Genomic DNA, 57,671 nt, shown 5'->3' on the forward strand with positions numbered 1-57,671 from the left:
GCACTACCAAGAAGCTGTCGTTCTGCTGACAGACTATTATGCCTTTCATACCTCTATCTTAGAAGCGACCGAGTATGTTGAAGCAAAGCGAGATGATTTCATTGACCGTTCAACAATGATACTCATGCCGAGAGAACTGACAATGAAATTAGTCGAATTATACATTGATGGAGAGCAATACACAAAGGCGTGGAGCCTTATTGAAGAATATGAACAAGAACAACTTCAATTAGAAGAAGACGAAGAGTGGAAAGTGATACAAGATGGAGAGTTACTTGAATGGAAGGTTGAATTATTAATCAACGAACAGAAAGTAGAAGATGCGATTTCACGTATAGAGGATTGGCAAAAGCGAGTACAAAGTCCAGAAGATGGAGGCTCTTATGACATCGAAGAAAGACTTGCAAGTATGTTGGAACAACTAAAAAAGATAGATGGTACCTTTTCTTATGGAACAGTTAGTGGGGTTGTCGAAACTGAAAATGGCGAGCCGATTGTAGGAGCGGCAGTATATTTGCGAACAGAACAGCAGAGTAGTCACTCTATTCATCCAGAATCTGAGAAGTATCGTGCTATAACTGATCACAATGGCTTCTATCAATTTGATCATGTTGTACCAGATGCCTATCAACTAGGTATAGGTCTTCGTTTTGAGCAGATTGATGGGTATTCTTGGCCTGTTGATATCGATGAACGAATCCAGGTATCGAGTGGCGAAGAGGTTGAATATGATGTGACGCTCGTCCAACTATTAGAAGTGAATCAACCGGTTAATGATCATGTGTTTACCGAAGATGAAATGGAGTTTTCGTGGGAAGAGGATCGAGCTGCTGCAAGCTATCAGTTAGCGCTAACCACCTATTTTGATGGGGGTTCCTTCACTCAAATTGTGAAGGAAGGAATCGAACAGCCAGAAGTAAGAATTTCCATCGAAGACCTTTACCACATGCCATTTTATGTCTCATTTGCTGACCCGAAAGAGAGGTATGCCTCAACGCTTCATCCGGAACAGCAGTTGTCTTATGCCCATTCTGAGGGTCAATTTTCTTGGTATGTGATCTCAGTAGATGAAGAGGGGAAAGAATTACGGAGAAGTACGGGATACCGGTTGAATGAAGAACTCGCTCAAGATATTCCTTTTTTCCAAATGAAGCAAAGAACGCTCACACCCGCTGACCAATTGCTTCTTCGCAAGAAAGTAGATCAAGCTTTGTCTTCTTATCAGCGTGACATTGAGCAACGAGAAGGGATTGAACAAGAACATGCGCTCATTATGGCAACGAAACTACTCGAACATAAGAAAGAAATAGAAGGTGATGATAATGGAGAGATTCGCCGAGTGATGAAGGGATATGTCGAGCAATTATATGAGTTAACAGGTAGAGAGGAATATGAGGTTGTATTAAACGAAAATGAATAAGAAACAGAGTAGAAGAAGATGTCGAACGCAGCACTTCTTCTTTTTTTATGGAGGTAATTATTTGATATAGACTGACTTTCATTGAATTATGAGAGGAATCATCGCTATAATAATAGAATGATATTAAAGGCATGATTTTGTGCCATGAGGGGTTGTACGGATGAAGACTGTAGAAGAGGCGATTGATTGGATTCATAGCCTATTACCATTTGGAATAAAGCCTGGTTTAAAGCGGATGGAGTGGATGTTAGAGCGACTTGATCATCCGGAAAAGAAGCTTTCAATGATCCATATAGGCGGAACAAACGGAAAAGGTTCAACGGTAAGCTACTTACGCCATATGCTTGAGGCGAACGGCTATGATGTTGGGACCTTCACTTCACCATACATTGAATGTTTTGAAGAAAGAGTATCACTTAACGGGGAGCCTATTTCAAGTGAAGATCTTGTAGATTGTGCAAATAAGGTGAAACCTCTTGTTGATGAATTAGCAAAATCGGACCTTGGGTCACCGACTGAATTTGAAGTCATCACGACGATTGGCTTCTTATACTTTGCTACGATGACAAAGCCTGACTTCGTAATAGTTGAAGTAGGTCTTGGAGGTAGATTGGATTCAACCAATGTCATTGATCCGATACTCTCGATCATTACGTCTATCGGTCGAGATCATATGCATATTTTAGGGGAGTCTCTTGAAGAAATTGCCTTTGAAAAAGCTGGTATTATCAAAAACGGAACACCTGTGATCTCAGGAGTATCTCAAGCAGAGGCACAGAGTGTGATAAAAGACAAAGCAGATCATTGCAAGGCTCAATTTAAGCAACGTGGAGTTGATTTTGAGCAAACGTTGCTCACTCGTAATGAAACAAGTCAACTTTTTACGTTCCAATCAATTGAAGAAACGTTTGAGACTTGTACGATTCATATGGCTGGAGATCACCAACGGGAAAATGCATCGCTTGCTATTGCCGCTATGAGTACGTTAAAACAACTGGGGCATGTGAAATATACAGAGGAAGCATGCTTAGTGGGATTACAAAAAACGAGTTGGGCAGGGCGATTTGAAATCGTGCAAAAGGACCCAACTATTATTTTGGATGGAGCCCATAATGAAGAGGGAATGAGTGCACTTGCTGCCACGCTAGGTGCGCATTATCCTGACAAACGCTATCGAATCATAATGGCAGCTACAAAAGAAAAAGAGATGCAAAAGCTTCTTCACCCATTTTTACAACTTAACGCAATATTTACATTTACAACGTTTGATTTCTTTCGAGCTGCATCTGAGGTCGACCTATTCAACCAAGCTGAAGTACAAGAGAAGGTAGCCGTTTCAGACTGGAGAAAAGCAGTCTTAGATGCTCAGTTGAATCACACTACAGATGACATTATTGTTGTTTCTGGTTCTCTTTACTTTGTTTCAGAAGTGAGAAAATGGTTGAGATCAACGATTAAAGTATGAGGTTAGTCAGTAAGGATAGGAAGTGGGGGTGAAGGTGTGAAGAACGGTACTGAACGTATTCTTTGGTTTAGTTGGGTTGTTGTACTAATGATGTTAATTGCTTTATTAATCACAAGATCCAATAGCTACGAGTTTATCCTAGTGGACCTGTTCGCCTTTGCCGCCCTCACGACCTTAACTGCTGTCATGCCAATTAAATATAGAACCCATATGATTACGGTCTTTCAATGGGTAACGCTTGTTATTTTCTTGAAATTCGGATTAGTACTTGAATTACTGGTGACGCAGTTTGTGCTTTTTGGAGCATTGTATGCAACAGGTTTGAATAAAACCAACTTCTATCGAATACCATTAAATTCGCTTATTTTTTTATTGACCTCACTACTCGCTGCATGTGTTTTTTTTCTGTTTGGTGGCCAAACGAATCAACCGACTACATTAGCAACCTATAATGATTTTGCAGCACTTATTGCGTATGTGCTTACTTTCTTAGTTGCAAACCATTTCCTCATTTATCTTGTAAGACGATATTTATTTGCGCTAAAACGACAACAATTTTTTAAAGGGGTATTAATCGAATTAGCGACTGCAGCGCTTTTCTTTCCTTTAACCATTATTTTAATCATTTCATATGAACAAATGGGCATTAATGCGATCGGCTTTGCAGGATTAACCTTTATTGGAATTACGATTGTGCTACAACTTTATAATCAAAGTACGATTACGAATCACTTACTTAAAGAAGTGACGAAGTTTGGTTATGAATTAAATGCTTGCTTGACCCGTGAAGAATTATTTGAGCAATTGTCACTTAAGCTGAATGCATTTTTCAATTGGAATCAACTTCTTCTATATGAGGTGAATAATGAAAAAGTAGCTCTTTTGTATGCAGAGGATCAAAAAGGAGCAACTGTTCACCTTCAATTACGAAACGGAGAATCTTATAGTCGATACGCGCTAGAATCGAACTCTTTAATGGTAGCTGGAGCACGTAAGGAATGGGGCAAGCTTGGTAAGGAATTACCGCAAAACTTAGAGTCGATTATTGCCATTCCATTGAGACGAAAGCAAGAAATAGTCGGTCTTTTAACGATTACATCGTTAAAGCAAAGATCCTTTCGTGGTAATCAAATCATGATATTAGAAATTATGGCTAATATGCTTTCAATTGCACTTACCAATGTGAAAAGCTTCGAGAAAACAAAGCAACAAAGTGAACACTGTCCCTTAACAAACCTGTTCAACTTTAGGTATTTTGAGGAGCGATTAAAAGCGACTATTAATCAAGAAAAAGAACAACCAGTCTCACTCATTTTACTAGACCTCGATCACTTCAAGAAAGTTAATGATACATATGGTCATCAAAGTGGCAATGATGTCTTGTGTGGAGTAGCAGATCGGCTCAAACGACTTACGCCGATTGATGGGGTAGTAGCCAGATATGGGGGAGAAGAGTTTGTCATTCTCTTACCGAATACGACTGAAGAAGAGGCGACTTTTGTGGCGAGAGATATTTGGGATGAGCTCCGAACACATCCATTTGTGATTCAAGATGACCTCACTGATGCAAGAGAAATCGAGATCATTGTTACTGCTAGTATTGGGGTAGCGACTTCTAGTATAAATGAAGAGAACAATATGGATGATGCAGTAACGCTCATTCGCAAAGCTGACCGTGCGATGTATAACGGAGCGAAGCAGCAGGGTCGTGATAAAGTTGCATCATTTAACGAGATGAAAAAGATTCCCCACTTCTAAACATAAGAGGTGGATTTTTTTTTTTAGAAAAATATTGAGCGTGCGACATTTTGTGATCATTTTTCTATTTTTTGATATTTCTCTTGCTAGGTTGTAGTTGTTGCCATATCATCTACAGTAAGGAGATTGGGTGACCATCATCATAGTATGATAGTCAGCTAATACAAGAAGAAAAGATGATTGGTCTAGTAAGTATGTCTGATGTTTACTAGATTAGAAGGAGACTTAGAAACAACATGTATCCTCTATTAATGTTGGCGATCGGGACAGTTCTTTTAGTCGTGTTGTTGCGAAAGGTTCCCCTCCAAATCCCATTAAAACAACGCATGCAAGCCGTTTGTATTTCTAGTTTGCTTGTACTTTTAACTTTGTTATTATCCATTCTTTATACGTGGCAAATCGCTACACTTGCTTTCTGTGGTCTCTTTTTACTATTTGTTGTCGTATTTAGTAAGCAATTTGAGTATGAAGGACCAGTGGAGGACTCAGAGAATCATGAGCAACAGTACGAGGTAGCCCCACTTGCTGCAACTACCGCAGATGAATCTAGTATAGAAGACCAACCTTTAAGTGACGAATTATCAGTAGAGGCATTAAAGGTTGAGGAGCAGATTGCTGAAATGATAGAAGAAAATGCTTTTAAATCGGACCTTAGTCAGATAAAAGAACATGAAGAAATTGCTGAGGTTGAAAAGGGTGAGGAAGCCCTCCAACCTGACAATGAAGAAGAGCTGCTTGATTATTTTCAAAGCCGTCCCAAACAAATGTTAGGTGAAGAAATAGAAGAGAGTTCAGAGAGATCAGGAGTTAGTCGATTAAGATTGGAGATAGAAGAAGATGACGATGAGGTCAATGAAGATCTTCCTGTACGTATTCCTCCCAAAGTCGATTGGATGGAAGAAGACAAAGGCACAGAGGACCAACAAAGTGGCAAGGTCCATATACGTGAGGAGCAGTTCGAAGCTCCTCGTGCTAGTGAAGACGTTGAAGATGTTGCCGCAGTTAGGAAACGCTTATTTGAAGAATTAGAAATTGATGATAAAAAGGACTGACGGATGTTGATGCAGCAACCATTAATGCGTTCATTTCTGCTTTTGTTTGGATGCTCAGCTTTTTTATTTAGTATCACTTTAGGAGGAATGGCAGCCCTAGGGGGATTAGGAGGGAAAAGTGGTGCATATGAAACAGGTACAGAAATTGCTGGTGTATCGGTCGCCGGCATGAATGAAGCTGAAGCTAGAATAGAACTTGAAGAGGCGATCCGAACCTGGCATGAACAAGCAAGTCTTTCTCTTCATTTATTTGAAGAAACAGCCACCCTTCCTAGTAATGTAATTCAGTTTGAGATTGATCAAGCCCTACAAGAAGCGTCGAGTTCTCGCAATGTTGAGCTAGGTGCGACTGTAAACGAGCAACGTCTGCGTGATGCGGTTCACTCGTTGGCTCGCTATCAAGTTGCAGAATGGGTTGATTATGCGCTTTTTGCAGAGGACCTAACAAGCAAAGTGAACACTCTTTCGTCAAAGCGTCTATTAATCGATGTTAGTGAACAATTTCTACCGGCATATCAGCTTGAGGAGATATCGGTATCCTCTGTTGAACTAGGTCCGGTATCCTCAATGTATTTGCCACAATGGGCTGAAGCATTGGACGGATATCAGGTAGAAGCGAGGTCATTATTTTCATTACAAGATGCACTTCGAGAAAATAGGCAACCACTCTTGGATAGCAACGGACTTGATGGACTCGCAACTGGATTATTTCAGTTATTTGGGCAAACGAATATTCAAGTTATTGAGCGTCATATTGGTTTAACATTACCAGCTTATACGACGGCAGGTTATGCAGCGAGTGTTTCTCCTAGCTCAATGGATTTTAAAGCATATAATCCGAATCACTATACATATGAGCTCTCAGCTAGCTATAGTGGGGATCGCTTAGTATTAGCATTAATTGGGAAGCCGTTTATTCATGAGTATCAATTAACTGTAGAAAAAATAGAAGAGATTCATCCACGTACGATTGTTCATTTCTCACCAACTCGTCGAATAGGAGATAAGCAAGTAATGATTGAGGGAGAAATGGGCTACTCAGCTCATGTCTACCATATTGAACGATCGCTTGATGGAGAGGTCATCGTCAAGAAAAACATTGGAATTGATTACTACCCACCTCAGCACAAGATTGAAGAGTGGAGTTTACAAGAGCAACCAGCTACGGAGGAAGAGCAGAACCCTGTTGGTGGATATGATCCTATATTTGAACCAACAGACCCTAACCAACCAGTAGTGCCACCATGGTCTTATCCACAAGTCCCACCAGGAACAAATCCAGGAGCTCCGGGGGCAGCACCAGGGACCCTACCAAGTCCATCGCCAGGTGCAACCCCGGGTATAGATCCATCAACTGGAGGAGAGTATCCTACTTATCCGTACGACCGAAGCAATTCAACAGGTGGTCAAGGGGGAACGATCGGTAACGGATCTCAAGATGGGGTAGGTGGCATCCCCGGACAAACTTGGGAACCGAATCCATCTCTAGATGATTATAACGAAACAATTGAACCACCTGTTAAAGGAGAGGAGTAGAGGTGAAGCGTTATGGCGAGAGCACGTAAGCGTATAGGGGATTTATTGTTAGATGCTGGATTCTTAACAGAAGAGCAGTTAGAAACCGCTTTAGCGACCAAAAAAGAAGGGCAAAAGCTTGGCGATGCCTTGCTTGAGTGGAATTATATATCAGAGTCACAGTTAATCGAAGCGCTTGAGGTACAATTAGGGATCAAACAAATAAGCCTTTATCGATACCCAATTGATACGTCTTTAATGAAAATGGTTCCTAAAGAATTTGCTCTCCGTAATGAAGTGATTCCATTGAAAAAAGAGGGAAACCTCCTTTATGTAGCGATGGCTGATCCGATGGACTATTTTGCTATTGATGATTTGCGGATGTCAACAGGCTTTCAAATTGAGGCAGCCATTGCAACAAGAGATGAGATTCATCAAGCGATCGAGCGACATTATCAGCTTGATGATGCTTTTTTACAATCGCAACTCGATGACAAGGAACTTGAAGCGTTAGCGAATGCTAACCCAGCTGATGGAAATGAAGAAGATGCTCCGGTCATTAAATTGGTGAATCAAATCCTCCAAGCTGGACTTGTACAAAAAGCAAGTGATATACACATTGATCCGATGGAAAAGAAAATCATTATCAGATACCGTGTGGATGGCGTGTTAAAGACAGAACGAGTGTATCCTAGGCGAATTCAAAATTCACTTGTTGCTAGATTGAAGATTATGGCGAATTTAAATATTACAGAGACTCGTTTGCCACAAGATGGTCGCATTAAAACATCAATCCAAATGACCCCAATCGACTTACGGATCTCAACGCTTCCCACTATGTACGGTGAAAAAGTGGTGATTCGTATTCTAGATTTAGGGAGTACTTTAAACAAGCTATCACAGCTAGGGTTTAATAAAATTAATCATCAGCGTTTTCTAAAAATGATCGAACAACCATCTGGACTCATTTTAATTACAGGCCCCACTGGTTCGGGTAAATCTTCTACTCTATATGCTGCTTTAAATCATGTCCATACCGAGCAGGTGAACATTATAACGATTGAAGACCCTGTGGAATACCAAATCGAAGGGATTAATCAAGTTCAAGTGAATGCGCAAGTAGGACTGACATTTGCAGCTGGTTTACGCTCGGTACTAAGGCAAGATCCAAACATTGTTATGGTTGGGGAAATAAGAGATACCGAGACAGCTGAAATTGCCATCCGCGCATCGCTTACAGGACATCTCGTTTTAAGTACGTTACATACAAACAGCGCGATCGCAACGATTCCTCGATTGATTGATATGGGGATTGAGCCTTATCTTGTCGTTTCGTCCTTGTCAGGTGTAGTGGCACAACGTCTTGTCCGGAAAATATGTAAAGACTGTGCGATCTGGCATGAGCCGACGGAGATGGAGAGGAATTTATTTGAGAAACGTGGCATCAAGCCATCAAACGTTTGCCGAGGTAGTGGATGCCCAACTTGTAATGCAACTGGATATAAAGGTCGCTTGGCTATTCAAGAAGTGCTCGTTGTCACCGATGATATTCGCCAAATGATGATGAATAATAAATCAATGAGTGCCATTCGCCACTTTGCGATGCAACAAGGGATGATCTTTTTAGTAGATGACGGGTTATTGAAAGTGAAGCAAGGATTGACCACAGTGGAAGAAGTTTTACGTGTGGCGATGGATGAGTAGTGGAGGGGTAGCATGAAAGAGAGATTAGAGGCCTTACTAGTTGAAGCATTTGAACTCGGTGCATCAGATATCCACTTGACGGTGGGGGTTCCTCCTATTCTACGTATTAATGGAGAATTGAGGCACCACGGAGAAGAGATGTTAAAGCCAGTCGATACTGAAACGATGGCAAGAGCGGTTTTATCAGATGACCTTTGGAAGGTTTTTCAAAAAAGAGGTGAATTGGATTTCTCTCATGGCATCCCACGGGTGTCGCGCTTTCGTATCAATGCATACTTTCAACGCTCCTGTGTCTGTCTCGCCATTCGAGTCGTCCCAACGAAAATTCCGACGTTAGATGAGTTGATTATGCCGAGTGTTTTAAAAGAAATTGCCCAAAAACCTCAAGGGTTAGTGCTTGTTACTGGACCTACGGGAAGCGGGAAATCAACGACACTTGCCGCGATGATTAATGAAATTAATGAACAAACAAATAAGCATATTATTACGCTTGAAGACCCAATTGAGTATTTACATAAGCATAAACGCTCAATTATTAATCAACGAGAAGTCGGCTTTGACACACAAAACTTTGCGAATGGTTTACGAGGCTGCTTAAGACAAGATCCAGATATTATTTTAGTAGGGGAAATGAGAGATTTGGAAACGATCTCGATTGCGATTACGGCTGCTGAAACAGGCCATCTGGTACTTGGAACACTCCATACGACTGATGCACCAGCAACGATTGATCGTGTCATTGATGTGTTTCCTCCTGAACAACAGCCACAAGTACGGATTCAACTTGCTTCAGTATTAGGTGCGGTTGTTTCCCAACGTTTGTTTAAAACAGCTGATGGAAAGGGAAGACGAGCGGCTACCGAAATCCTTGTTAATAATTCAGCTGTGAAAAACTTGATCCGAAATGAAAAGATCCATCAAATTCCAAGTGTCATGCAAACGAGTCGCTCAAGTGGGATGCATACGCTTGAAATGTCGATTAAAGAGCTAATTGAAACAGGAGTTGTCGCGTATGAAAGTGTAAGTGCGTATTTGAATGAGAGTGGGATCTAAATGGCTATTTATAGATACACTGGACGTGACCGAAAAGGACAAGTGAAAAATGGCAAGGTCAAAGCGCCTTCCGAAAAACAAGCACGTCTGTTGCTTCGTGAAGACGGGATTGTGGTTCGCTCACTTGGAGAATCGACTAGTCTTCTTGATCGGGACATATTACTAGGTGGAAAAGGAGTACGTTCGCAAGACTTTGTGATTTATTTGAGACAATTCGCGACCTTATTGAAAGCGGGAATCTCCGTCGTCGATGCAACCGTCATTTTACGGGATCAGACAACGAGTAAAAAGCTAAAGTCTGCTTTATTTGAAGTAGAAGAAGAACTACGAGCAGGGAACCCATTTTCTTTTGCTGCTGAAAACCAAAAAAAAGTGTTCCCACCCCTTTTCGTCAATATGGCAAAAGCAGGAGAGCTTGGCGGGAATCTTGATGACATTCTAGAAAGGCTCGCAAGCTATTATGAGAAGCAGCATAAAACAAAGCAAAAAGTGATGTCAGCCATGTCATATCCACTCGTTGTTGGCTTTGTGGCCATCATCATCGTCATTTTCTTACTATCTTATGTGGTGCCGACATTTGCAGATATGTTTACTAGCTTTGATTCGGAGTTGCCTCTGATTACATTATTCGTCTTACAAGCGGGGGAGTTCTTTAGTCGAATATGGTGGATGCTTCCGTTCGTCGTTATCCTGTTTAGCGTCTTTCTACGAATGGTAAATGAACGAGCAGAGTTGCGTTACTATCGAGATCTCTTTATTTTACGAGTGCCGATTTTCGGGAAGCTCTTGCAAAAAGCTGCCCTAGCTAGAATGACGCGGACGTTAAGTTCTTTATTCGCTAGTTCTGTTCCGGTCTTGCAAGCCGTCTCGATTGTCGAACGTATTGTAGGAAATGAAGTGATTGCACGCGTCATTAAAGAGTCACGAAATTCCCTTGAACGGGGTGAATCAATTGCCGCACCGATGCATAAGCATTGGGTATTCCCTCCTTTAGTGACACAAATGATTGCCGTCGGGGAAAAAACAGGGTCGCTTGATACGATGCTTGATAAGGTGGCGGACTTTTATGAGTCAGAAGTTGAGGCTGGAACCGACCAAATAAAGTCATTAATTGAGCCGCTAATGATCGTGATACTTGCGTTCGTAGTCGGTATCATTGTCGCGGCAATTGCCATTCCGATGTTTGAAATTTTTGATGCGGTAGGTTAGTAAATTTTGCTAGACAAATGAAAGCTTTACCAGTAAACTTTCAGTAGAACCAATAGACTAGTTAATTAGGCATTACTTTTATGCGTAATCGAATATGGAAAGCTATGAACAACTATCTTTACATGGGCACTTGGGTAGTTTGGAGCAACTAGTGCAACCGGCCGATTTTGTAATGTACGCATGCAAGATTGGTTTTTTAGTAGTTTTAAAGTCACTCTTTGTCACGGAAAAAGGAAAGTTACATTCAAACGGAGGAACAAACAAATGAGAAAATGGTTTAAACACACGAAAAATGAAAAGGGTTTAACATTAGTTGAGCTACTAGCCGTTGTCGTCATCCTAGGAATTATCGCAGCAATCGCTGTACCGAGTATCGGCGGAATTATTGAAAACAGTAAGAAAGATGCTGCGATTTCCAATGCCCAGCAAGTGTTGAGTGCGGCGAGGTTGTATGCGGCAAGTGGTGGGGAAACTGCTACTCCAGTTTTAAATGGTTCAGGAATTTCTGAGTATCATGAGGACATTACAAATCCTTGGGGAAACGGTGCAGTGGATTATACAGTTAGCTTTGATGAAACAGTTCCCAAAATTAGCTTAAGTTTTGAAGACGGTAAATGTGATGTAGGATATGATAGTGATGGAAATGCCGAACCAATCAATGCAACAGATTTATCAAATGAAGGTCGTGGCGCTTGTTACGAGCCATCTAATTAATAACAAAATACTGCAAAGCCTATCCCACCCGATAGGCTTTTTCACTACATAAATACCACTACCCCCTAGGAGGCCGTTATGATTGATTGGTTGTTTATGATCTATTTATTTGTGTTCGGCTTGACTTTTGGGTCTTTTTTTAATGTGGTTGGCTTACGTGTGCCGGTGGGGGAATCAATTGTTGCACCCCGCTCGCATTGTACGACCTGTGATCGTGATTTAGCGACGAGAGAGTTAATTCCTGTTTTCTCTTTCCTCTTTCAAAAGGGGAAATGTCGGGGCTGCGGGACGAGGATTTCGCCTCTCTATCCGTTTATCGAGCTTATGACCGGGATTGCGTTTGTACTAGCTTATCTCGTTGTCGGCTGGTCATATGAACTGGTTGTTGCCTTCCTTCTTATCTCACTTCTTGCCATTATTTTTGTTAGCGATATACGCTATATGCTGATTCCAAATAAAATTTTGCTGTTCTTTGCCCCATTATATATTTTGCTTCGTTTAACGATTGCACCGCTTGCTCCTTGGTGGGATGCATTAATTGGTGCGGGAGTTGGCTTTGGCTTACTGCTGCTTATTGCAATAGTCAGTAAAGGTGGTATGGGTGGTGGAGATATTAAATTGTTTGCATTGCTAGGCTTAGTGCTTGGTTGGCAAAATGTCTTACTCGCCTTCTTTTTTTCCTGTTTCTATGGAACAATCATTGCTGGAGTTGGCATGTTGCTTGGCAAAGTGAAGCGAGGAAAGCCGATCCCGTTTGGGCCTTTTATCGTGCTTGGAACGATTACCGCTTATTTTTTTGGAAACTCTCTAGTAAAATGGTACATAGGTGTTTTCTTATAGTAAACTAGACATAACGGATGTCATTTTAATAGAAATGGTGAATGAAGATGAACCTATTTCAACAAGTAAAACAAAAGCGACATGCGCTGATCATCAAGGACCACGTCATTCGCTATATAAGTAGCAAGCAACCAGAGTTACATACGATTACGAATATACAGGAGCGTTATTTACCTCCTGGAGTCATCGTCAATGGTCAAATTGAAGATGAAGCTACATATCTAACAATCTTGTCAGAGTGTGTAGAAAATTGGAAATTAAAGCGGCAGTCGGTTCAATTTTGCTTGCCGAGTCAACATACGATTGTTCGTACTCATTTAATTGATGGAACGATCCCTGATGATGAGGTGAAAGGCCAGCTTTATTTGGATTTAGGAGAAAGCTTATTGCTGCCGTTCGATGATCCCATCTTTGATTATAAAGTCATTGGCTTAAAGAATGGTCAAAAAGAGGTCCTGCTTTTTGCCTCGAGAGAATCGATTTTACATCAGTACCTTGATGCATTTGCAGACGTCCACTTAAAACCGAATGCGGCTGAACTTTCAACATTGGCTGCCTATCGATTGTTTTATGAACTTGACCACACAGCGAGCGAGGCATACCTCATCCAAGTGCAAGTGGATACATTATTAACAACGATTACGATCTTCAAAGATCATCATCCGTTGTTCTTGAGTACGGTTGTACCCGACATGGACCGTGAAGGCTGGGTTCAAAAAGAACACGCTGAAGGTACGCAACTCATATGGTCGCAAAAGGAAGAACAACTCGATGAGCAGGTTCAAGAACTTTATCGTGAAATCGAAAAAGTGATTAACTTCTATCAATTTAATGTGTTAAAAGGGGAAGGGGAAATCTCGCAAATGTTACTTTGTGGAGATCATCCGCATCTTTTACAATTTCAACAGACGTTCCAACAACTATTCACATTAAAGGTCACCTCAATTGAACAACATACAAAACAAGATCCTCCGCCTCGCTACTATGATGCTGTAGGACTTGCCTTGAAAAAAGAGGTGTACGGATAATGCTTGTAGAAATAAATTTATTACCAGAGAAACCGCGGAAAAATTATACAAGCATTCTCTATGTTGGAGGGTTCGTTTTTTTGGTCTTCCTTGCTATTGCTAGTACGTTTCTCTATCAACGTCACATAAGCTCTGAAATAGAGGAGATCAAGCAAGAGGCTTATGACGTTCAAGTGGAAGCAGCCATTGTTACACAAGAGTTAACAGGCGTAGAGTTCTCAAATTTAGATCAAATCGAGCAAGCCGTTGTGCTGCTCGAATCCCATATTATACCTGCTTCCTTGGTTGTTGATTTTTTAGTCAGTCAGCTACCTGAACGTGGGTTTATCAGTCATTTTTCTTATACGCAACCAGAAGATGTCCAATTTGATATAAGCTTTGATCGACTAGAGGAAATCGCGCAATATTACGAAGCTCTTGACAGTAGTGAGCTTGTAGATGCTGTGAGATTATCGATCATTGATGCTCATGAGATGATGGATGACGAGGAGTATGAGATTGATTTTGATGAAGTGAAGTCACGTTATATAGCAAGCTTTGATTTACTATTAGACCGAGAGTACGCCCAGTCATTAGGTGAGAATCAATGAATGAGATGATGGTAAATAAAAAAGTATGGTTCATGGCCGGTGCTTTTCTTCTTGTCGGTTGTCTGATCTGGTTGTTTATGAGTATGGTCAAGCCGATGCAACTGGAAAGGCAAGAGGCCATAGAGCAGCTGGAGTATGAGCAATCTCAGTTAGCGGGAATTCAGCAGCAGGTTGAATCACAACCAATGGAAATCATTGAATCAAGTATGTTTGCACAACGCCAACTACCCGTTCGTCCCTTAGTAGACCAATTATTACTTACGTTTGCTCGTGCGGAGGGGATTGCAGATGTATACATTCTCTCAATTGATGTTCAGGCCGAAGTAGAAGATGGTTTTTCTACATTTTCACCCTCTAGCACGGTAGAAGTGGAGCAAGAGGAACAGCCGGATGAGGAAGTTGAGGACTTTATTGAAGTAGATCCTCAGGAAGAAGTTGAAACAGAGGCATCTGAGCCCGTTACCTCAAGTGCGGCGATTGAAGATGTGGAAGTCATTCGTTTTATGATTCGGATGAAAACAAATGAATATACAGGGTTAGCTCGTTTTGCAGAAGAACTAGATCGTAATGATCGAATGCTAAGCATCGATTCTATTTCGTATGTGGCACCAAAAGAGCGGGTGCTCGTTGAGGATGAACAGGAGTCGTTGGAATTTATGATGGTTGTGTCTGCATTTTATTTCCCGAGTGATGATGAACAACTTGAAGAGGAGCTTCCTCAAGTAGAGTATCCGAAGCCAGCAAACAAGAGCTCACCACTTTACAATCAGTAGACGAAGAATCTTTTATCTTCGTCTCTTTTTATACCATTTACTAGGATGTTTTTTTATTCTCTCGTTCTATCATTCCCCTTTAGTTAATAGACTAGAAGTAAGAACGTGTTGAGAGGAGAGAGGTGCTACGATGGATAGGGACAAGCGCACAATTTCGATCCGTTTAAACGGGGAGGAAAAGGTATTTAATGAATCAAAAGATGAGATTACAGCGGCACGTGATGAGCGAGCGGATGATGAAGTAATAGAGGGTGTCTCCATTCCACAACCTGATAATGTGATTGACTTCAATACAGTTCATACTGAGCGAGAAAAAAGGAAGATGCCATTTTGGGATGATGGCAATAGAGAGAGTGGGCCAAAACTTCCGGTCAATCGTAAAAAGAAATCAACGACATCCTTTTCGTTTTCAATGCCATCGCTACCTTCGTTTTCATCTTTTTCATTTATGCCAATTGCTATTATACTTTCGGCCATTATTGTCGGTGTAAGCTTTGGACTTGTTGTGTTAAATGTATTTACAGGTGGTGGGGAGTCGGCGGGAAATGCACCACAAGAAGCAACGACTGGTGCGATCCCAACCTTTCAATCAACGAGCTCAGCTATGCCATCGTTAGCAGTAGAAGTGATTCAAGGCGGGGCATTTTCAACTGTGGAAAAAGGGAAAGAGATGGCAGAGCAATTTCAAGCGAGTGGACTAGCTGCTGTTTTAACCGATACAACAGACCCGACTTACTTATTTGTAGGAGTAGGGGCTGAGCGGGCAGAGGCGAGCTCTCTAGCTGCGGTTGTAGAAGCGCAAGGTCAAGATACGTATTTAAAAACGTATCAAGTGAGCGGAGCTGAGGTGACGAATGCTAGTGAGGCTGCGATTGAGTGGTATTCTGATTCTTTTACGACTTTTTATGGAATGTTGAAACTAACAACAGACGGGCTAGCAAAAGGTGGGGGCGTTTCTGTTGAACAAGTTGAACATATAAAGCAGCAGCTTGGAGAACTTCAACAAAAGCGTGAATCGGCAATTGCTGAGGTTCCAGAGTCTGCTCAACCATCAACCCTCCTCATGGGTAGCGAGCTTGACGGGGCGAGTAAGCATATTGCCTCCTACGTTGATACACAGGACACAAAAGAACTGTGGAAAGCTCAACAGTCTTTGTTACGGGTACTAGTAGCTTATGAGCAAGTAGTGGCACTTTACTAATATGAAGTGGAAGTCTGCAAAGAAGGAAGCATCTTCTCTGCAGACTTTTTTATTTAAAATATTCTGAATATCATTTGTTTCACTAGTCATTATTTGGTATTCTTAATGTAACCTTGTACAATGAAGAAAAACATTGTTGAGGTGACCCTTCATGAAATCCTTTATTTTAGCCTCTGGTTCCCCCAGACGAAAAGAACTTCTCCAGCAAGCACGCTACACATTCTCTATTCAAACAAGTGATATAGACGAAATCGTCGAACCGCATTTAACCCCAAGTGAAGTCGTTTGCGAACTAGCGCGTCAAAAAGCTGAAGCAGTGGCAAAAACAAATCAAGATGCCGTTGTATTAGGTTCAGATACGATTGTTGTGTGTAATGATCAAATCTTAGGTAAACCAAAAGATCAAAACGAGGCAAGAGAGATGCTACAACGATTATCTGATCGCGACCATTCTGTTTTAACAGGTGTGGCGATTTCTGAAAAAGGTGAAACCATAACCTTTTTTGAGGAAACGGTTGTGCATTTTTATCCTCTTACTAGCGAAGAAATTGAACAATACTTACAAACAGGTGAGCCGTTTGATAAGGCAGGAAGCTATGGTATTCAAGGCTTTGGTGCGTACCTAGTTCAATCTATTTCTGGTGATTACAACAATGTCGTAGGACTCCCTTTAGCGAAGACGATGCGAGAACTACAAGCGTTTCATATTTACCCAACGATTCAATAAGAGATTGTACATTGACATCCCCCATATCCTCTACACTGAAAGGAGAATCCGAATTGACCCTACCCACCCTCTTAATTCGAGATATTCCAGCACAGGAAAGGCCTCGTGAACGATTGTTAAAAGAAGGGGCCAAAGCGTTAACAAACAAAGAAATCTTGGCGATTCTGCTAAGGAGTGGAACGAAAAAAGAGTCAGCTCTACAACTTGCAGGGAAGTTGTTAGTGGAATTTGATGGCCTTACTTTACTTAGAACAGCTACGATTGAAGAGTTGTGTAAGATTAATGGCATTGGAATAGCCAAAGCAGTTGAAATTCAGGCGGTCATGGAGATTGGCAGAAGAATGCATACGTTGCCAACGGAAGAGAAGTACGTGATTCGCTCTCCTGAAGACGTTTCGAATTATGTGATGGAGGATATGAGGTTTCTTACTCAAGAGCATTTTATCGCTCTTTACCTCAATACGAAGAATCATGTTCTCCATCGGCATACTTTGTTCATTGGTAGCTTGAATGCAAGTATTGTCCATCCTCGTGAAGTATTTAAAGAAGCTCTAAGACGATCGGCTGCTTCCGTTATTTGCTTGCATAATCACCCTTCTGGAGATCCAACGCCGAGTCGGGAGGATATCGAAGTCACAAAGCGTTTAAATGAAGCGGGGAAAGTGCTCGGAGTAGAGCTTTTAGATCATGTTATTATCGGTGATAGACAATTTATTAGCTTAAAGGAGCAAGGGCATATTATTTAGTGAATGATAGGGATATGGGTAGCTTTTTTGGTAGAAGGACTCATCTTTCATATGAAACAAAAGGTGGAAATTTTGTGGTGGGGAACTTAAGGCTATTTTTTTAGACAAATGTTCGATATAATAAAGGTTATGATTTCAGATAAGTCTGAAGGGAGATACATAGATGTTTGGTGGGTTTTCAAGAGATATAGGAATTGACTTAGGTACAGCGAATACGCTTGTATATGTGAAAGGAAAAGGAATTGTGGTGCGAGAGCCTTCGGTTGTTGCACTTCGTACAGATACAGGTTCAATTGAAGCAGTCGGTAATGATGCGAAAAATATGATCGGGCGTACGCCTGGGAATATTGTAGCTGTTCGACCGATGAAAGATGGGGTCATTGCTGATTTTGATACAACGGCAACAATGATTAAATACTTCATCCGTCAAACAGTTAAAAATCGTTCGATCTTCACGCGTAAACCATCTGTTATGGTATGTGTACCAACAGGGATTACAGCCGTTGAAAAGCGTGCAGTTGAAGATGCAACGAAGCAAGCAGGTGCTAAAGAGGCTTATACATTAGAAGAGCCTTTTGCAGCGGCCATTGGTGCAGAACTTCCAGTATGGGAGCCGACAGGTAGTATGGTCGTAGACATCGGTGGGGGTACAACTGAAGTTGCAATTATTTCCCTTGGTGGAATTGTTACAAGCCAATCGATTCGAGTGGCTGGTGATGAAATGGATGATGCGATCATTCATTACGTTAAAAAGACGTATAACTTAATGATCGGTGAGCGTACAGCAGAGACATTGAAAATGGAAATCGGTTCAGCAGGTTCTCCTGAAGGTGTCGATGATATGGACATTCGTGGACGTGACCTTGTATCAGGCCTTCCAAAGACCATTTCTGTTACAGCAGAAGAAATTTCTAAGGCATTAGCTGATACAGTAACAACGATTATTGAATCAGTGAAAAATACACTTGAGCAATCACCGCCAGAACTTGCGGCTGATATTATTGACCGCGGAATTGTGTTAACTGGTGGAGGGGCGTTGTTACGCAACCTAGATCGTGTGCTAAGTGATGAAACAAACATGCCTGTAATCGTAGCGGAAAATCCTCTAGATTGCGTGGCCATTGGGACGGGCAGAGCTCTTGAAAATTTACATTTATTCCGTTCAAAAGCTGGAATAACGTCACGTTCTGATAGAAAATCGTAAGTAGGTGTCTAGTATGCCATCCTTTTTCTCAAACAAAAAATTAATTATCCTTCTTGTCAGCATTATCATTTTGATGGCGTTGATTGGTTATTCGTTATCTGATCGTGAAAATACAACACGTCCAGAGCAATTTATGAGAGATACGGTTGGATGGGTGCAGACAATGTTCTCAAAACCCGCACATTCTGTGGCGGGTTTCTTTGAGAGCGTTTCTGATATTCGAAACGTGTATGAGGAAAATAAACTCTTAAAATCACGTCTTGAAGAATATGCCCAAATATCCGTAGAACGTAATCTCCTTCGTGATGAAAATGAAACACTGCGAGACATGATCGATTTAGAAGAAAGTTTAAGTGATTATTTAATGCGAACAGCTGTGGTCATTCATCGTAATCCAGATCGTTGGAGTGACTATATTGCAATCAATCGAGGATCACAACACGGGATTGAACCGAATATGGCGATTGTTGACTCCCAAGGTGGACTAATTGGGAAAGTGAAGAGGACAAGCCAATTCAGTTCATTTGTTCAATTATTATCTGATAATGATCGTACCAACCGCGTATCAGCTAAAATTATCGGCGATCAAACTCTAAATGGCTTTATCGAAGGGTATGACGAAGATCGAGGCTTACTCATAATGAGAAAGCTAGATATTGAGGCTGAAATTGAAGAAGAACAAATGGTTACAACCTCAGGTCTTGGAGGCGTCTATCCTGAAGGTTTGTTAATTGGCGAAGTCGTAGAAGCTGAGCCGGATGAGTATGGACTAACTCAAAATGTCTATATTAAGCCAACAGCAGATTTCTACTCATTAAACTATGTTTATGTGATTGAGAGAACAAGTACGTCTATTGACCCAGAGTTATTGGAGGAGGATTTGTAGTGAGTCGTGCATATCTTCCAACGCTGCTTTTACTTACTCTAGTGATCGAAGGTAGTCTATTTCCATTTTTTATGCCTGAACGTTATGGTTCTGATTTAACAATGGTGCCACGATTTCTAGTTGTCTTCCTTGTTTTTATTGGGATCTACACCGGAAGAAGTACAAGTTTACTTTATGCGCTTTGTTTTGGTGTGATCTATGATGTTGTATATACCGAATTACTAGGAGTTTATGTATTTGGTTTTGCAGTAGTAGGGTATGTATTTGCTCTATCTTATAAACAAATTCAAGATAGTATTCTCGTGCCCCTACTTCTTGCTCTTGTTGCGGTTGCTTTGTTTGATTATTATCAGTATGGTTTATTTCGTTTAATTGGAATCACTGATATGGGAGCTTACACGTTCGTTATAGAACGTTTGCTGCCAACCTTACTATTAAACGGAGCGTGGGCGATTGTGATGCTTTATCCAGTCAAGAAGCTTTGTGAGCATGTTCAGCATCATTCAAGGCTACGTGAGAGATAACTTGTAAAATCGACAAATTCTAAAAAAATTCACAGACATCTAGTTGTGAAAGAGGGATTTTCCCCTTACATGTTGAATTAAACTATCAATCACCGATTTGAGCCTTTTTACTCATGACTTTGCCTGAGACGTTAATGAGGCAGGTTTCGAATGCGAGTGTGTCTGAGGTGAACGTTGAATGACGCAGAAAAAACAACATGTTACGATAAAAGGAACGAAAGATGGACTGATTTTTCTATTAGATGACCACTGTTCATATGATAGTTTACTAGAAGAATTGTATGATAAACTGTCTACTAAGCACTATCAAGGCTCTGATGAACCTGATGTGAAAGTGAATGTGAAAGTTGGTCATCGGTATTTAACAGAGGAACAGTCAGAAGAAATTACAAGGATTATTACAGAAGGTCGTAACCTTGCGATCGAACAGATCCATTCAGAAGTATTAACAAAACAAGAAGCTGAGCTGCTACGACAAGAGTCTCAAGTGGTGACACTAACGAGAGTCGTGCGTTCCGGGCAAGTATTAAAGGTTCGTGGTGACCTTTTGCTTGTTGGAGATGTGAATCCAAGCGGTACAGTAATGGCCACAGGTAATATCTTTGTGATGGGTGCCTTGCGCGGTGTAGCACATGCAGGCTTTGAAGGCGACACACGCGCGGTTATTTCAGCTGCACTTATGAGTCCCGCGCAACTCAGAATTGCTAAGGAGATCCACCATTTTGGTGAGGATGAAAAAGAAGCAGCGATGGAGAGTGCGCATCTAGATGATGAGTCAGGAGCCTTCGTATTAGAAAGGGTTCAACAATTGATCCATCATCGTCCAGAGCTTCAAAAGAATGATTCACAAATAATAGATGGATGACGCGTGGAATAGAAAGGGGTCATGAGCATGGGAGAAGCAATAGTCATTACAAGTGGTAAAGGTGGAGTTGGTAAAACAACGACCACTGCCAACATCGGTACTTCCCTTGCGCTTTCAGGAAAGAAAGTTTGTTTAGTTGATACAGACATCGGGCTTCGAAATCTTGATGTTGTCATGGGGCTCGAAAATCGCATCATTTATGATTTAGTAGATGTGGTTGAAGGCCGTTGTAAGTTAAAGCAAGCACTCATTAAAGATAAACGTTTTGAATGTTTGTACTTACTACCAGCTGCTCAAACGAAAGATAAGCATTCTGTTGAGCCAGAACAAATGAAACATATTGTGAATGAATTGAAGCAAGAATATGATTACGTTCTAATTGATTGCCCAGCGGGTATTGAGCAAGGCTTTAAAAATGCTGTTGCAGGTGCTGATAAAGCAATTGTTGTTACAACACCTGAGACTTCTGCTGTACGTGATGCCGATCGAATTATTGGTTTACTTGAACAAGAAGACGTATCAGCTCCGAAGCTTGTCGTCAATCGAATTCGTGGACATATGATGAAAAATGGAGAAATGCTCGATGTGGACGAGATTGCTTCCATTTTAGCTATTGATTTAATTGGAATTGTTGTGGATGATGAGGATGTCATTAAGTACTCCAATAAAGGAGAACCTATTGCCTTACATACTGGGAGCAAAGCCTCCATTGCCTACCGCAATATTGCTAGACGTATTTTAGGAGAGTCGGTTCCATTAATGTCTCTAGAAGAGGAAAAAGGAATCTTCGCTAAGATTAAGAAATTTTTCGGTGTGCGTTAAACCATCTGTATTCTTAGATGGTTTTCTTTTTTTCTATTGTAAAATGTTTAAGCTACTGAGCAAAGGGTATTCTATCACTAGAATCAGCTAAAGGAGTGATAAATCGTGGGTAAGAAGATTGCGGTAGTTATTACGGATTTATTTGAAGATGTGGAATTTACGGATCCTGCAAATGCTTTTCGTGAAGCAGGTCATGAACTAGTCACGATTGAAAAAGAAGCTGGCGCGAAGGTTACTGGTAAGAATGACGAAGAAACCGTAACTATTGATAAAGGAATTGACGAGGTATCAGCAGGTGATTTTGATGCGCTGTTTATTCCAGGTGGTTTCTCTCCGGATATTCTTCGTGGAGATGATCGCTTTGTTGCATTTGCTAAGGAATTTGCAACAAATGATAAGCCGATTATGGCGATCTGCCATGGTCCACAATTATTAATAACAGCCGAAGTATTAAATGGACGCGATGTGACTGGATTTAAGTCGATTCATGTAGATTTAAAAAATGCTGGGGCAAAACTTCATGATGAAGAGGTTATTGTTTGTGGTGGTAACTTAGTCACGAGCCGAACTCCAGATGACCTGCCAGCATTTAACCGAGAATCACTAAACGTATTAAGTTCTTAAACGTAAGCGGCTCCCAACTTTTATGGGGGCCATTCTTATCTTATGACACTCAATGCTTATCCTTTACAGCTTCGACTATCTAAACCTTCAAGTTTGATTTATTCGGAAAAAGTAAGCCTCATATGGGATTTACTGTAAACACTTTTAATGCATGATGACGAGTAGACATGATTTTCTTATATATGAGAAAATTTCTTTATATACGCTCGCCCTTGTTCATTAGAATCGTTCAGTTCACATATCCTACTTAAATCCTCCTTTTTATACTGCATCCCCGTCATCTCAAGGGCTGCGGTTTTGCTGTGGGAAATCTATGTTATTATAATTGAAAAGTTATTTTGTTAATCTAAGGGGGGCTCAATATGCCGATAGAGGAAAATAAAAATGAAGCACCAGCATTAGTTCGATGCATGATATTAACGGTTTCAGATACTAAAACGTATGACACTGACAAAAGCGCTAAACTGATTCGTGATTTATTAGAAGAGGGCGGACATAGTGTTACGGAATACCAGATTGTGAGAGATGAATACAGCCAAATTCAACACTGGTTAAAAATCGCAGCGAGCCGTGCTGACATTGATGCGATACTTATTACCGGTGGAACGGGGATTGCCCTACGTGACACTACACATGAAGCGGTTCGTGATAGTCTAGATAAAGAGATGCCAGGCTTCGGAGAGATCTTTAGGTACTTAAGCTTTGTTGAAGATGTGGGAACAGCAGCCATTATTAGTCGCGCAATTGCTGGAGTTCGTGATGGTAAAGCCATTTTCTCAATGCCAGGGTCAACTGGAGCTGTTAAGTTGGCGATGGACCGGATTATTGTTCCGGAACTTGGTCATGTAATGCGCGAGATTTTAAAAGATCGTTAACATGTTGATAGAGGATTTCAACCAAAATAAAAAGGAGGAAGGTTTCTATCACTGAAACCTTCCTTCTTTTCTATTATTGGCGATGTTGTTCGTAAGTAGAGGCCTTTGTTATTGATTTTAGAAAGTCTACTTGTTCACGTGTAAGCGACTCAGTGTTAATGGCTCTTATATTATCCTCTATTTGTTCGATGCTGCTGGCTCCTGCTACGACTGCCGCTACGGTCTCATGAGCAAGACAATAATGTATAGCTTGCTCTGATAAGGGACGATTTAGAGTGCTGTTTGTCTTTAATTGTTCTTGCAAGGTTTTTAATTCCTCAAATGAATAATCAAGATATCCCTTCTCTTGTATCGATTCTGATGCAGCACTTAGAGGCTTGCTCGTTAAAAGTCCTTTAGCAAGAGGACCTCTTGCCACAACAGAGATATTATTTGACTGTAATAAGTCAAACCACTCTTCCGGTCTACGGTCTAGTAAGCTATATTGCATCATCACGCTGACAATCGATGAACGTATAACATACTCTTTAATGACGTTTGGTCTAATAGAGGAGATTCCATAATATCTTATGACACCTTCTTGCTTTAACTCTTCAAACGCTTCAATTGTCTCATCAATATGATCCTCGATGGTACCTCCGTGTAATTGATAGAGGTCGATATAGTCAGTCTGTAGCCTGTTCAGACTATCTTTAACTGCTTTTTTGATATGTTTTTTAGAAGGATCCCACTCCCAGCCTTCTTCATCTGTCTCAAAACGATTTCCGGCCTTTGTTGCTAGAATCAGGTCTTGTCTGCGATGCTTGATTGCATTTCCTACAAATTGTTCGTTCAAACCTTTATCATATAGATCGGCCGTATCAAAATAGTTAATTCCGGCATCTAAAGCTGCATCAATCAGTTGCGTAGCGTAATTTTGATCGGTTCCAAGTGACATGCAGCCAAGAGCTAATTCACTTACTTCTAGATCAGAGTGACCAATTTTTCTCTTTCTCATAGGTAATTCTCTCCTTTTCACTATTGAACTATGTAAGGTGATACTTTTTATCGGTTGGTACGCTTCAACGCTTAGTCTATCCATAGAAGCCTTCCTTATTTCCTCTTCCCGATTATGTCATATCAAAAACGGACAAGTCATATAGTTATTGTAACAAGTTCACGATAAAGGTGGAATGAGACATGTCCAAGGAATTAAATAAGGTTCGTAAACGCTTTGAGTCAAGAAGAAGAGAAATTAAAGGAAATGTAGCCGAAAGAGAGAGGTCGGCTCCTATGCTTATGAATAGACATGAGGAAGCGAGAGAAGAGCTAGACTTTTATATGGAACCAACGGCATACAAAAGTAGTGCTCCTCCGCTTAAAAAGGGACAAGATTTCTTCTTAATACGAGCGATGGTCGCCGTCTGTATTTTTCTGATCATCGCCATCATGTTTAAAACAGGTGCTCCTCAATTTGAAGGGGCAAGGCAATTTGTGAAAAGTTCTTATGAACAAGAATTTCAATTTGCAGCAGTGGCCAATTGGTATGAAAATCAATTTGGCAGACCCCTTGCTCTTCTCCCTGAACGAAATGATGTCGCATTGGGCGATTTGAATGAAGAGGAACCGGAAGCAGAAATGGTCTATGCAGTACCGGCATCTGGTGTGATAAGTGAAGGCTTTGAACAGAATGGGAAAGGCGTATACATTGAAACAAGTGTAGATATAAGTGTAGAAGCCGCAAAAGGTGGTTATGTCATCACGGTAGGTGGAGTGGATGATGAGGAGCTTGGAAAAGCAGTCGTTGTCCAACATTATGATGGGACTGAATCGGTTTATGGACTATTAGAAGATATTAAAGTCAATATGTATGATCATATACAAGCTGGTCATGAGATTGGGACTGTTTCGATTAATGAAGAAGGGAGAGGCGTATACTACTTTGCTCTTAAACAAGGAGATCAGTATATTGACCCAAGTGATGTGATTTCCTTTGAGTAGTATTTGGTTCTTGCTTCGCAAAATGAAAATCAACCCTTTCTTTTGGTTCGTATTAGGGATCGGGGTTGTGACCGGTTATTTTCGTGAAGTGCTGCTAGTTTTTGCAATCGTATTTATACATGAGATGGGGCACGCGCTTGCGGCTCATTACTTTAAGTGGACCATTTATAAAATTGAACTGCTTCCCTTTGGAGGAGTAGCAGAGGTTGAAGATAGTGGGAACCGTCCTATAAAAGAAGAGTTAATCGTTATTCTATCAGGACCTCTTCAACATCTCTGGATGATCGGTTTATCTTTCCTTCTCGTCCATTTTAATATTTGGTCCGAGACCACACATGAATTGTTTATCTGGCATAACGCAACGATTCTCCTCATTAACTTAGTGCCGATTTTACCATTAGACGGTGGAAGGCTTGTGCAACTTCTTTATATGAATTATTATTCCTATCATTATGCTTTGCGTAAATCGTGGTCCACTTCTGTGGGCGTGTTGGCAGTGGTGATGACTTTAAGCGTGTTGCTTCTACCCTTCCATTTGAACTTATGGGTAGTACTAAGCTTTTTAGCTATTGTTCATTATTTAGAATGGAAGCAAAGACATTATCGAATGATGCGCTTTTTACTTGGTAGACCCCAGGCCTATGATACTCACCTTCAAGATGTAGGACTTAAATCAGTTCCTGTTACGGCTAATATGTTCTTATTGGATGGGATGAAAAAAATGTACAGAGGCTATCTTCATCAATTTCACTATTTAGACCCAAAAACGAAAGAGCGAGTGACGATCGATGAGAAAAAAGTGTTAGATACCCTGGTTAGGAAAAAACAATGGAAGCTTACATTTAAAGAGATCATGATTAAGTAAGGGGAAGCTGCTGATAAAATGGCAGCTTCTTTTTGATGATTAGGAAAAACTGCATACTAGTTGCTGATAGGGTACAATGAAAGAGTGAATAGGCAATAGGAGGGGTGGCAAGTGAAAAGAAAGATTTATTTTAATACAGTAACAAGAGAGCGGAGAGCGGCGATTGTTGAAAATGGTCATGTCGTTGAATTGATGGTTGAGCGCCCTACTGAAAATCGCATTGTCGGGAATGTATACATCGGACGGGTAGTCAATGTTCTACCAGGGATGCAAGCGGCATTTATTGATATTGGTCGTGATAAGAATGGTTTTCTATATAGAGATGATCTCTTATCTTTTTATTTATCAGAAGAAGAGGAAGAGATAAAGAAGCAACGCAATATATCGGAATTTGTAACAAAAGGTCAAGAGCTTCTTGTCCAAGTAACAAAAGAAGGCTTTGGAACAAAAGGACCCCGTCTATCGGGTGTGGTCTCTCTCCCTGGAAAGTATTCGGTTTACATGCCTGAAGGTGGGTATGTAGGCGTATCACGGAGGATGGGGTCTGATGAGGAAAGGGAACGGTGGAGAGCTACTGGGGAAGCCCTATTAAAAGATAATGAAGGAATGATCATTCGTACCGTATGTGAAGGAAAAGACGCGGTGATTATTGAGCACGATCTACATTTTCTTCGAACAAGCTGGCAAAAGGTGTGGAAAGAGAGCAAAGATAAGAAAGCACCTGCTCTAATCCATCAAGGATCCGGATTGATTGAAAGAATGATGTTAGATTTCTCTCTTGATCAGGTTGATGACATCATCATTGATAACCCCGATGACTATCAAACCCTCAAAGCTTTACTTGCACCTTATGCTGATGTGGATGATAAAGTCCATTTATATCATGATAAAGAAAATATTTTTACAGCTTATGGAATCGATAAAGAACTAGACAAAGCACTTAGGCGTCAGATTTGGTTAAAAAATGGCGCTTACCTGATTATTGATCAAACCGAAGCTTTGACCGTAATCGATGTGAATACAGGGAAGTTCACTGGAAAAACCGACTTACATGATACTGTTCGTAAAACGAATGTGGAAGCAGCAAAGGAAATTGCTAGACAACTAAGGCTTCGAGATACATCGGGCATTATTATTATTGATTTTATTGATATGAAGCGTGAAGAAGATCGTGAATACGTACTAGAAGCATTCAAAAGAGGGTTGAAGTACGATCGCACCAAAACAAATGTTGTCGGTCTCACTGGCTTAGGCCTGGTCGAGTTGACGAGAAAAAAAGTGAGGCAGAGTCTTCAAGCGAGTTTATCGAAAGCTTGTCCTACTTGTCGAGAACAAGGAACGGTTTTATCGGACGAAGCGCAAGCGTATAAGATCGAGCGAATGATTTGGGAATATAGAGGGATGGACCAAGAAGCGATTCTTGTGGAATTACCCTCTTCTGTGTCAACGGTCCTAGCAGGGATAAAGGGGGAGCTGTTGAAACAACTTGAAGAATCAGTTGGTTTCAGAATTTTTCTATCCCCTAATAAGCATATGTCAGAAGAATCGTATGCGATTCGTTATGTAGGAGAAGTTGCGGAGGCAACAAAACAGCTTGAGAGACTGAAGAAAAAAGCTTAAGCGATGGAAAGAATCAATTGACACGCTAAATTTATTTGTGATAAAATAGCTCTTGTTAGTTATTTGGTCGCACCCAAACAACTACAACCGCGCAGATTAGGTTTTTAAAAGGCATAAGTCTTACCTATAATGGCGAGTCTGAGTATATGAGGAGGTGCAAGTATGTACGCAATTATTGAAACTGGTGGTAAACAAATCAAGGTTCAAGAAGGTCAAGAAATCTACATCGAGAAATTAGATGCTGAAGCTGGTGATGTTGTTAGCTTTGACAAAGTACTTATGATCGGTGGTAACGATGTGAAGGTTGGTGCTCCTTTAGTAGAGGGCGCAACTGTTTCGGCTAAAGTTGAAAAACACGGTCGTCAAAAGAAGATCATCGTATACAAGATGAAGGCTAAGAAAAACTATCGTCGTAAGCAAGGTCATCGTCAACCTTACACTAAAGTAGTTATCGACAAGATCAACGCTTAAGGTGTAGAGATGATCACTGTTCTTATTGAACGTAATGCTAATCTACAGATTGAGTCTTTTACGATGAGTGGACATGCTGACTCCGGTCCGTATGGCCATGATCTCGTTTGCGCTGGAGCTTCAGCTATTTCTTTCGGGTCCGTCAATGCGATTGCTGCCTTATGTGGTGTAGAGCTTGACGTCGAAATGGGTGAGGAAGGTGGTTTTCTCCGCTGTGGTGTTCCAACTGGTTTGGAAAACGCCACACACGAGAAAATTCAGCTCCTCCTTGAAGGGATGATAGTATCTCTTCAATCAATGGCTGAAGAATACAGCGAGTATATTGAAATAAAGTAAATATCCAGGAGGTGAATTCCATGTTAAAAATGAACCTTCAATTTTTCGCATCGAAAAAAGGGGTAGGTAGTACAAAGAATGGTCGTGACTCACGTTCTAAGCGTCTAGGCGCTAAGCGTGCTGATGGTCAAACTGTTACAGGTGGCTCTATCCTAGTTCGTCAACGCGGTACACGTGTTTACCCTGGTACAAACGTAGGTAAAGGCGGCGACGATACTCTTTTTGCGAAAGTAGACGGCGTTGTTAAATATGAGCGTGTAGGACGCGATCGCAAACAAGTGAGCGTATATCCTGCATAATTGTAGAAAAAACTCCCATTCAGTTATTCTGAATGGGAGTTTTTTTGCGATGTTATTGTTAATTATTTCTAGTTAAGGGTAAGGTTTATTGATTACTTACTAAGAAGTTTCTGATGCTCTTCTTTATTTTTGGACAACCTACTAGGTATGAAACGTGATAGGTAAAGCATTCGTGAAATCTTTACAATACCTTTACAAAATCTTAATATTAATATCGTTTACTTTTTTACTGTAGTTTCTTACTATGATCAAGGGATGAGTTATTGATGACAACTTTCGACAACTAAAGGGGATGTAGGAATGGATTTACAGGAATTATTATTTATGTTCTTTGGAGGACTAGGTATATTCCTATTCGGGATTAAATACTTAGGGGATGGTCTTCAAAAAGTTGCAGGGGATGGACTGCGCGATCTATTAGACCGTTTCACAACAAATCCAATTATGGGTGTGTTTGCGGGGATTTTTGTTACGATCTTACTACAAACGAGTACTGGTACAACCGTTCTTACCATCGGCCTTGTAAATGCTGGTTTTATGACATTAAAACAAGCGATTGGGGTAATCATTGGTGCCAATATTGGGACGACTGCAACAGCGTTTATCATCGGGATTAAAATCTCAGCATACGCATTACCAATTATCGCTGTAGGTACATTTTTAATATTCTTCTTTAAAAATCATAAAGTAAATAATTTCGGACAAGTGTTCTTCGGTTTCGGTGCCCTGTTTCTAGGGTTGAATCTAATGGGAGACGGTCTGAAGCCATTACGTGATTTACAAGCTTTTACTGATTTAACTATTAGTATGAGTGAAAATCCATTACTAGGTGTTTTGATAGGTACAATCTTTACCGTAGCTGTTCAAAGCTCATCAGCAGCTATCGGCTTACTGCAAACGTTATTTGCACAAGGTGCAATGGATCTAAATGCAGCTCTTCCTGTGTTGTTTGGTGACAATATTGGGACAACCATTACAGCTGTACTAGCAGCTATTGGTGCTTCTGTTGCTGCAAAGCGTGCTGCTTTAACACATGTAATCTTTAATGTGATTGGAACGGTTTTGGTTTTAATTCTCCTCGTTCCATTTACAAGACTTGTGGAATTCTTTAGAGATAGCTTAAATTTAAATCCTGAAATGACAATAGCATTTGCTCATGGTATTTTTAACGTTTCAAATACATTGATTCAACTACCGTTTATTGCTGTATTAGCATGGATTGTCATTAAAATTATTCCTGGACAAGATTCAGCCATTTCATACAAAGCGGTTCACTTAGAAGAACGATTCATTAGACAATCTCCTTCTATTGCACTTGGCCAAGGTAAAAAAGAAGTTATGCGTATGGCTGAGTTATCAGAAAAAGGGATTGAAGAAGTAAGTATGTATTTCAAGACTCAAGGGAAGAAACATCGAGAATTAATCCCGCAATATGAAGATGCGATTAACAATTTAGATAAAAAGATTACAGACTATTTGATTCAAGTGTCATCTCATTCATTAACGGATGACGATTCAAAAACACATTCGACCCTCATGCATACAATTCGTGACTTAGAGCGTATTGGGGACCATATGGAAAACATTATGGAGCTTGTTGAATATCAAATTACAAATAAAGTCACATTCTCTGAGTCAGCGGTTTCTGATTTAGATGAAATGTTTGACCTGACTTTATCAACGATAAGACAGGCAGTAAAAGCTTTAGATACAGGTGATATTGAAGAAGCAAATGCAGTTCTTCTTAAGGAAGAACAGATTGATAAGATGGAACGCGATCTTCGTAAGAAACATATCATGCGTTTAAATGAGAATAAGTGTACAGGTGCTGCTGGTGTCATTTATGTAGACATGGTTAGTAACCTAGAACGAATCGGTGACCATGCCGTAAACATTGCTGAAGTGGTTATTGGTGAAGATGATTAACTAATATATTTACTGACGACTAGCTTGCTACAAGCTAGTCTTTTTTGGTCCAAGCTAGAACTTCTAAGTTAAACGATGTATAGTTGAAGTATTCGTTATATTTAGATTTACGAAATAACAAAGGAGTGACAAGGAATGAAGGCATATAGAGGCGCAACGATTATTATTGGAAATGGAGAAGTAATAGAAAGGGCAACGTTATTGGTGCATCAAGGCAAAATAGTCGATGTAGGGATGAATATTCACCTGCCGTCTGATACCGAGATTATAAACGTTGAAGGGAAATACATAACACCTGGCTTAATTGATGTACATACACATATCGGCGTTTTTGAAGAGGGAATTGGCCCAGCTGGGCACGATTTTAATGAAACGTCGCAGGCTGCAACTCCACATGTTCGAGCTATAGATGGCATTAATCCATTTGATCGAGGATTCGAAGACGCTCGTGCAGCAGGCGTGACAACGGTACAAATAATGCCAGGTAGTGCAAATGTGATTGGCGGAGAGATGTCGATTGTCAAAACAGTTGGTACAGTTGTTGATGAAATGATTCTTAAATCACCATCAGGGATGAAAGCTGCATTTGGGGAGAATCCAAAGCGTGTACATGGAGGAAAGGAAAAAGAACCGATGACAAGAATGGGAGTTGCAGCCATTTTCCGCAGTCAATTAATGAAGGCGCAGGACTATCTTAAAGAAAGAGAAGAGGGAACGTTGAAAAAGCGTGACCTTGGAATGGAACAGTTATCAAAAGTAATTAAAGGAGAAATTCCTCTTCGTATTCATGCTCATCGTTCTGATGATATTGTCACCATTCTTCGATTACTGAAAGAATTTGAAGTCGAAGCGACGATTGAACATTGTACAGAGGGCCATTTAATTGCTGAGTATTTATCGAAGCATTCCGTTCGAGTTTCTGTAGGGCCAACGATGACTTCACGTACAAAGGTTGAATTAAACGAAAAAGGGTGGCACACACTTCTTGGGTTAGAAAAGCATGACGTTCCCTTTGCGATAACAACAGATCACCCAGTAGTTACCATTGATCATCTCATTACGTCTGCCCAAACAGCTGTCAAAAATGGCTTGTCAGAACAAAACGCATTTAAAGCAATTACTCTCCGTGCAGCTGAACATTTAGGGATTGCTGAACAAGTAGGCTCGCTAGAACAAGGAAAAGATGCTGACTTTGTCATTTGGTCCCAACATCCATTTAACGTCCAGGCTAATGTCATGCAAACCTTTATAAATGGAAAGACTGTATATGGTGATTAAGAGCTCGCAATAGCGGTTTTTTCTTGTGAAGCCTGAATAGAGAGGGAGATGAAGTAAATGAAAGTAACAGTTGTCGGGTTTTGGCATGCCTACCCTGAAGTAGGAGAGGCAACCTCAGGGTATTTACTTGAGCATAACGATACGAAATTATTACTTGATTGCGGAAGCGGAGTTCTGTCTTGCGTACAGCAATATTGTGATGTAAACGACCTTGATGGGATTGTTCTATCCCATTATCATCATGATCATTTCGCAGATGTTGGACCTTTTCAGTATGCGCGAATTATTAACAAAGGGATGGGAAAAAACAAAAAAGAATTTACGATCTATGGACATCAAGAGGATACAGCTTCATTTAATAAGTTAGCCTACAAGGACCTTGTTAACTCTTATGCTTATGAGGAGGGTAAGCCTCTGGAAATTGGACCATTCACCTTTACTTTTAAAAAGACTCATCACCCTGTTCCGTGCTATGCAATGAAGGTTGAATGTGAAGAAAGAGCGATTGTCTATACAGCTGATTCAAGTTATTTTGAGGAATTAGCTGATTTCGCACGGGGAAGTGACTTAGTAATTGCTGAGTGTAGTGGGTACAAGAATGATCATGTGGGACAATACGGACATATGAATAGCAAGGATGTAGGCAAGCTTGCACGAGTTTCAGACGTGAGACAAATGGTTCTCTCACACCTCCCTCATCACGGAAATCATGCGAAATTGAAGAATGAGGTGGAGGAAGAGTACAGTGGGGAAGTGACGATTGCAAAGTCAGGATTAGCATTCATTCTTTAGAAGAAATTGGCGACTTGCCAGTTTCTTTTTTTAATGACTACCATCTATTTCTATCTTTTTATTAATCATAGATTTCACTATGTTAAGATCATGTAAAGGATTTGATTATCACTTGCATATATAAGTATATGCTTATATACTATAAACGTACTTTAGGAAAGGGTTGAAGTGAATGGAGGATATGAAAACTGTTATTGAAGTTGAAGAAGCTGCTAAAGTGTTGAAATTACTTGGAGATAAAACACGCCTAACAATGATAGCCTTAATGGAAGAAGATGAGTGTTGTGTGTGTGAATTTGTAGAATTATTCAACATGAGTCAGCCATCTGTTAGCCAGCACTTAAGAAAGTTAAGAGATGTTGGTCTTGTAGTGGAAGAGCGAAGAGGACAGTGGATTTTCTTTTGTGTAAACAGAAGTCACCCTGCATACCCTATGGTTAAAAGTTTACTTAGCCACTTACCTAATCAGCATAATAAACTACTTGAACTTGAACAACGTGGCTTACGAGTATGCTGTGAGTAAAGGTAGAAAAATAGAATAGATAAAAGAGAGTGGGGAACCGATGACATCTGTGATTTTAGCTTCTGTGATTTTCCTGTTTACACTCACCCTTGTCATTTGGCAGCCAAAAGGTTTATCTATTGGTTGGTCAGCGACAATTGGGGCAATCTTAGCGCTAATTGTAGGGGTCGTTGATTTTGGTGATGTAGTAACAGTTACAGGAATTGTCTGGAACGCGACGTTAACGTTTGTGGCGATTATTATCATCTCATTAATTTTAGATGAAATTGGATTTTTTGAATGGTCGGCCTTACATATGGCCAGGTTTGCAAATGGAAATGGACTGAAGATGTTTTTGTATGTTTCTTTATTAGGTGCTGTAGTAGCAGCATTATTTGCAAATGATGGAGCAGCTCTTATTTTAACACCGATTGTATTAGCTATGGTTAGAGCTTTGAACTTTAAAGAAGCGATGATTTTACCCTTTATTATGGCAAGTGGATTTATTGCTGATACAACAAGTTTGCCGCTACTAGTCAGTAATCTAGTTAACATTGTCTCTGCAGACTTTTTCGGAATTGGGTTTGTTGAATATGCATCGAGAATGATTGTACCGAACTTCTTTGCACTCGGGGCAAGTATTTTAGTACTTTATCTTTTCTTTAGAAAAGACATTCCGCTGAAATATGATATGAGTCAACTCAAAAAACCAGTCGAAGCCATTAAAGATCAGAAACTCTTTAAGCTTTCATGGTACATTTTAGCGGTCTTATTAATTGGTTATTTTGTAAGTGAATTTATTCACGTACCAGTATCATTTGTAGCAATGCCCATAGCTATTATTTTCTATACCATCTTCCGAATGATGAGCAGGGAGAATCCTGAATTGAGTTCAGCTGGCATCATTAAAGGGGCTCCTTGGGCGATTGTTGTTTTCTCAATTGGAATGTACGTCGTTGTTTATAGCTTACGAAATGTAGGCTTAACAGATGTCTTATCTGGGTTTATTGAATCGACCACCGAACACGGTTTGTTTGTTGGAACGATCTCAATGGGCTTCATTGCAGCGATCTTATCTTCAGTTATGAACAATATGCCAACGGTAATGATTAATGCATTAGCGATTGCTGATACAAATACAACAGGTGTGATGCGCGAGGCATTGATTTATGCTAACGTCATTGGTTCTGATCTTGGGCCAAAAATTACGCCAATAGGATCCTTGGCAACGCTATTGTGGTTACACGTACTTTCAAAAAAGGGAATTAAAATTTCGTGGGGCTATTACTTTAAAGTTGGGATCATCTTAACAGTACCTACACTATTTATCACTTTAGTCGGACTTTACCTCTGGCTAGTTATCATCTTATAGAAACATTACTACTATGAAAAACAAAGGAGTTTTTAATATGTCAAAACCAATCATTTATTTCTTATGCACAGGAAATTCTTGCCGTAGTCAAATGGCAGAAGGCTGGGGAAAGAAATACCTTAGTGATAAATATGATGTTTATTCTGCTGGGATTGAAGCTCATGGTGTGAACCCTAATGCAGTTAAAGCAATGGCAGAGGTGGATGTTAATATTACAAATCAAACATCTGATACAATCGATCAAGAAATCTTGAAAAAGGCTGATCTTGTTGTAACTCTATGCGGTCATGCTGCTGACGTTTGTCCTGCTACACCACCAAATAAAGAACGCGAGCACTGGGGATTTGATGATCCAGCTAAAGCTGAAGGAACAGAAGAAGAGAAATGGGCATTCTTCCAACGTGTTCGTGACGAAATTGGCGATCGTATTAAAACGTTTGCCGAAACAGGTAAATAAACATCCAAGAAAGGGTCGGCCTCATGGTCAGACCCTTTTCACTCAACAAAAAGACATTCATTAAAGGAGTTGTCAAAAATGGCGAAAATTAGAATCTATGACCCTGCCCTTTGTTGTCCGACTGGAGTTTGCGGCCCTAGTGTCGACCCTGAACTAACGAGAATTGCAACAGCTATATTTATGTTAGAGAAAAAAGGTGTAGATATTGCTCGCTTTAACCTGGGAACAGAGCCACAAGCCTTTATTGATGATCAAACGGTCAATCAATTACTAAATGAAAAAGGAACCGATGCTTTGCCTGCTGTAGTCGTTGATGGAAAGGTTGAGTTAATTGGGGAATATCCTTCAAATGACCAATTAGCTGAGTGGACCAAGGTGGATTCCAGTGAATGGACGAAAGCGCGGACAACGTCGAAGGGGATTGAATTGTTGTAATGACTATTAAGCGATCAAACCAAATCAACCGTCGTTTTCAACCGGAACAAGAAAACCTTACACCATACCTTTTCTTTACTGGAAAAGGGGGAGTCGGGAAGACCTCGACAGCCTGTGCAACTGCTGTATCCCTAGCGGATCAAGGAAAGAAAGTAATGCTTGTTAGTACGGACCCGGCATCAAATTTACAAGATGTTTTCGAACAAGAAATAGGGTATAAAGAAACGAAGATTAATTCGATTGAAAACCTCACTGCCATTAATCTTGATCCTGAAGAAGCAGCTTCAGCTTATCGAAATGAAGTAATTGGACCGTATCGAGATAAACTACCTGCACCAGTCATCGCTCAGATGGAAGAACAGTTATCAGGTGCATGTACAGTGGAGATCGCAGCATTTGATGAGTTTGCATCGATTATGACAAACACGGAGAGAACGAACCCGTATGATCATATTATTTTTGATACAGCTCCAACCGGACACACACTACGTTTATTGCAGTTACCGACTGCATGGTCAGGTTTTTTAGATACAAGTACACATGGGGCCTCTTGCCTTGGGCCTCTCTCAGGTTTGGCAGATAAGAAAGCTTTGTATGAACATACAGTTGAGGCTCTTTCGGACTCAGCAAAAACAACACTCGTTTTGGTGGCCAGACCAGAACGTTCCACTTTAGAAGAAGCAAATCGTGCTTCAAAAGAATTAAAAGAAATTGGACTAGAAAATCAGTGGTTACTCATTAACGGAAAAATGCAAGCTTATCTTAAAGAAGATCAGACGTCTGTTGCTTTTTTTGAACGGCAAGAACAGGCTCTAAAAGACATGCCAACTGATTTAGAGAAGGTTACGACATTTGAAATCCCTTACGTTCCTTATCAATTAACAGGGATTGATTCATTAAGAACATTATTTGCAGAAACCCCTGTAAATCCTCAACCTTCAGAACCATTTACTCAGCTTGAAACGGATTCTCTTTCTGCAATCGTTGATGACCTATCTAAAAAGAAAAGTGGCGTAGTATTAACGATGGGTAAAGGTGGTGTAGGGAAGACCACGATTGCGGCTGTAGTAGCAGTAGGTCTTGCTGAAGCGGGGCATAAAGTGAAATTAACAACAACTGATCCTGCAGCACATCTTGCTTCGCTGTTTGGTGATGAAAATAGTCTGATTACAGTAAGTCGTATTGACCCTAAAGCTGAAGTGGAAGCCTATAAAAAAGAGGTGTTAACTACTTCTAGTGAGCATTTAGATACGGATGGTCTTGCTTATTTAGAGGAAGATTTAAATTCTCCTTGTACAGAAGAGATTGCTGTATTTAGAGCATTTGCGAATGTTGTGGAAGAAGCAAACGATGCTTTTGTTGTGATTGATACAGCTCCCACTGGTCACACGCTTCTTTTACTAGATGCAGCGCATTCTTATCATCAAGAGATCGAGCGTGGAACGGGGGAAGTGCCTGAATCAGTTAAAAAATTACTTCCTAGATTGCGTAATACAGAAGAAACCGATGTCATCGTTGTGACATTGCCAGAGGCAACACCTGTTTTTGAAGCTGCGAGGTTACAGGAAGATTTGATGCGTGCATCTATCACTCCTAGCTGGTGGGTTATTAATCAAAGTTTCGCAAAAACGAACACCAAAGATCCGATTCTACGTGAGCGTGCTGTAAGTGAAAAAGTGTGGATCAATCGTGTTACGAGTCAGTATGCTAACAAGTCAGTTGTCATCCCTTGGCAAACACATGCGATAGAAAGATATGATCAGTTAAGAAAGCTTTAAAGAGAAGAAGACCTGTTGACATTCTGTTTAATGTCCTGTAAAGTCTCCCATGTAATAAAATAGTTCCTCGTTAGGTGAGGCTCCTGTGACGGAGATACGCTGCTGCCCAAAAATGTCCAAAGACGCCAATGGGTCAACAGAAACCATCGACATAAGGTGGTTTTTAATGTAGCTGGAATGATGCATTCCTATGCCGCACAGTGCTAAAGCTCTACGAATGGAGGATGAGGGAATACTGATAATCTTATTACAGATTAATCATTTATTTAGTATTGGCATCTTCTATTATAGAAGGTGCTTTTTGTTTTATTTTCCCTTTTAAAAGGAATATAGAAAGTGAGGTGGTGCGAAAAATGGATAGCCCCAGACAACTAATCACATCATGTAAAGCAAACAATCGAATGAATCAAGAAGATCCATTTCCCCCCTCATGTGTAAAAGGGAAACGGATCCTCAAATAGGGGGTCAAAACGATGGTAAAATTAAATGAACAAAAAAGAATGACGTATGCAAAACAAATTTATGATCTATTAAAGCTAGGTGACGTAGAGCAGTTTAGAGAATGGTTCCTCGCTCTTCATCCGACCGATCAAACGGACATCTTCATTGAGTTAGCAATCGAAGCTCGTGCAAAAGTGTATCAATTTCTATCTCCAGTTGAATTTGCAGAAGTGTTCCAAGGGTTAGAAAAGAAAGAACAGATGTATGTATTTAAAGAACTAGATCGTCAATATGCCTCTGCGATGTTAAATGATATGTATGCAGATGATGTCGTGACGTTCTTATCGTTTCTAAGTGAAGGAGAAATAGCGGACGTTCTTAGCTCGATGGAGGAGACCGAGGCAGCGGAAGTGCGCGAATTATTGTCGTATGAGCCAGAAACGGCTGGTTCCATTATGACGAAGGAGTTTATTCGAGTATCAGCGAATGAAACGGTTTCTAACGTTATTAGTAGATTAAGAAAGGAAGCACCTAATGCAGAAACGATCTACTATTTGTATGTGGTGGACAAAGGTGAAAAGCTAGTCGGAGTCGTATCACTACGAGATCTAATTATTGCCGATGAGCAAGAGCTAGTAGAAGATGTCATGAGCAGTGAAGTCGTATCAGTCTCAGCTAAAACAGACCAAGAAGATGTGGCAAGATTAATTAAGAAGTACGATTTTCTTGCCGCTCCCGTTATTTCAACCGAGGGAAAGCTAGTTGGAATTGTAACAGTCGATGACATTATTGATATTTTAGAAGAGGAAGCAACAGAGGATTTAGGAGAATTTTCTGCCTCAAAAGGGGCAACTGACGTTAATGTATCATCTTTTCAAGCGGCTAAGAAACGTGCACCTTGGATTATCTTATTGATGTTTTTTGGGTTAATTACAGCTGAAGTGATTGGACAGTTTGAAGAAACACTGGAAGCTATTGTTTTGTTAGCGGCATTTATACCGTTGTTAATGGATTCAGCCGGAAACACAGGGACTCAGTCATTAGCGGTTGCTGTTCGAGGATTAGCGCTTGGAACGGTTGAGAAAGGTGGAGTCGGGAAGATGTTAAAGCGTGAGTTGGGTACAGGTCTTATGCTAGGATTTATTTGTATGCTAGTGATCGCCACGATTGTTACCGTCATGCATGGAAACATGATGCTTGCCTTTATTGTTGGTATATCTATTTTTCTAACACTAAGTATTGCCACAATCATTGGGACCATTGTTCCACTTATTATTAATAAGATGAAGCTAGATCCGGCGATTGCTTCAGGGCCATTTATTACTACGGTGAACGATATTCTAGGTTTACTAATCTATTTTTCGATTGCAACAGCTCTATTAGACTACTTGTAAAAGACAGCAGCGTACTCAATAGGAGTACGCTGCTCTTTTCATTTGTTTAATTGATGAGTGAACGATTTAAGCGGTTTTCTTTTCTAGCAGCTGCTGTTAGGCAAAGCTGCTTCTCTTCATCGCTTTCAGGAATGATCTTCGGAACCGGAATAGGCTTTTTATCGTCATCCACGGCTACCATGGTCAGAAAGGACTTCGTTGTTAACGTTTTTACCCGAGTAAGAAGATTAGTGGAATGAACTTTTACAAATACCTCCATTGACGTACGACCAGTAGAAGTAATAAACGATTCAAGCTCTAATAGGTCGCCTACAGATGCAGAAGATAAAAAATCGACTGAATCAATTGAGGCTGTTACAACGACACTTCCTGCATGTTTCATGGCTGTAATGGCAGCTATTTCATCGATAAAGGAAAGAACTTGCCCACCAAAGATTGTTTTCAGATGATTCGTATCTGGTGGAAGAACTAATCTTGACTGGATCGTCCTAGAGTAACTAGTTGATTGGGAAGAACTCATTTTGTTACCCCAGCTTTTAAAGTAGAGCGTACCTTTTTGGCAGTCTCTACCATGACTTTCAAAGCTTCAATGGTTTCTTCAGGTGAACGTGTTTTTAATCCGCAATCAGGATTGACCCAAAATTGATTGGTCTTTAATACCCTTAGTGCACGCTCAAGATTTTGTCTCATCTCTTGTTCATTAGGAATTCGTGGACTATGAATATCATAGACACCTAGACCAATATCTTTCGTATAATCAAATCGTTCAAATGTATGAATAATCTCCCCATGACTTCGAGATGCTTCAATTGAAATAACATCTGCATCAAGTGCGTCAATGGTCTCAATAATTTCATCGAACTCAGAATAACACATGTGAGTATGAATTTGTGTCGTATCGGCCACCCCACCTGTGGCTATGATAAAGGCGGTCACAGCATCTGTTAAATAAGCTTCTCTTTCTTTTTCCTTTAATGGAAGTCCTTCACGAAGAGCAGGCTCATCTACTTGAATCATTTCAATCCCATGCGTTTCAAGTTCATTAATTTCGACACGGATGGCTAGTGCTAACTGGTTCAGCATTTCTTTTCTTGTTGCATCATCCCGTTCAAAAGACCAATTTAAAATGGTTACTGGACCTGTGAGCATGCCTTTCATTGGCTTTGATGTTAGTGATTTAGCGTATACGGTTTCCTTTAAAGTCATTGGTTCTGCAAATGAGATATCACCTGAAATGATTGGAGGTTTTACGCAACGTGAGCCGTAGGATTGAACCCATCCATTTATTGTCACTTCCATCCCGTTCAGTCTTTGACCAAAAAACTCCACCATATCTGTCCGTTCAAACTCACCATGAACGAACACATCAAGTCCAATTTCTTCTTGAATCGTTACCCATTTCTTGATCTCATCTTCAATAAATCTTTCGTACTCCTCTGCTGATAAAGAGCCTTTCTTATAACTAAGTCGATTAGTGCGGACTTCTTTAGTCTGTGGAAAACTCCCAATCGTTGTAGTAGGCAGAGTAGGTAGCTGCCATTTTTCTTTTTGAGATCTTTTTCTCTCTTCAAATGGTGTTCTTGATGTAGCAAGAACATCTACATTCGCAAGTTGACGTTGAACTTCCACGTTCATACGATTTGTATTTTTATGAAATTCAATAATTGAATAACTATACTTTTTTAACTCCTCCTGCTTTTCTCGATTTCTAATTACATTTCCTAGTAAGGCTACTTCCTCTAATTTCTCATTAGCAAAGGCCAGAGCATCGACAAACTCCTGGTCAAGGTTTTTTTCACCAGCGGTCGTAACAGGTACATGTAGCAAGGAGCATGAAGGTTGAATGATCAGGTTTTGAGTATGCGAAGAGAGCTCTTTTACATGTTCGTATTTATCTAAGAGGTTACTCTTCCATATAGAACGACCATCAATGACTCCGCAAGCCAAGAATTTATCTTGAGGAAAACCAAACGTCCTCAACTGTTTCAAGTTCTCTCCATTGTCATGAACAAAATCAAGTCCAATTCCTGCAACGGGTAATTGTGTAATTTCTTTATAATGATCAATTGATCCAAAATACGTTTGAAGAAGGAGGTTTAATTCCGGTAACGCATCATTAAAATTAGCATACACTTCTTTAAATAATTCGATCATTTCTTGATTAACATTTTGAGCGAGAATCGGTTCATCAACTTGAATCCATTCTGCTCCAGCTTGCTCAAGTTCTTTGAAAACCTTGATATAAAGGGGGATGAGTTGCGGAATAATCTCCTTGAAGTCCTCGGTTTGATAGCCTTTTGATAATGAGAGAAGGGTGATAGGCCCTACAATAACGGGTTTTCCGACAATATTAAGCTCATATTTTGCTTCATTAAATAATGTAAGTAATCGGTTATGAGTCAAGGTAGGCGTTACCTCTTTTAATTCAGGTACAAGATAGTGATAGTTGGTATTGAACCACTTGGTCATTTCAGAAGCGACATGTTGATCTGTTCCTCTGGCAATGGCGAAATATTGCTCCAGCGAGGCTGCTTCCATTGATTGAAACCGTTTAGGAATAAGACCAAACATAACCGCAGTATCAAGCACATGATCATAATAACTAAAATCACCAATTGGTATCAGCTCAACTCCTAGTGCTTTTTGGGTTTTTAGATACTCGATTCTTAATTTTTTCATCTCTAATTCAAACGTAACTCTTGTTATCTTTTTTGACCAATACTTTTCTAATAGACGCTTCCATTCTCTGTTCTTTCCAATTCGTGGATATCCCACGTTTGACTGTATAATATTCATGTTTAATTCCCTCCGAAGATTAATAGTGTGTATGTACTAAAACGAAAAAAATCTCTTTCCTAAAAGAAAGAGAGATCACATGTACAGGATTAACCCGGATTATCATAAATCAATGGCCAAAACATATCGATCACTCCTCCCTAATAAACGCGTAGGTACTAGTGCGTACAAAAGGCAGGTCTCCTGACTCGAGTTCATTGCTAACTTAATTCCTTCCCGTTCGATATTGTGCTTCATAACAATATTGAATAGTGGTATATCATAAGTAGCTCACTCTTACAGTGGCGCGACCGTGTCGGCTTTTAACCGAACTTCCCTTTTAAGGCTTGGACATTTAATCCAAACCACCTTTTGCATGAACTTATAAAATTTAAAATAGATAAAATACTTAGACTATATCCTAACTCACTTTTTTTTATTAAGCAAGAATTTTGTTGGAGACTATTCTACATAAGTGAAACTATGAATTACTTCACTAAAGAGTTTAATCATGTACCCGTTTACGCTAGAAACTATACCTTTTTAACAGTGGTTTACAAAACCTTTACACAGCAATCATACCTACTTAATATTGCCCATCTATACTAGCAATTGTGAGAGGGAGAACCACTTACGCTACTATTTTTCCTACAGAAAAGGGAGGACAATTCAGTGAAGAAGTTTTTAATGCTCTTAGTAATGGCAGTACTTATGGTAATTGTTGCAGCATGTGGTGGAGGATCTGACGAACCAGCACAAACAGATAACACTGGTTCAGAGGATGCAACAGGAGACAATGCAGCGGAAGCATCAGAGGAACTAGACGGCAGCGTAGTAGTTGATGGGTCAGGTACAGTTTATCCATTAATGTCAGTCGTTGCTGAAGAATACATGATTCGTGAACAACCAAATGTATCAGTTGAAGTAAGTCGTTCTGGTACAAGTGCTGGTTTTGGTAAATTTTTAGTTCCAAATGGTACTGATTTCAATGATGCATCACGTGAAATTAAAGATGAGGAATTAGAAGAAGCAGAAGCTAATGGCATTGAGGTTCAAGAATTTAAAGTAGCATTAGATGGTCTTACATTCGTCATTCACCCAGAAAATGATTGGGCTAAAGAGTTAACGGAAGAGGAGTTAATCAGTATTTTCAATGCTGATGGTGGCGTAACAAAGTGGTCTGATATTCGTCCTGAATTTCCAGATGAAGAAATTAAGCCAATGGGTCCAAATGAAAACCACGGAACATATGAGTTCTTCTATGAAGAGATTCTTGATAAAGGTGATTTAGTAGATGGCGTTAACTTACAGCAAGAATACTCAACTCTAGTAAACCTAGTGTCTGAAGATAAAAATGCCATTGCATACTTTGGTTTTGGATACTATGTAAATAATACTGATCAAATTCAAGCAGTAAACGTAGACTTCGGTGAAGGTCCAGTAGAACCATCACTTGACACAATTGCTGAAGACGGAGATTATGCTCCATTTACTCGTCCAGTATTCACGTACTTAAATGTGGATATGGCAAAAGAAAAGCCACAAGTTTTAGACTTTGCTAGATTCGTTGTGAACAATGTTAATGAATTTGCTGGTGAGACCGGATTTGCTCCATTACCAGATAATGAAATTGAAGAATATAACAGTGTTTTAGATGGTCTAAGCGAATAGACTAGTTGAAATGTGTAGGATGGGGGCTTATGAAGTTCTCATCCTATTACATGTAAAAGTATTTGGTTACAAGCCAGAAGGGGTGCCACGTGCGATGGATGTAAACAGCGATATGAATAAGGGGACCGCTGTTAATGTAAGAGAGATGATCGAGCAAAAAAAGAGTTCAAGAAATGTCAATAATTTGATGGAAAAAGTAATGCCAAAACTCCTTTTTGTAATTGCGAGCATTTCAATCCTTACAACAGTGGGTATTTTATATACGTTATTGAGTGAAACGTTCGAGTTTTTCCAAAGAGTTCCGATTATTGATTTCTTTACTGGAACAGTGTTAAGACCATTAAGTCAAGATCCACAATTTGGAGTTCTACCTTTATTAACAGGAACCATTATCTCATCAGTTATCGCCATGTTTGTCGCGATTCCGATTGGTCTTATGACTGCTATCTTTTTAAGTGAATATGCTTCAGATAAAGTTAGAAGAACACTAAAGCCTATGCTAGAAATTTTAGCTGGGATTCCAACAATTGTTTATGGTTTTTTTGCTTTTACATTTGTTACACCAATTTTGAGGGAGATTATTCCAGGACTTCAAGCAACGAATATTTTAAGTCCAGGAATTGTTATGGGAATTATGATTATCCCAATGGTAGCATCTTTATCAGAGGATGCGATGAGTTCTGTACCACGTGCGATGCGCGAAGGTGCCCTTGCTTTAGGAGCGACGAGGCTTGAGGTGACAGGTAAGGTAGTTATTCCTGCTGCAATCTCTGGTATTATTGCTTCATTTGTTCTTGGTATATCACGTGCAATTGGTGAAACGATGATTGTTACAATTGCTAGTGGTAGTACTAAAAACTTCACTTTTGACATTACTCAATCTATGCAGACAATGACTGCATACATTGTTGAGGTAACTGGAGGAGATGCTCCTGCTGGTTCGACTATATATTACAGTTTATATGCTGTAGCGATGACACTTTTTGTATTTACCTTTTTAATGAATCTACTAGCTAGATATATCTCTCGTCGATTTAGGGAGGAATATTAATATGAATATTAGTACAGATACGAGTACGAATACAAAATACATTAATCAAGATGTTGTGGAAAAACGAATGAATACAAGGCTATTAAAAAATAAAATAGCAAAAGGGATTTTCTTTGCTTCCACGATGTTTGGATTAGTTGTTTTAGCAATATTGATCTTCAGAGTTTTTTCTCAAGGATTCAGCTGGATTAACCTAGACTTTCTAACAGGAAGATTATCAAATAATCCTGACCGTGCAGGTATTATGGGCGCTATATTAGGTACGTTATGGTTGATGGTAGTTGTAGCACCTGTAACGATGCTCTTAGGGGTGGGTACAGCAATCTATCTTGAAACCTATGCCAAAAAGGGGCGTGTTCACTCCTTTATCCAAGCCAATATTTCTAATTTAGCCGGAGTTCCTTCGATCGTATTTGGAATTTTAGGTTTAACGATTTTTGTTCGAGCACTTGATTTAGGAGGGGTTGTTCTTGCTGGGGGCTTAACGATGGCACTTCTCGTTCTTCCAATTGTGGTTGTAGCAAGTCAAGAAGCAATACGAGCAGTACCAAATCATCTAAGTGAAGCATCGTATGGGATGGGTGCAACAAAATGGCAAACAATTAAAAATGTCATATTGCCAGCAGCTCTACCTGGTATTTTAACGGGTGCCATTCTTTCATTATCGCGGGCAATTGGGGAAACTGCACCATTAGTCGTAATCGGAATACCAGCATTATTAATTCCATTCCCCGGAAGCATCATGGACCGTTTTACGATTTTACCAGTTCAAATTTATTACTGGACAATCGATGCAGCATTGGTAGCTGAATATGCTAATCTTGCAGCTGCAACGATCATTGTTCTACTGATTGTTCTATTCATATTAAATTCAACAGCGATTATCATACGTAATAAATTTCAACAAAGGTATTAATTTAAGGGGGGAACATTGATGGGGATGTTAACAGCAAAAGAAAAGGTGAAGGTAGAACTTCAATCTGAATCTAAAGTAGAAACCGTTCCGGCTCGTGATAAGATCGTATATGACACAAAAAATCTAAATTTATGGTACGGCAAAGATCACGCTTTAAAAAATATAAATCTCTCAGTTTATGAAAAAGAAGTCACAGCTATTATCGGACCTTCAGGTTGCGGGAAATCTACTTATATTAAAACTTTAAATCGAATGGTACAGCTTATTCCTATTGTTAAAATTTCTGGAGATATAGAGTACCGTGGCCGCAATATTTTAGATAAAGCATATAAAGTAGAAGACTTACGTACTCGTGTAGGGATGGTTTTCCAAAAGCCTAATCCTTTCCCTAAATCGATCTATGACAATGTTGCATATGGTCCAAGAATTCATGGTATTCGTAATAAAAAAGTATTAGATGAAATTGTTGAAAAAAGTTTACGCGGGGCAGCGATATGGGATGAAGTGAAAGATCGTCTTACTGAAAACGCCTATGGCCTATCAGGTGGACAGCAACAACGTTTATGTATTGCTAGGTGCTTAGCAATCGAACCTGATGTGATTTTAATGGATGAGCCAACATCAGCACTTGATCCTAAATCGACATTAAAAGTTGAAGAATTAATTCAAGAATTAAAGAAAAATTACTCAATCATTATTGTCACTCATAACATGCAACAGGCAGCACGTATTTCTGATCGAACGGCTTTCTTTCTAAATGGGGAAGTTGTGGAATACGATAAAACGGATACGATTTTCTCTAATCCATCCGATAAGCGTACTGAAGATTACATTACAGGTCGATTTGGTTAAGGGGGCGGGGTAGGATAATGTCTATAAGAACGTTTCACTCTCAACTTGATTATGTAAAGCAAGAACTGCTAACAATGGGTGGTCAAGTAATAGAAGTTATTGAACGAATGAATGAATCATTTGAAGAAAATGAGAAATCAGTGATGGAAGAAATCATTAAGGATGATTCTCTTATTAATCAATTAGAACTTGATATGCATGATAAAGTCACACTTTTAATCTCAAAACAGCAACCAGTTGCTACAGATTTACGAAAATTAATTGTAGCATTAAAAATTTCAAGTGACTTAGAACGTGTGGCTGATCTAGTAGTAGATATTGCAAAGCAATCGATCCGCTTAAAGAATGAAAATCTTATTGAATATAGGGAAAAATTAAAATCAATGTTTTTAATTGCAGAAGATATGGTGAGAAATTCATTAGAAGCTTATCGGCAGTCAGACATCCTTATGGCTCAAAAAATTGCTCTGACTGATGATAAAGTGGATACTCTATACGGAGATATCATTCGTGAATTATTTAAAATTGATGCTAGTGAAGTAGAGGTCGATCAAATTACACAACTAGCCTTTATTGGACGCTATATTGAACGGATTGCAGATTATGCAACTAACATTTCTGAATGGGTTGTCTATGAAGTAAACGGAAAACATTTTGATTTGAATTAACATTGGAAATCATATCGAAGAGCCTGTGCAATTGCGCAGGCTTTTTCATGTGCAAAAAATATGGCGATTTATCGATTAAAAGTTTGCACATGCAATATAGTTTGCATCGATTAAGATGGCAAGCCTATTGTTAGCGCTTACCATAATAATATTCATAATTGGCATAGTTTTTGCAATATACATATAGTGACTAGAATTGAAGGAGTGGTTATACATGTCAGTACCTTACAAACACGAACCATTTACAGATTTCACAGTGGAAACAAATCGTAGAGAATTTGAAGCAGCATTAAAAACCGTGGAAGCTGAATTAGGTCAAGATTTTCCGCTACGTATTGGTGGGGAGCTTGTTTACACAGATGATAAGATCACATCAGAAAACCCGGCACGTAAGGAACAAGTGGTAGGTAAAGTATCAAAAGCGACAAAAGATCACGCTGAACAAGCGATGCAAGCTGCATTAACTGCATTTGAAGATTGGAAGCGTTGGGAGCCTGAAGCACGTGCTGAGATTTTATTTAAAGCAGCAGCAATCGTTCGCCGTCGCAAACATGAATTCTCTGCATATCTTGTATATGAAGCAGGTAAGCCATGGAATGAGGCAGATGCTGATACAGCAGAAGCGATTGATTTCCTTGAATATTATGGACGTCAAATGATTGAGCTTAAAAATGGAGTACCTGTGTTAAGTCGTGATGGTGAGAAGAACCAATACGGATACATTCCATTAGGAGTAGCTGTTGTTATTTCACCATGGAACTTTGCTTTTGCCATTATGGCAGGTACAACAGTTGCGGCAGCAGTTACAGGGAATACGGTCCTACTAAAGCCAGCTAGTACAACCCCTGTGGTGGCAGCTAAATTTATAGAAGTGCTTGAGGAAGCTGGAATGCCAGCTGGTGTCATTAACTATATTCCAGGTAGCGGTTCAGAAATTGGTGATTATTTAGTAGACCATCCACGTACACGTATGATTAGTTTCACAGGTTCACGTGAAGTGGGAGAACGTATTTATGAGCGTGCAGCAAAGGTAAACAAAGGACAATATTGGCTAAAACGTGTTGTTGCTGAAATGGGTGGAAAAGACACCATTGTTGTTGATAAAGAGGCAGATCTTGAGCTTGCAGCTAAATCAATTGTCGCTTCAGCATTTGGGTTCTCTGGTCAAAAATGTTCAGCATGTTCTCGTGCAGTTATTGTGGAAGATGTGTACGACGAGGTTCTTGAAAAAGCAATTGCTTTAACAAAAGAATTAAAAGTCGGAGAAACCATTAACGACACAAATATGGGTCCGGTAAATGATCAAGCAGCATTTGATAAGATTATGAACTACATTGAAATTGGTAAGGAAGAAGGACGCATTGTAGCTGGTGGAACAGGTGATTCGTCTAGGGGATACTTCATTCAACCAACGATTGTAGCAGACGTGGCTTCAGATGCTAGACTTATGCAAGAAGAGATCTTCGGACCAGTTGTTGCTTTCTCGAAAGCAAAAGATTTTGATGAAGCTTTAGCGATTGCAAATAACACAGAATACGGATTAACAGGAGCTGTTATTTCTCGTAACCGCAAGAACGTAGAGAAAGCCAAAACGGACTTCCATGTAGGAAATATGTATATTAACCGTGGATGTACAGGAGCGATTGTTGGGTATCACCCATTTGGTGGATTTAACATGTCAGGGACCGACTCCAAAGCGGGCGGACCGGATTACTTACAACTATTCTTACAAGCAAAGACGATTTCTGAGTCTTTATAACCAAAATAAAAAAATGCACGGCAGTCATGCCGTGCCTTCTACCTTATGAATAATGAGAATGGAGATGTGGTTAGCATGGTACTTAAACCCATGTTTCTGTATTTGTCAAAAAATAAAGTGCTCAATCGTGGTGCAAAGCGCTGGGGATTAAAGATGGGTGCTAAGCAAGTTGTAGCGGGTGTGACAATTGATGATGCGATGAGAACAGTGAGTGAACTTAATGAAAAAGGTCTAGTAGCAACTGTTGATCATTTAGGAGAGTTCATTACGTCTCGAGAGGAAGCCATTGAATCAACCAATTATTGCATCGAAACATTGAAAGCGATTTCAAAAACAGGAGTCACTTGCAATTTATCTTTAAAATTAACTCAACTAGGATTGGATGTCGAACGAGAGCTTTGCTATGAAAATATGCGTAAGATTGTCGGAACGGCGTATGAATTAGGAAATTTTGTTCGAATTGATATGGAGGATTATGCCCATTGTCAACAGACGCTTGATATTTTAGCTGACTTGCGAAAAGAATTTCCGAATTCAGTAGGAACCGTCATTCAAGCTTATTTGTACCGAGCAGCAGAAGATGTCAGTGATCTTCAAGGTGTGAATTTAAGACTTGTGAAAGGTGCTTACAAGGAGCCTAGTGAGGTTGCTTTTCAAGATAAGAAAGATGTTGACGATAATTATCTCTCCATCATTAAACAGCACTTAAGAAGTGGCAGTTATACAGCTATTGCAACCCATGATCATATGATTATTGATAAGGTAAAATCGTTTTGCGAAGAAGAAGGGATTGCGAAGTCTCAATTTGAATTTCAGATGCTATATGGTTTCCGAAAAGAACTTCAAGAACAGATTGTCAAAGAAGGATATACAATGCGGGTGTATGTGCCATATGGAACTGATTGGTATGGTTACTTCATGCGCCGTCTGGCTGAAAGGCCTCAGAATGTAAGCTTTGCGATTAGGGGATTATTATCTAAATAAGGAGCGACTTTTGCCGCTCCCTCCTAATCTTACTTATTCACTTGTAGACATTTTCTTTAATCGGTATTGTAGATTTTGTCTACTAATTCCAAGTGCTTTAGCTGCTTGAGAGACATTTCCATTATGCACCGTTAAGGCTTGTTTAATGTAATAGGTCTCTACTTCAGCTAGGTGTTCTTTTAGTGGTTTGTGAAGAAAGGTTTCTTTTGTTTCATTACTTTCTGATAAGGAAGCAGGAGAGTCGGGTTGAGTGGTGAGGCGCCTTCTCATGTGCATTGGAAGATGGTACAACTCCATTTGTCGCTCAGAAGTCATAATGTTCATTGCTGACTCAATAACATGTTCAAGCTCACGAACATTACCAGGCCAATCATATTGCTCGAATAATTCAAGCACGTCAGCTGAGATCCATTCAACGTGCATTTGAAACCTTCTATTAAATGTATCTAAAAAATGTTCAACAAGGATTGGGATATCACCGTACCGGTCGCGAAGAGGTGGGATGTAAAGTGAAACCACACCAAGACGATAGAACAAATCTTTTCGCATGCGACCATTTGCTACAGCTTCAAATGGATCTTCATTCATGGTAGAGATGATTCGAACATCTACTGCTGTATCTTTAGTATCACCAACTCGACGAATCGTTTTCTCTTGAATCGCTCGTAAAAGTTTTGCTTGAAGCGCTGGATTTAAGGAGTTGATTTCATCTAGAAGTAAGGTTCCTCCAGTAGCTTGCTCAAATAAGCCTGGATGCTCTAAAGCTCCTGTGAAAGCTCCTTTTTTTGTTCCGAATAAGATCCCTTCAACAAGATTATCAGGAAGGGCAGCACAGTTTTGGGAGATGAATGGACCACCAGCCCGTTCACTACTATTATGAATACTTTGAGCGAAAATTTCTTTCCCTGTGCCGGTTTCTCCAGTTAATAAAACAGATGAATTGGTTCTCGTCGCTCGTTCCGCTTCATGAATAATTTGAGTAATAGCTTCACTTTGCCCAATGATTTGTCCAAACGTATAACGAGTTTGACCTGGTTTTTGCAGGTTATCTTTCATTAATTTTTCGAGACGAGTAATGTCTTTTGAAAGCTCGAAAGCACCTACAATCTCACCATCTTCATTTCTAAGTGGATGGGTATCATTAATGGCTGTAATAGGGAAACCTTTATTGTTGTAATATTGCTGTTTAATATTGTGTGAATGCTTTCCTTTTTTTAAAGCTTGAAGCAATGTACTGGTTTGCTCTTCTTTAAAGAGGAAGACATCTAACAAATTCTTATGTAATACCTCATTAGATGGCATAGATTCGATTTCAGTCATTTTCTTGTTGTAGATGACTGTTTCGCCGTCAGCATTCACAATATGGACGCCGATATCAACCGTATCTAACACTTGTGTAAGCATAGCAATGGTTTGTTCTAGTTGCTTGGAACTGACATGGTTCATGATGCACCTCCTACTAACTCAAGTATAGAAAAGGTTTGGCAAAAGTGCAAAAAAATTTGCAGAAAATGCAAATTTTTTATGAGGCCAGTGAGAATTAGTCTGTACATAGGTAGGATTTTAATAATCTGTAAATTGGCATTAATCTTGCATTATATTCATTAGTAAGTAATGAGAGGAGAGTTTCACAATGACACAAACAACATCTATTATCGAAAAAACAGAACAGTTCGGAGCCAAAAATTATCATCCACTACCAATCGTTATCTCAAAGGCTGAAGGGGTATGGGTGGAAGATCCTGAAGGGAATCGCTACATCGATATGTTAAGTGCTTATTCAGCCGTGAACCAAGGGCATCGTCACCCGAAGATTATTCAGGCATTAAAGGATCAAGCAGATCGAATTACGCTTACATCACGTGCTTTCCACAATGATCAGCTAGCGCCATTTTATGAAAAAGTAGCAGGGCTTACAAAGAAAGATATGGTTTTACCAATGAATACGGGGGCAGAAGCAGTTGAAACAGCTGTAAAAACAGCTCGTCGTTGGGCTTATGATGTAAAAGGTGTAGCTGACAACCAAGCTGAAATTATTGTTTGTGAAGATAACTTCCATGGACGTACGATGACCGCAGTGTCTTTATCTTCAAGTAACGCATATAAACGTGGATTTGGACCAATGTTACCAGGAATTAAAATCATTCCTTATGGCGATGCGAAGGCATTAAGGGAAGCTATTACCCCTAATACAGCTGCTTTTCTAGTAGAGCCAATTCAAGGTGAAGCAGGTATTATTATTCCTCCTGCTGGGTTCTTAAAGGAAGTACGCGACATTTGTACTGAAAATAATGTTTTATTTATTGCAGATGAAATTCAATCAGGGCTTGCAAGATCTGGTAAACTATTTGCATGTGACTGGGAAGAAGTTGAACCAGACATGTACATTCTAGGAAAGGCATTAGGTGGTGGTGTGATGCCGATCTCTGTTGTCGCTGCAAACCGAGATGTATTAGGTGTATTTGAGCCAGGGTCTCATGGATCAACATTTGGTGGTAACCCACTTGCTTGTGCTACATCGATTGCAGCACTTGAAGTAATTGAAGAAGAGCAATTAGTTCAGCGGTCTCATGATTTAGGGGAGTACTTGATGGGAGAGCTCCGTAAGATCCCTCATGCAGATATTAAAGAAATTCGTGGTCGTGGGTTGTTTATTGGAATTGAATTGAATGTGTCAGCACGTCCGTATTGTGAACGATTAAAAGAGCTTGGGTTGCTTTGTAAAGAGACCCATGAAAATGTCATTCGTCTTGCACCACCACTGGTGATTTCACAAGAAGACCTAGATTATGCTTTATCTAAGATTAAAGAGGTTTTTGCATAAGCACGTCATATAGTAGGGTGAGTGTGTCACTCATCCTACATAGCACTTACATAATGATTGCTTGATTATAGGTAAAAGGGGCGTTTCAAATGAATAAGTTAAAAGTTGGAGTAATTGGAGTACCAATGGACCTAGGACAAAATCGTCGAGGCGTAGATATGGGACCAAGTGCGATTCGCTATGCAGGACTCATTAGTCGACTTGAGTCCCTTGGCCATGAGGTAAAGGATTTTGGAGACATTACAATAGAACGACGATCTGAGGAACAAGTCTCAGCAGGGTTGAAAAATCTCTCGCAAGTTATTCATGCTAATGACCTTTTGCGGCAACAAGTAGAATCGATTGAAGAAGAAGGGTATTTCCCTCTCGTGTTAGGTGGAGACCATAGCATTGCAATTGGAACCCTTGCTGGAGTTACGAAAAAACGTAAGCAGCTTGGTGTCATTTGGTATGATGCACATGGAGATTTAAATACGGGGGATACCTCTCCTTCTGGTAATATTCATGGCATGCCACTAGCGGTCAGCCTCGGTTTAGGCGAGGAGTCGCTTACTTCCATTGGTGGCTTTGCACCGAAAATCAAACCAGAACATATTGTCATTGTTGGCGCACGTTCGCTTGATGATGGTGAAAAGGAATTAATTAAAGAAAAAGGGATTAAAATTTTCACGATGCATGAGATTGATCGCCTTGGGATGACAAAAGTGATGGAGCAAGCGATTGAGCATGTAGGTGCAGGTACAGACGGCGTTCATTTAAGCTTGGATTTAGATGGACTTGATCCAAATGATGCACCAGGAGTTGGTACGCCTGTATTAGGTGGAATTTCATATAGAGAGAGCCACCTTGCAATGGAAATGTTAGCTGAAGCAGGCATTCTAACATCCACTGAGTTTGTAGAAGTGAATCCTATATTAGATGAACGTAATAAAACGGCAGAAGTGGCAGTCGCACTAATGGGATCCCTTTTTGGAGAAAAATTATTATAGAACCTAAAAGAGAGTGATTTTGCTCTCTTTTTGTGCTTGTGGGAGAAGTTGTGGCGATTAACCAAACATTCATCTGTTTTTTCGCTAATGCTTTTTCATTCTCTTGTTTTTAGATTATAATGGGACTGAGTGAATGAGGAAAAGAGGTGAATAGATTGTACAATATTTTTTACCAATCTCATATTGGTTCTTGGGCCATCCTTGTGCTACTTTTCTTTGTTGGTTATTTCTTATTGAAAGCTGCTAAAGCAAAAGGTGCAAAGATCGTACATATGGTTCTCCGTTTGTTCTATATTATTATGCTTGTATCAGGAATTGGAATGCTTGTTACACTTGGCTTCCCGCTTATGTATCTAGTCAAAGGGGCGTTAGCGTTCTTCCTTATCTATGCAATGGAAATGATCCTTGTTCGCACGAAAAAGGGTACACTAGGTCAACAAGCAACCCTATACTGGGCTATTATGATTGTTACGCTCGTATTAGTTGTTTTACTTGGTTACGGAGTTATTTCCTTCTAACGAAAAAGCACGCAGTCGATTAATAGACTGTGTGCTTTTTTGTGATTTCTGGATAGTCCCTACAAATTTGCTGAATCAGCTTATCGATCGTACCGATGCATTGGGTCACTTCAGGTAAGTGGTAGAAAGTACTTGTGCTTTCAATCTCATTCACTTTTTCGTCGCTTGAATATAAGTAAATGTTCTTTTTAAAACTGATTGCCATTCCAAGTTCAACATGGGTGCCTTTCCCTCCAGGCAGTAAGATAACAACAAAATCAGCTTCACCTACTCCATCTTTTTCCTTCATACCAATCGCTTTTAAATCTTCCATCGATTTGGCTCTACCGTTTGTTGTCCAATCGTACGTATGAATGAATCCTGCCATCACCAGTTGCTCGCTGACTTTCTGTACGGTTTTACTATTACTAAAACTAGATGCTATGTAGAACTTCATTGATTGCCTCCTTACACCATTTTTCTATTATTCTACCATGCAAATTCCTTTTGGGTGCTACACCCTTTCGAAGGGGAGATGGTACACTATTAGATGAGACTAAGTAGGGAGTGTCGGCTAATGAATTGGATCCTAAAGACGTTTAATGAGTTAACCATAGATGAATTATATGCACTGCTTCAATTACGGGTCGAAGTATTTGTGGTAGAACAAAACTGTCCTTATAAAGAAATTGATAATAACGATCAAGTAGCTGTTCACTTAATGGGTTATCAAAGTGGTTGTCTAATAGCGTATAGTCGACTGTTTAAACCCGGAGAGTATTATGATGAAGCTTCAATTGGAAGGGTCATTGTCAAAAAAGACTTCCGGACATATGGGTATGGAGCTCAATTGATAGAGCAATCAATTAAACATTTAGAAGAGCTAGCCCCACATGCAACGATCAAAATTCAAGCACAACACTATCTTCACCATTTCTATGAGTCATTTGGATTCCAAATCATTTCAGAAATTTATGAAGAAGATGGAATTCCGCATATTGATATGATTAAAACCTCACACCAACTAGAAAAGGAAGTGAATACACCGCATGCAAATAGTTAACTATACGTCATTTCAAGATGTTGCAAATCAAGAACGCTTAAAAGAAGCATTAGACGTTCAACGTAATGAAAAGGGACCAGTCTTCTATTTGCTGCCATCGGGTAGATGGTTACAAGAGGCCAGAAAGAAGCAACCTGGTCTTCGATATACGACTTTTGATGACTTAGCTACATTTATAGTAAGTGAAGCAGAAGAAGATGTTATTTATATAGGTGAACAAGAACGAACGCTTTTTTTTCAAAATATGTTAAAACTTGATCCGAAGTATCGTTCATTTAATGAAAATCAAAGTAAAGTAAGAGGGCTAGCAGACACATATGGTCAACTTAAACGACTAGGTTTAGAGCTAGAGCAAACCCCACAATCGTTAAAAGAGTTTATGCCTCTTTTTACACAATATGAAGACCAAACTGTTAAAAGTCAGAAAATGTATGATCCAGAGAACACTGTCTTAAAAGCTGTTTCCCTTTTAAAAAGCAAAAAGACCATGGTGTCGACTATTTATATCGATGGCTTTATTGATTTTAGCCCACTTCAATATATGTTACTAAAAGCGTTGGTAGAAGCAGGTTTAACAATCAATCTCTACCTCCCATCAAGCCTTTCTCATCCAATCATTGAAGGTACACTCAAAGACTTAGAAGCTTTAGGTTTTGATTCAAGCTTGAAAGAGGAAGTAGAGGGGGCCACAGATGTCGATGTGAATGTCTGGAGTGCTAGTACAACAGCAGAGGAATGGCGTGCAGTACTTCAGGATATCCAGTTGGCTCCCTATTGTTACGAAGAAATAGGTATAGTGCTAGTGGATGAACGAGAGGGTATGAAGCATTTGGAGCAGTATGCAAAGATGTATGAGGTTCCATTAGAGAAATCTAAGAAACGCCCTTTAAGTAAATCCATTTCTATTCAACTTTTAATGATGACGATCACACAAGATTTCTCTCATCAGAGTCGATTTGATCTTTTACCGCTCATGGATAAGATGTTAGCTTTACAAGCAATTAAAGGGGTTGAATACGCCAAGGCAAAAGAAGCCTTTTTATCAACTGGAGATTTCATTCATAAAGGAATAGCAGAACTCTATGCAAGGATCCAGGAGGTCACCTGGCGTAAAACGTCCACTTTCTATCAGTATATTAAACAGGTTATCTTAGTGATCGGAGCATTAAGGTTAGAGGAAGGTTGGGTAAAGGCTGCGGTATCCGAGGTGGATACTGAGCGTTTAAAAGATTATATCTTTGAACAACGTGCGCTTGAGAAGATCGAAGACATCCTTTCTGAATATGCAGAACAACTAGACTCCAAACAATTAACACTTCTTGAGATGTCACTAGATGTCTTTTCTGATTGGTTAAAAGAGGTAGGCGAACAAACTGAATTATTCATAGAGCGCGGTTCGAGAAGAGGGGTTGCCATCCATACTTGGCGTGACCTCGGTCTTTTTAAAGGCAAGCGTTTGTATGTTGTTGGGATGAATGAAGGGGCTTATCCTGCTATTCACAATTTAGGCGGCTATGTAACCGAAAAGGATTTGTATGAATTGCCTATTGAAGGAGCTCTACCTACTCAAGAGCATTTTAGATCGAAGCAACAAGCTTATCTTGAACAAATTTTTTACTCTTCAGAGGAGGTCATCTTCTCTTATAAAAAAGGTCTAGATCCTAATCATCCGCTCCTTCCATCACCCTTTATCGAAGAGTGGTATCAAAAAGGAGTAAAGGAGTATACATTTGAATCGAGAATGAAGCAGCCAGTCAGTTTCACTGAAAATGACCAAGAAGAAAAAGTAGCATTTCATCTTGGTTTAGGAAAAGAAGTGCGTGATAAAGGTATATTGCTTGAGCAGTTAATGAATCGTCTGAAGCGACTGGAGACTGCAGAAGAACCAATTGATGTAGCCTATCAAGAAAGGTTGACAAAAGATATTGTATCAGTCACTGAGTTAGAAAGTTATGCCAGATGTCCATTTCGTCATGGCTTAGAGCGTGTGCTCCACATTGAGGAAGCAAAACAAATGAAAGAACGTATTTCTCCGCTTGATATTGGTCAACTGGTTCATTTGATTATTGAAGAGGTCTATA

55 protein-coding genes, 3 riboswitches and 1 other annotated feature (2 of these 59 running past the window's edge) are annotated in these 57,671 nt (G+C 39.9%); of the genes, 50 read left to right on the top strand and 5 right to left on the bottom strand.

The annotated features are described in order from the left end of the window. The 23 genes from RYX56_RS10940 to RYX56_RS11050 all read left to right on the top strand — a co-directional run. On the top strand, positions 1–1,420 hold the 3' portion of the coding sequence (locus RYX56_RS10940; RefSeq protein WP_317122091.1) for a carboxypeptidase-like regulatory domain-containing protein. Its footprint begins 374 nt before the window's first position; only the last 1,420 of its 1,794 coding nucleotides appear in the window; its start codon lies off the left edge, out of view; its stop codon occupies positions 1,418–1,420. A 160-nt stretch (positions 1,421–1,580) separates the two neighbouring features. Beyond that, positions 1,581–2,885: a bifunctional folylpolyglutamate synthase/dihydrofolate synthase gene (locus RYX56_RS10945; protein ID WP_317122092.1), complete on the top strand. Its 1,305-nt coding sequence runs from the start codon at positions 1,581–1,583 to the stop codon at positions 2,883–2,885. A 36-nt stretch (positions 2,886–2,921) separates the two neighbouring features. Next, complete coding sequence (locus RYX56_RS10950) at positions 2,922–4,643, top strand: sensor domain-containing diguanylate cyclase (protein ID WP_317122093.1); 1,722 nt, start codon at positions 2,922–2,924, stop codon at positions 4,641–4,643. A gap of 236 nt (positions 4,644–4,879) precedes the next feature. Continuing rightward, positions 4,880–5,695 (top strand): hypothetical protein, encoded by an 816-nt coding sequence (locus tag RYX56_RS10955; RefSeq protein WP_317122094.1) that lies wholly within the window; start codon positions 4,880–4,882, stop codon positions 5,693–5,695. Between the two features lie 87 nt (positions 5,696–5,782). After that, positions 5,783–7,231 carry a hypothetical protein gene (locus RYX56_RS10960; protein WP_317122095.1) on the top strand — a complete coding sequence of 483 codons (1,449 nt, stop codon included), beginning with the start codon at positions 5,783–5,785 and terminating at the stop codon, positions 7,229–7,231. A gap of 12 nt (positions 7,232–7,243) precedes the next feature. Beyond that, positions 7,244–8,914: a GspE/PulE family protein gene (locus tag RYX56_RS10965; RefSeq protein WP_317122096.1), complete on the top strand. Its 1,671-nt coding sequence runs from the start codon at positions 7,244–7,246 to the stop codon at positions 8,912–8,914. A 12-nt stretch (positions 8,915–8,926) separates the two neighbouring features. Next, a complete protein-coding gene (locus RYX56_RS10970) occupies positions 8,927–9,967 on the top strand; it encodes a type IV pilus twitching motility protein PilT (protein ID WP_317122097.1) in 1,041 nt (346 codons plus the stop codon). Beyond that, a complete protein-coding gene (locus tag RYX56_RS10975; protein ID WP_317122098.1) occupies positions 9,968–11,176 on the top strand; it encodes a type II secretion system F family protein in 1,209 nt (402 codons plus the stop codon). 88 nt (positions 11,177–11,264) lie between these two features. After that, a riboswitch (cyclic di-GMP riboswitch) is annotated at positions 11,265–11,348 on the top strand. Positions 11,349–11,440: 92 nt separating this feature from the next. Beyond that, entirely contained in the window at positions 11,441–11,890 is a 450-nt protein-coding gene (locus RYX56_RS10980) for a prepilin-type N-terminal cleavage/methylation domain-containing protein (protein ID WP_317122099.1), read from the top strand. A 78-nt stretch (positions 11,891–11,968) separates the two neighbouring features. Continuing rightward, entirely contained in the window at positions 11,969–12,730 is a 762-nt protein-coding gene (locus RYX56_RS10985) for a prepilin peptidase (protein WP_317122100.1), read from the top strand. A gap of 47 nt (positions 12,731–12,777) precedes the next feature. Further along, positions 12,778–13,758, top strand: coding sequence for a type IV pilus biogenesis protein PilM (pilM, locus tag RYX56_RS10990; RefSeq protein WP_317122101.1), 981 nt, complete (start codon positions 12,778–12,780; stop codon positions 13,756–13,758). Beyond that, the gene (locus RYX56_RS10995; RefSeq protein ID WP_317122102.1) at positions 13,758–14,348 is read left to right on the top strand and encodes a PilN family protein; all 591 of its coding nucleotides are present in this window, start codon (positions 13,758–13,760) and stop codon (positions 14,346–14,348) included. Before pilM ends, RYX56_RS10995 begins: the two co-directional genes overlap by 1 nt. Next, entirely contained in the window at positions 14,345–15,121 is a 777-nt protein-coding gene (locus RYX56_RS11000; RefSeq protein ID WP_317122103.1) for a type II secretion system protein M, read from the top strand. The genes RYX56_RS10995 and RYX56_RS11000 overlap by 4 nt, the downstream gene beginning before the upstream one ends. A 130-nt stretch (positions 15,122–15,251) precedes the next feature. Further along, positions 15,252–16,322: a hypothetical protein gene (locus tag RYX56_RS11005; RefSeq protein ID WP_317122104.1), complete on the top strand. Its 1,071-nt coding sequence runs from the start codon at positions 15,252–15,254 to the stop codon at positions 16,320–16,322. 151 nt (positions 16,323–16,473) lie between these two features. Then, a complete protein-coding gene (locus tag RYX56_RS11010) occupies positions 16,474–17,049 on the top strand; it encodes a Maf family protein (protein WP_317122105.1) in 576 nt (191 codons plus the stop codon). Positions 17,050–17,102: 53 nt separating this feature from the next. After that, a complete protein-coding gene (gene radC, locus RYX56_RS11015; RefSeq protein WP_317122106.1) occupies positions 17,103–17,795 on the top strand; it encodes a RadC family protein in 693 nt (230 codons plus the stop codon). A 163-nt stretch (positions 17,796–17,958) separates the two neighbouring features. Continuing rightward, positions 17,959–18,999 carry a rod shape-determining protein gene (locus RYX56_RS11020; RefSeq protein ID WP_317122107.1) on the top strand — a complete coding sequence of 347 codons (1,041 nt, stop codon included), beginning with the start codon at positions 17,959–17,961 and terminating at the stop codon, positions 18,997–18,999. A gap of 13 nt (positions 19,000–19,012) precedes the next feature. Next, on the top strand, positions 19,013–19,885 hold the full coding sequence (gene mreC / locus RYX56_RS11025) for a rod shape-determining protein MreC (protein WP_317122108.1): 873 nt from the start codon (positions 19,013–19,015) through the stop codon (positions 19,883–19,885). Continuing rightward, positions 19,885–20,409 carry a rod shape-determining protein MreD gene (gene mreD / locus RYX56_RS11030; RefSeq protein ID WP_317122109.1) on the top strand — a complete coding sequence of 175 codons (525 nt, stop codon included), beginning with the start codon at positions 19,885–19,887 and terminating at the stop codon, positions 20,407–20,409. The genes mreC and mreD overlap by 1 nt, the downstream gene beginning before the upstream one ends. Before the next feature lie 178 nt (positions 20,410–20,587). Next, positions 20,588–21,274 carry a septum site-determining protein MinC gene (gene minC, locus RYX56_RS11035; RefSeq protein WP_317122110.1) on the top strand — a complete coding sequence of 229 codons (687 nt, stop codon included), beginning with the start codon at positions 20,588–20,590 and terminating at the stop codon, positions 21,272–21,274. A 27-nt stretch (positions 21,275–21,301) separates the two neighbouring features. Continuing rightward, positions 21,302–22,096, top strand: coding sequence for a septum site-determining protein MinD (gene minD, locus RYX56_RS11040; RefSeq protein ID WP_317122111.1), 795 nt, complete (start codon positions 21,302–21,304; stop codon positions 22,094–22,096). A gap of 105 nt (positions 22,097–22,201) precedes the next feature. After that, positions 22,202–22,720 carry a type 1 glutamine amidotransferase domain-containing protein gene (locus RYX56_RS11045; protein WP_317122112.1) on the top strand — a complete coding sequence of 173 codons (519 nt, stop codon included), beginning with the start codon at positions 22,202–22,204 and terminating at the stop codon, positions 22,718–22,720. 362 nt (positions 22,721–23,082) lie between these two features. Further along, positions 23,083–23,595 carry a MogA/MoaB family molybdenum cofactor biosynthesis protein gene (locus RYX56_RS11050; protein WP_317122113.1) on the top strand — a complete coding sequence of 171 codons (513 nt, stop codon included), beginning with the start codon at positions 23,083–23,085 and terminating at the stop codon, positions 23,593–23,595. A gap of 73 nt (positions 23,596–23,668) precedes the next feature. Here the strand turns inward: RYX56_RS11050 and RYX56_RS11055 are convergent, their stop codons facing one another. Next, entirely contained in the window at positions 23,669–24,592 is a 924-nt protein-coding gene (locus tag RYX56_RS11055; RefSeq protein ID WP_317122114.1) for an aldo/keto reductase, read from the bottom strand. A 182-nt stretch (positions 24,593–24,774) separates the two neighbouring features. Between RYX56_RS11055 and RYX56_RS11060 the strand changes: the two genes are divergently transcribed. The 15 genes from RYX56_RS11060 (at position 24,775) to mgtE (ending at position 39,541) form a co-directional block, all read left to right on the top strand. Then, positions 24,775–25,575 (top strand): peptidoglycan DD-metalloendopeptidase family protein, encoded by an 801-nt coding sequence (locus RYX56_RS11060; protein WP_317122115.1) that lies wholly within the window; start codon positions 24,775–24,777, stop codon positions 25,573–25,575. Then, the gene (locus RYX56_RS11065) at positions 25,568–26,440 is read left to right on the top strand and encodes a M50 family metallopeptidase (RefSeq protein ID WP_317122116.1); all 873 of its coding nucleotides are present in this window, start codon (positions 25,568–25,570) and stop codon (positions 26,438–26,440) included. Before RYX56_RS11060 ends, RYX56_RS11065 begins: the two co-directional genes overlap by 8 nt. A gap of 111 nt (positions 26,441–26,551) precedes the next feature. Further along, the gene (locus RYX56_RS11070) at positions 26,552–28,060 is read left to right on the top strand and encodes an Rne/Rng family ribonuclease (RefSeq protein ID WP_317122117.1); all 1,509 of its coding nucleotides are present in this window, start codon (positions 26,552–26,554) and stop codon (positions 28,058–28,060) included. A 75-nt stretch (positions 28,061–28,135) separates the two neighbouring features. Continuing rightward, positions 28,136–28,210, top strand: a sequence feature (ribosomal protein L21 leader region). A 12-nt stretch (positions 28,211–28,222) separates the two neighbouring features. Beyond that, a complete protein-coding gene (gene rplU, locus RYX56_RS11075) occupies positions 28,223–28,531 on the top strand; it encodes a 50S ribosomal protein L21 (protein ID WP_012959891.1) in 309 nt (102 codons plus the stop codon). A 9-nt stretch (positions 28,532–28,540) separates the two neighbouring features. Continuing rightward, positions 28,541–28,867: a ribosomal-processing cysteine protease Prp gene (locus RYX56_RS11080; protein WP_317122118.1), complete on the top strand. Its 327-nt coding sequence runs from the start codon at positions 28,541–28,543 to the stop codon at positions 28,865–28,867. Positions 28,868–28,887: 20 nt separating this feature from the next. Next, the gene (rpmA, locus tag RYX56_RS11085) at positions 28,888–29,166 is read left to right on the top strand and encodes a 50S ribosomal protein L27 (RefSeq protein WP_012959889.1); all 279 of its coding nucleotides are present in this window, start codon (positions 28,888–28,890) and stop codon (positions 29,164–29,166) included. A 300-nt stretch (positions 29,167–29,466) separates the two neighbouring features. Continuing rightward, positions 29,467–31,092, top strand: coding sequence for a Na/Pi cotransporter family protein (locus RYX56_RS11090; RefSeq protein ID WP_317122119.1), 1,626 nt, complete (start codon positions 29,467–29,469; stop codon positions 31,090–31,092). Between the two features lie 135 nt (positions 31,093–31,227). Continuing rightward, the gene (locus RYX56_RS11095; RefSeq protein ID WP_317122120.1) at positions 31,228–32,370 is read left to right on the top strand and encodes an amidohydrolase; all 1,143 of its coding nucleotides are present in this window, start codon (positions 31,228–31,230) and stop codon (positions 32,368–32,370) included. A gap of 57 nt (positions 32,371–32,427) precedes the next feature. Then, a complete protein-coding gene (locus tag RYX56_RS11100) occupies positions 32,428–33,162 on the top strand; it encodes an MBL fold metallo-hydrolase (protein WP_317122121.1) in 735 nt (244 codons plus the stop codon). 172 nt (positions 33,163–33,334) lie between these two features. Further along, positions 33,335–33,685, top strand: a complete 351-nt coding sequence (locus RYX56_RS11105) for an ArsR/SmtB family transcription factor (protein WP_317122122.1) — start codon at positions 33,335–33,337, stop codon at positions 33,683–33,685. A 40-nt stretch (positions 33,686–33,725) separates the two neighbouring features. Beyond that, entirely contained in the window at positions 33,726–35,036 is a 1,311-nt protein-coding gene (locus RYX56_RS11110) for an arsenic transporter (protein ID WP_317122123.1), read from the top strand. 37 nt (positions 35,037–35,073) lie between these two features. Then, complete coding sequence (arsC, locus tag RYX56_RS11115; RefSeq protein ID WP_317122124.1) at positions 35,074–35,493, top strand: arsenate reductase (thioredoxin); 420 nt, start codon at positions 35,074–35,076, stop codon at positions 35,491–35,493. Between the two features lie 78 nt (positions 35,494–35,571). Beyond that, a complete protein-coding gene (gene arsD, locus RYX56_RS11120; protein WP_047974041.1) occupies positions 35,572–35,928 on the top strand; it encodes an arsenite efflux transporter metallochaperone ArsD in 357 nt (118 codons plus the stop codon). After that, on the top strand, positions 35,928–37,706 hold the full coding sequence (gene arsA, locus RYX56_RS11125; RefSeq protein ID WP_317122125.1) for an arsenical pump-driving ATPase: 1,779 nt from the start codon (positions 35,928–35,930) through the stop codon (positions 37,704–37,706). Before arsD ends, arsA begins: the two co-directional genes overlap by 1 nt. 59 nt (positions 37,707–37,765) lie before the next feature. After that, positions 37,766–37,935: riboswitch (M-box (ykoK) riboswitch) on the top strand. Between the two features lie 244 nt (positions 37,936–38,179). Then, entirely contained in the window at positions 38,180–39,541 is a 1,362-nt protein-coding gene (gene mgtE / locus RYX56_RS11130) for a magnesium transporter (protein WP_317122126.1), read from the top strand. A gap of 46 nt (positions 39,542–39,587) precedes the next feature. Here the strand turns inward: mgtE and RYX56_RS11135 are convergent, their stop codons facing one another. Both RYX56_RS11135 and metE read right to left on the bottom strand, forming a co-directional pair. After that, positions 39,588–40,061, bottom strand: a complete 474-nt coding sequence (locus tag RYX56_RS11135) for an acyl-CoA thioesterase (protein WP_317122127.1) — start codon at positions 40,059–40,061, stop codon at positions 39,588–39,590. Beyond that, a complete protein-coding gene (metE, locus tag RYX56_RS11140) occupies positions 40,058–42,337 on the bottom strand; it encodes a 5-methyltetrahydropteroyltriglutamate--homocysteine S-methyltransferase (RefSeq protein ID WP_317122128.1) in 2,280 nt (759 codons plus the stop codon). Before metE ends, RYX56_RS11135 begins: the two co-directional genes overlap by 4 nt. 156 nt (positions 42,338–42,493) lie before the next feature. Then, a riboswitch (cobalamin riboswitch) is annotated at positions 42,494–42,704 on the bottom strand. 284 nt (positions 42,705–42,988) lie between these two features. Between metE and RYX56_RS11145 the strand changes: the two genes are divergently transcribed. The 7 genes from RYX56_RS11145 to RYX56_RS11175 all read left to right on the top strand — a co-directional run bounded on the left by RYX56_RS11145 (position 42,989) and on the right by RYX56_RS11175 (position 50,217). Beyond that, on the top strand, positions 42,989–43,987 hold the full coding sequence (locus RYX56_RS11145; RefSeq protein ID WP_317122129.1) for a PstS family phosphate ABC transporter substrate-binding protein: 999 nt from the start codon (positions 42,989–42,991) through the stop codon (positions 43,985–43,987). 94 nt (positions 43,988–44,081) lie between these two features. Continuing rightward, the gene (gene pstC, locus RYX56_RS11150) at positions 44,082–45,038 is read left to right on the top strand and encodes a phosphate ABC transporter permease subunit PstC (protein ID WP_317122380.1); all 957 of its coding nucleotides are present in this window, start codon (positions 44,082–44,084) and stop codon (positions 45,036–45,038) included. A gap of 1 nt (position 45,039) precedes the next feature. Then, a complete protein-coding gene (pstA, locus tag RYX56_RS11155) occupies positions 45,040–45,954 on the top strand; it encodes a phosphate ABC transporter permease PstA (protein WP_317122130.1) in 915 nt (304 codons plus the stop codon). Positions 45,955–45,972: 18 nt separating this feature from the next. Next, positions 45,973–46,806, top strand: a complete 834-nt coding sequence (gene pstB / locus RYX56_RS11160; protein ID WP_317122131.1) for a phosphate ABC transporter ATP-binding protein PstB — start codon at positions 45,973–45,975, stop codon at positions 46,804–46,806. A gap of 17 nt (positions 46,807–46,823) precedes the next feature. Beyond that, positions 46,824–47,474: a phosphate signaling complex protein PhoU gene (gene phoU / locus RYX56_RS11165; RefSeq protein WP_317122132.1), complete on the top strand. Its 651-nt coding sequence runs from the start codon at positions 46,824–46,826 to the stop codon at positions 47,472–47,474. Positions 47,475–47,688: 214 nt separating this feature from the next. Next, positions 47,689–49,233 carry an L-glutamate gamma-semialdehyde dehydrogenase gene (gene pruA / locus RYX56_RS11170; RefSeq protein WP_317122133.1) on the top strand — a complete coding sequence of 515 codons (1,545 nt, stop codon included), beginning with the start codon at positions 47,689–47,691 and terminating at the stop codon, positions 49,231–49,233. A 75-nt stretch (positions 49,234–49,308) separates the two neighbouring features. Further along, the gene (locus RYX56_RS11175) at positions 49,309–50,217 is read left to right on the top strand and encodes a proline dehydrogenase family protein (protein WP_439108484.1); all 909 of its coding nucleotides are present in this window, start codon (positions 49,309–49,311) and stop codon (positions 50,215–50,217) included. A 33-nt stretch (positions 50,218–50,250) separates the two neighbouring features. Here the strand turns inward: RYX56_RS11175 and RYX56_RS11180 are convergent, their stop codons facing one another. Beyond that, entirely contained in the window at positions 50,251–51,663 is a 1,413-nt protein-coding gene (locus tag RYX56_RS11180; RefSeq protein ID WP_317122135.1) for a sigma-54 interaction domain-containing protein, read from the bottom strand. 187 nt (positions 51,664–51,850) lie between these two features. Between RYX56_RS11180 and RYX56_RS11185 the strand changes: the two genes are divergently transcribed. The 3 genes from RYX56_RS11185 (at position 51,851) to RYX56_RS11195 (ending at position 54,548) form a co-directional block, all read left to right on the top strand. Beyond that, on the top strand, positions 51,851–53,041 hold the full coding sequence (locus RYX56_RS11185; RefSeq protein ID WP_317122136.1) for an ornithine--oxo-acid transaminase: 1,191 nt from the start codon (positions 51,851–51,853) through the stop codon (positions 53,039–53,041). 89 nt (positions 53,042–53,130) lie between these two features. Next, positions 53,131–54,030 carry an arginase gene (rocF, locus tag RYX56_RS11190; RefSeq protein WP_317122137.1) on the top strand — a complete coding sequence of 300 codons (900 nt, stop codon included), beginning with the start codon at positions 53,131–53,133 and terminating at the stop codon, positions 54,028–54,030. 146 nt (positions 54,031–54,176) lie between these two features. Next, on the top strand, positions 54,177–54,548 hold the full coding sequence (locus RYX56_RS11195) for a DUF1516 family protein (RefSeq protein ID WP_317122138.1): 372 nt from the start codon (positions 54,177–54,179) through the stop codon (positions 54,546–54,548). Between the two features lie 19 nt (positions 54,549–54,567). Here the strand turns inward: RYX56_RS11195 and RYX56_RS11200 are convergent, their stop codons facing one another. Then, entirely contained in the window at positions 54,568–54,984 is a 417-nt protein-coding gene (locus RYX56_RS11200) for a nucleoside 2-deoxyribosyltransferase (RefSeq protein WP_317122139.1), read from the bottom strand. Between the two features lie 120 nt (positions 54,985–55,104). Between RYX56_RS11200 and RYX56_RS11205 the strand changes: the two genes are divergently transcribed. Beyond that, positions 55,105–55,590, top strand: a complete 486-nt coding sequence (locus RYX56_RS11205) for a GNAT family N-acetyltransferase (protein ID WP_317122140.1) — start codon at positions 55,105–55,107, stop codon at positions 55,588–55,590. Continuing rightward, a protein-coding gene (locus RYX56_RS11210) for a PD-(D/E)XK nuclease family protein (RefSeq protein WP_317122141.1) crosses the window boundary here: on the top strand, positions 55,577–57,671 show its 5' portion. 779 nt of this gene lie beyond the right edge of the window; the window shows 2,095 of its 2,874 coding nt (coding positions 1–2,095); the start codon lies at positions 55,577–55,579; its stop codon lies beyond the right edge, outside the window. Before RYX56_RS11205 ends, RYX56_RS11210 begins: the two co-directional genes overlap by 14 nt.

Source organism: Alkalihalophilus lindianensis (genome assembly GCF_032843265.1).
Taxonomy (GTDB): Bacteria; Bacillota; Bacilli; order Bacillales; family Bacillaceae_D; genus Alkalihalophilus; species Alkalihalophilus lindianensis.

Bases quoted from the DNA above. Each gene is read 5' to 3' on its own strand.
- RYX56_RS11005 (WP_317122104.1), top strand. From the start codon at position 15,252: ATGGATAGGGACAAGCGCACAATTTCGATCCGTTTAAACGGGGAGGAA.
- RYX56_RS10995 (WP_317122102.1), top strand. From the start codon at position 13,758: ATGCTTGTAGAAATAAATTTATTACCAGAGAAACCGCGGAAAAATTAT.
- metE (WP_317122128.1), bottom strand. From the start codon at position 42,337: ATGAATATTATACAGTCAAACGTGGGATATCCACGAATTGGAAAGAAC.
- arsA (WP_317122125.1), top strand. From the start codon at position 35,928: ATGACTATTAAGCGATCAAACCAAATCAACCGTCGTTTTCAACCGGAA.
- RYX56_RS11200 (WP_317122139.1), bottom strand. From the start codon at position 54,984: ATGAAGTTCTACATAGCATCTAGTTTTAGTAATAGTAAAACCGTACAG.
- RYX56_RS10945 (WP_317122092.1), top strand. From the start codon at position 1,581: ATGAAGACTGTAGAAGAGGCGATTGATTGGATTCATAGCCTATTACCA.
- RYX56_RS10980 (WP_317122099.1), top strand. From the start codon at position 11,441: ATGAGAAAATGGTTTAAACACACGAAAAATGAAAAGGGTTTAACATTA.
- RYX56_RS10960 (WP_317122095.1), top strand. From the start codon at position 5,783: ATGGCAGCCCTAGGGGGATTAGGAGGGAAAAGTGGTGCATATGAAACA.
- RYX56_RS11105 (WP_317122122.1), top strand. From the start codon at position 33,335: ATGGAGGATATGAAAACTGTTATTGAAGTTGAAGAAGCTGCTAAAGTG.
- phoU (WP_317122132.1), top strand. From the start codon at position 46,824: ATGTCTATAAGAACGTTTCACTCTCAACTTGATTATGTAAAGCAAGAA.
- pstA (WP_317122130.1), top strand. From the start codon at position 45,040: ATGAATATTAGTACAGATACGAGTACGAATACAAAATACATTAATCAA.
- RYX56_RS10975 (WP_317122098.1), top strand. From the start codon at position 9,968: ATGGCTATTTATAGATACACTGGACGTGACCGAAAAGGACAAGTGAAA.
- RYX56_RS11020 (WP_317122107.1), top strand. From the start codon at position 17,959: ATGTTTGGTGGGTTTTCAAGAGATATAGGAATTGACTTAGGTACAGCG.
- pilM (WP_317122101.1), top strand. From the start codon at position 12,778: ATGAACCTATTTCAACAAGTAAAACAAAAGCGACATGCGCTGATCATC.
- minC (WP_317122110.1), top strand. From the start codon at position 20,588: ATGACGCAGAAAAAACAACATGTTACGATAAAAGGAACGAAAGATGGA.
- pstB (WP_317122131.1), top strand. From the start codon at position 45,973: ATGGGGATGTTAACAGCAAAAGAAAAGGTGAAGGTAGAACTTCAATCT.
- RYX56_RS10965 (WP_317122096.1), top strand. From the start codon at position 7,244: ATGGCGAGAGCACGTAAGCGTATAGGGGATTTATTGTTAGATGCTGGA.
- RYX56_RS10970 (WP_317122097.1), top strand. From the start codon at position 8,927: ATGAAAGAGAGATTAGAGGCCTTACTAGTTGAAGCATTTGAACTCGGT.
- RYX56_RS11175 (WP_439108484.1), top strand. From the start codon at position 49,309: ATGGTACTTAAACCCATGTTTCTGTATTTGTCAAAAAATAAAGTGCTC.
- arsD (WP_047974041.1), top strand. From the start codon at position 35,572: ATGGCGAAAATTAGAATCTATGACCCTGCCCTTTGTTGTCCGACTGGA.
- RYX56_RS11180 (WP_317122135.1), bottom strand. From the start codon at position 51,663: ATGAACCATGTCAGTTCCAAGCAACTAGAACAAACCATTGCTATGCTT.
- RYX56_RS10955 (WP_317122094.1), top strand. From the start codon at position 4,880: ATGTATCCTCTATTAATGTTGGCGATCGGGACAGTTCTTTTAGTCGTG.
- RYX56_RS11095 (WP_317122120.1), top strand. From the start codon at position 31,228: ATGAAGGCATATAGAGGCGCAACGATTATTATTGGAAATGGAGAAGTA.
- RYX56_RS11185 (WP_317122136.1), top strand. From the start codon at position 51,851: ATGACACAAACAACATCTATTATCGAAAAAACAGAACAGTTCGGAGCC.
- RYX56_RS11205 (WP_317122140.1), top strand. From the start codon at position 55,105: ATGAATTGGATCCTAAAGACGTTTAATGAGTTAACCATAGATGAATTA.
- RYX56_RS11055 (WP_317122114.1), bottom strand. From the start codon at position 24,592: ATGAGAAAGAGAAAAATTGGTCACTCTGATCTAGAAGTAAGTGAATTA.
- RYX56_RS11060 (WP_317122115.1), top strand. From the start codon at position 24,775: ATGTCCAAGGAATTAAATAAGGTTCGTAAACGCTTTGAGTCAAGAAGA.
- RYX56_RS11110 (WP_317122123.1), top strand. From the start codon at position 33,726: ATGACATCTGTGATTTTAGCTTCTGTGATTTTCCTGTTTACACTCACC.
- mgtE (WP_317122126.1), top strand. From the start codon at position 38,180: ATGGTAAAATTAAATGAACAAAAAAGAATGACGTATGCAAAACAAATT.
- RYX56_RS11000 (WP_317122103.1), top strand. From the start codon at position 14,345: ATGAATGAGATGATGGTAAATAAAAAAGTATGGTTCATGGCCGGTGCT.
- RYX56_RS11050 (WP_317122113.1), top strand. From the start codon at position 23,083: ATGCCGATAGAGGAAAATAAAAATGAAGCACCAGCATTAGTTCGATGC.
- RYX56_RS11090 (WP_317122119.1), top strand. From the start codon at position 29,467: ATGGATTTACAGGAATTATTATTTATGTTCTTTGGAGGACTAGGTATA.
- RYX56_RS10985 (WP_317122100.1), top strand. From the start codon at position 11,969: ATGATTGATTGGTTGTTTATGATCTATTTATTTGTGTTCGGCTTGACT.
- minD (WP_317122111.1), top strand. From the start codon at position 21,302: ATGGGAGAAGCAATAGTCATTACAAGTGGTAAAGGTGGAGTTGGTAAA.
- arsC (WP_317122124.1), top strand. From the start codon at position 35,074: ATGTCAAAACCAATCATTTATTTCTTATGCACAGGAAATTCTTGCCGT.
- RYX56_RS11135 (WP_317122127.1), bottom strand. From the start codon at position 40,061: ATGAGTTCTTCCCAATCAACTAGTTACTCTAGGACGATCCAGTCAAGA.
- mreC (WP_317122108.1), top strand. From the start codon at position 19,013: ATGCCATCCTTTTTCTCAAACAAAAAATTAATTATCCTTCTTGTCAGC.
- RYX56_RS11080 (WP_317122118.1), top strand. From the start codon at position 28,541: ATGATCACTGTTCTTATTGAACGTAATGCTAATCTACAGATTGAGTCT.
- pstC (WP_317122380.1), top strand. From the start codon at position 44,082: ATGGATGTAAACAGCGATATGAATAAGGGGACCGCTGTTAATGTAAGA.
- rocF (WP_317122137.1), top strand. From the start codon at position 53,131: ATGAATAAGTTAAAAGTTGGAGTAATTGGAGTACCAATGGACCTAGGA.
- RYX56_RS11010 (WP_317122105.1), top strand. From the start codon at position 16,474: ATGAAATCCTTTATTTTAGCCTCTGGTTCCCCCAGACGAAAAGAACTT.
- rpmA (WP_012959889.1), top strand. From the start codon at position 28,888: ATGTTAAAAATGAACCTTCAATTTTTCGCATCGAAAAAAGGGGTAGGT.
- pruA (WP_317122133.1), top strand. From the start codon at position 47,689: ATGTCAGTACCTTACAAACACGAACCATTTACAGATTTCACAGTGGAA.
- rplU (WP_012959891.1), top strand. From the start codon at position 28,223: ATGTACGCAATTATTGAAACTGGTGGTAAACAAATCAAGGTTCAAGAA.
- RYX56_RS11100 (WP_317122121.1), top strand. From the start codon at position 32,428: ATGAAAGTAACAGTTGTCGGGTTTTGGCATGCCTACCCTGAAGTAGGA.